Here is a 53,804-nt window from a genome sequence, read left to right as displayed (position 1 = left end):
TTTTGTCCGACTGTAGTTTTCATAGTTTGAGTATAATAATTGCCTTATCACTATACCATAATTGGTCGATACTCTGACTTTTTGAAACTATTTAGGTATTTTTGCAGACTTAACAAATATGTATAGAACAAATGTTTGTTAAGTGGTAAAATATTCATATGAATTCTTTGATTCGAGATTTTTTAAAACGAAAAACGTTGATATATAGCGTTTTTCAAACTTTCTCAATAAAAATCAGATAACTATACGACTGAATATTGGGAAAGTTGTGGTATTATGTAAATAACTAAAAACGGACGTAAAAAAGACCCATGACTGTGCAAGTGGTGCGCTAACACCCTTACACCGTCCACCCTAAAAGGCCTTAGGGGAACTCTTGTCATAAGTCTTCATACATAATTATAACACACAACCTAGATATAATGACGCGTTTTCCTTAAATGTAACAAATTGGGTATAACGTGTCTTTTGTTCCGAATAAAGGGGAGCAAATATCGTGCAAGAACTATTGAGTAATATGAATGAAAAATTAAAATCAAACGGTTACACTAACAGAAAACTAGCTAAACGCTTTGATGTAACACATACTACGGTAAATGGTTATTTCAGCACAAAAGGAAAATTCGATTTCATGCATTTTGTTGACGTACTAAAATTATACAAACCAAATGATGTGGAATTTCGTAGAAAATGGATAAAAAAGATGATACCCATTTTATCTCATAAAAACTTAAAACTAGCTCTTGAAGTATTAGATATGTTCGGAGAGTATGAGCTTCAAGATGAGGTAATGCAACAGATAACGAGTCTTACAAACAAGAAAGACGAAAAAGAAAAGAAAAAAGGGAATTCAAAAACTGTACGGATAAACTTAAACTTGGTTCCGTTATACAAAACTTTGCGAGAAAGAAGCGAAAACACAATCACTCCTAAGATGTTCTTTGAGAAAGTCGATAAAATGAGAAAGAATCAAAAATATACAGACAATGAGCTGGTAATAATATCGGTTTTAAATACAATATATTCTTTTTTTGATTTAGGTAATTACAAGATGGTAAATGAATATATTCAGCAATTGTTACCTGACATTCTACAAATTAAGTGCCGAACATTAAGGGATTCGTTTTTATTAAGAATAAAAGAAATGAACATTTTTGTGGAATTACACGAAAATAATTTAGATAAAGCTCGTGATTTATGTTTTGAAATAATTAATGATGAAACGAATTGTTATGTCAGCACTAAAGCAGTTGCATACTGTAAAGTTGGGGAGAGTTATGTTTTCTCAGATTATCAGAGAGCAAGAGAGTATATGGAAATATCATTAGATATTATTGGAGATCCTGCGAATAAGAAGTTAGAAATAAGAAGAGAGAAAGTATTAAACACACTTTTATTTTTAAAAATACATCACGAGAAAGATCTACATACTATAAGCCTTGAAGAACTAGATAAAGCTGAAAAAGCATTTTTATCTGTAAAGTTAGGCGAAAATGAAAAAGCTATTAAAATTTTAAAGGCTTTACAAGAAAAAAACGGTTATCTTAGCAGTTTCCAACTATATTATATGGGTCTTGCAGTTGGAGGAGAAGAAGGGAAAAAATACTTAGAAATGTCCGCGGAAAGTTTTTCTAAATCAGGTGATTTTTTCTATATTTCTCTACCAAAAACAGTCTTGAAATGTTATAATTGAATTATTCATAAAAGGTGGTGAAACACTTGAAAAATAAGCTTATCAAAGCGGTTTTAACTATTGCTACTGTAGCTTGTCTTTCTATCACAGCTTTTCAGGTGAAAGAAAAAGATAAGGTGCAAAGTGCTAAAGAACAAAATATTATTTTGTACATGAATGATCCGGGCCCTGGTGGCGGTTAATAAATATATATGAAATGACACTATCAAATTTGATAGTGTCATTTCTGCTTTATAGGGAATGGAAACATTTTGACTGTAACGACAAAAACTTTCCACTTTAAGTGAGTTCACATATAAAAAACGGGATGCAAGGGGAGAATTAGAGATGACGAAAGAGCAATTAGTAAGAATGGCAGCTAAATTAGGGTTAAAGCAGGGGAATTCAAAAGCAGAGGATATTTTGAAAATTGTCCTAGATGAATCATACAAAGAAAAACCAAATACATAAAAAAGAAGACTGCCGTATAAGGTAGTCTTCTTTGATTAATTATTCTTTTTAGTTTGCATGTAATTCACATACATCTCTAATTGCTCCCAAGCTTTCTTTCGCTCATCCTCCGGAAGACTTTCGATTAATGTCATTATATTTTTACCTTCTTCAGTAACGGTCTTATTCTCTTCCTCATTAAGCTCTGGATCTTCTGATCTTCCTAATAAGTAATCAGTAGTTACATTAAAGTAGTCAGCTATTTTTTCTAAAGTTTCACGCCCAGGTGCTTTCTTTCCCTTTTCAAAATAAGAAATAGCCATTTTAGATACTCCAATAGCATTACCCAGTTGCTCTTGTGTTATCTTACTATTTTTCCTGAGTTCTTTTATTTTTTCCCCGATCAATATTAACGTCCCCTTTTATTAAAGTGTTTATGATACATAAAGTATAAAGTAAACGTAGTGTTTACCACAAGATAAAATTTATTTGAGTTTTTTTTAAAAAAGTACTTGTAATAAACTTGAGGTTTACTTATAATGAAATCACAGGCAACGAAGGGAGGAAATAACTTGAAGCAGTTAAAACAAAAACGACTAGAAAAAGGGATGTCTTGCCAAGACGTTGCCAATAAAGTCGGAATCACTAAAATGCACTACTGGTATATTGAAAACGAAAAAAGAACCTTGAAAATAGACTTAGCAGAAAAAATTGCAATTGCTCTTGAGGAAAATCCGAAAGACCTTTTTTTTAATAATTAAAGTAAACCTAAGATTTACAAATTGAGAGGAGTAAACCAAATGAACGAATTGAAAAATTTCTCGCATAACATGTTCGGTAACTTAGAAATTCTTATTAATGAGGGAAAAGAATACTTCCCAGCAACTGATGTTGCGAAGGTATTAGGATATTCAAATCCACAGCAAGCTATTCGTAAAAATTGTAAAGAAGATGGGTGCTACAGCGTAGCAGTCACAGATTCATTAGGAAGACAACAACAAAAACGGTTTATAAACGAACCTAACTTATACCGCTTAATCGTCAAATCAAAACTTCCACAAGCGGAACAGTTCGAAAAATGGGTATTTGAAGAAGTGCTTCCTTCTATTAGAAAACACGGAGCGTACATGACAGATCAAGTCCTGGAACAAGCGGTAACAAATCCAGACTTTGCAATCGGTCTTCTCACTAAATTAAAAGAAGAGAAAGAGAAGCTGGCAGCAGCGCAACAACAAATTGTACAGCAACAACCACTCGTAACATTCGCAGAAGCGTGTATGCAGTCAAATAAATCACTAAAGGTGAGCGAAGTTGCTAAGTTAGCAGCAAAACATGGTATCAAAACAGGTCAAAAGAGATTATTCGCAACACTTCGAGAGTGGGGATTAATCTTCAAAAATAAAAATGAACCAACTCAGAAAGCAATCGACAGTGGTTACTTCGAAGTTGTACAAGGTGTAAAAGAAAAACCTAACGGAGAGCCTTTCACATGGCTAACACCTTACGTAACCCCAAAAGGACAAGCTTACATCATAGACCGACTGAAGAAAGAACAAGAACAGAAGGCGGTGTAAACAATGGAGGAAAGCACATACTCATATTTCATGGTATTGGTTGTATTTCTCATCTTTGTAGGATTGAACTACAAAAGCATAAAGCAGTTGATGAAGGATGAAAAGTGATGGATAGACAGCAGCGGGATAAAGAAGCGAAAGTAAACATTATCAGGATGATTCGTGATTTAAGAGCTAGAGGGATACATAACAGCGCAGATAAGGTTGAGGAAATGCATAAGGAGTTTATTACTTTAGCTAAATAGAGAGGAGGTGAGAATTATGGCAGAAAACAAGAAACAAGCCCCTGCGGTAACAGAGGCTGAATCAATGGCATTCGCAAAGGGAAACTCAATGTCTAAATCTGAATTCGAGAAAATTTTAAATTCCTCTGAAGTTATAAAACTAACAGATACTAAAGACATTAATTCTCTAGCGAGACCAATTAAGCAGAATAACGTTGCCAAGGAATGCGAGTAGGATCGATATTAGCTAAGAAATTAACAATATCAGTTCTACCATGATAAGTTGGAGTACCGCTAGAATCTTGAGCCATTAAAATTACTGGAGTTCCTAACGGAAAAAAACGAGCGAAGTCTCTTCGGACTTCTTCTCGGTTAGAACTATTCAAAGCAGAACGCTTAACAACTACTATGGCAAATGTTACTCCTTGTTCTTTAACAAGGGCACCATCGAATCTCATAAAAAACACCTCCTTCCGTCTAAGTAATTCGACAAAAAGGCGGGAAATCCTACAAGGATAAGACAAGCCTTCGCTTGTCGGAATATTCAGGAATCTAATGGTATCCCCCACCTAGTAAATGGGTTCCTGGATATTCCGATGCGTGAAAGCATCAACAAATGAGAGAAATGGGGAATTGAAAATGGATTTAAATTTAATGATTAATGACTCTTTAGCAAAGTTAAAAAATGAAGGTTATGTTGAAAAGATAGTTAAAGCGCAGTTAGAAGAAACGATTAAAAATGTAATTGACCGTTCTTTAAGAAGTTATAGTGATTTTGGTGAAATGCTTGAAAAACAGGTAAAAGAACAACTTCAAATTAATCTTAGTGAATTAGATATCCCGTCTTATAACCACTTTATTGTTTCAACTATTCAAGAACATTTTAATGCGGTTTTGTATGTACAGGGTGTTAATCGCATTAAAGAACAGTTAGATGAACTGCTTCTACATTCAAAAGAAGAATATAAGCTGTCTGAGATTATGAAGGATCTAGTGAAAGAAATTGAAGATTTAGATGAAATGGGTTACGAAGACTACCATGAAATGTCGATGCATGTAGAAAATAGTTATTGCTTCACTTATGTGTACTTCGATGCAGAATCCGATAAAGACAAATACGATTGCAAATACCAAATTTGTGTAAATCAAAAGAGCAATATTGTTGAAAATATTAAAATTCGTGAACAAAGACGTCACTACAGAGACACAAAAGAATTCAAAGAATTTGACGCAAAAACAATCATGGGTGGCTTTTATGGAATGGAACAAACTCTATTCAAAATGTATGCACGTAAAGCGAAGTTAATCATTGATGAAGATGCAGTTGAGTTAGAAGTAACAAATCCTGATTACGATTAATCAAAACAAAATAAAACCAGCCGATTACCCCTAATCGACTGGTTAATGAAACGACTCAATATTTGTACCTCTATTATATCACAGTCGTTTCTTCTAAGTAAATAAGGAGTGAAAGCCTATGTTAGATAAGAATCAATCGAAAGTTGTTCTTCCGTCATGGGTATGGAAGGGCGTAAAAAACGAGAAGGAAGCGAAATTGAAGGCGATTAAATACATTACTCCTGATCGCTATCCTGGCTACAAAATAATTGAAATTCAAGGCGATATAGCGGTATGCGAAAGAGAAAGCGTTTAATGAAGAAGGTGAACTGAATGAACAACAACGTGATGAAAATCGCAAGAATAAACTTACGTGGTAATACGATGGACCAAGGTTGGTTTAAACACCTTACTTTAGATAATGGTAAGCCGTATATGGTTGCTATTACCGTTTTAAGTGAAATCTTTTACTGGTATAAACCAACTGAGATTCGTGATGAAAAAACAAATGAAATTCGTTACAGACAAAAATTTAAGGCGGACAAGCTTCAAAAGAGCTATCAGCAGCTGGCAGACTCATTTGGTTTTACGAAACGACAAGTATTAGAAGCATGTAAATACTTACTAAAAAGAAAACTAATTTTGATTGAATTTCGCACCATCGTAGTTAACGGGATACGACACAATAATGTAATGTATGTAGAACCCGTTGTTGGGAATATTGAAAAAATTTCTGTTTTATATCAAGACTCTATCACATTAGAAAGTGATACCCTCCCACATTATAACGAGGGAGGCTCCCACACTAAAAAGGGAGAGGCTCCCACATTGAAACGTGGGACAAATACAGAGATTACTACAAAGAATACTACAGAGATTACTACAAATAAAAAGACTTCTCGTCTCAAGTTTAAAACTTGCGACACTAACGCTGCTAAATATTTGTTCGAAAAAATTAAAAGTAATAATTCGAAACAAAAGCAGCCTAATTTTGATACATGGGCAAATGATTTCAGATTAATGCGTGAAAAAGATAATCGTGAATTAAAAGAGATTAAAGATGTTATTGATTGGTGCCAAGCAGATCCATTCTGGCAAGGGAATATCTTATCTCCTAAGAAACTACGTGAAAAGTTTGACCAGTTAACAATTCAAATGAAATCTAGAAAAGGAGCGAATAACAATGCAGAGAGCGATAACAGCAGTGCCAGACGCTATAGCCAAAAGGGTCAATATGACTATGGCTTCTGATACTTGTGGAACTCATAATATGACAAAAATGAATTTTAAAGGACAAGTTGTATGTCCGCGTTGTTACCTTGAAAACGAAAGTAAAAAACTCCAAGAACATGAACAGACAAAATGGGAAGCTGATCAAAAAAATAAGCAAAAACACTTATTCCATCAACAAAGCATGATTGCCGATAGCAACATTAGGAAAGCGAACTTTGATAATTACAAACCGACTAGCGAGGAAGGAACAAAGAACCTTGAACTTGCAAAGGGCATCGCGAAGGATTATCGCAACGGAAAGATATTTAACACCATTATGGCCGGGAATTGCGGAGCAGGGAAAACGCATCTTGCTTATGCTATCGCAGAAGAACTAGCAGGATCTGGAATATCAGTCGTTTTTGTCACAGTCGGTGAATTGCTACGGAAAATTAAGAGTACATTCAAAAAAGATTCCTCCTTAACTGAGGACGAAATTATACGAGCTTTAGTACATGCAGAAGTATTAATAGTCGATGACTTGGGAGCTGAATTAGGTGCGTTAGATACTGATATAAAAGCAACAAACTTCATTAATAGGGTCTTATTTGATGTATTTGATGGAAGACAAGGTAAATCTACTATTTTCACTACAAACCTTACAGGCGAGCGTTTAGAAGGCGCATACGATGAACGAATTGTATCACGAATCTTCAATGGGTTTAGAGCATTAGTTTTCAAAGATACAAAGGATTATAGAAGAAAAGTTCTACCATTCTAAGGGGGATATGAAAATGTTATTTGATGATATACAAGCTCCATCTAAACCATATTGCGATATATGCGGTGCAGCGATTGATAACATCGATATTCACGAAGTGCATGTTGAAGAAAAAATGATAACTGCTTGCTCAATATGCTACGGTGATCCAACTGTAAGAAGGATCGAAACAAAAACATTGTTTGATTTAATCAAAGCGGTAAGCAAGCGCTACGGGTACCGCAAAAGTATAAGGGAAGTGCAACAGCAAATAGAAGAAGCTAAGAATGGTATAGAAATTGATGTGCTTGAAAAAAGGGAAGGGCAATTACTGCGACAGCAAACAGGAGAGAAAACTGAATTTTCAGATAAAGAATTACTGTATATCTTCAACAAATTACGCTTACAAATAGCGGGTCACAATAACTTGGCCTTTGCGGTAGCTCAAATATCGGATCGCAATATCGAAGTTGTAATAAGAAAGGATGACGATTATGTGCGCGTGTAACGGAACTGGAGTAATTCAAAACAGTATTGGAATGGGTATGTATCAATTTGGACCATGCGTTTGCGAAGCGGGGAATCAAACGCATGAGGAAGTGGATAGAAAGCGTCATGCCGTTATAGCGAGGTTAATGGAAATTCATTGTATGCAACAGGAAGAGAAAACAGGCGTTGTGGCATGAGAAGCGATCAACTCTCTTTTGAGGACGTTATAGGAAGCTTTGACTATACAGCTACTAGTACTTCTAAACGATTTCTGTGTAGCGGTAGTCACAACGCTATAACGCCTACGTTTGAAGTTCACTTCTATGATCACGATTTGAAACAAAAAATTGATTGGTTTGAAGCAAAAAGTGAAGAAGATGCAAAGAGCGATGCAATAGCAAAGCACGGAAGAATTCAAATTATAAAAACGGTGATAAGTACAAGGACGTTAGCGGAGATCATGGATTTGGATTAGGAGGCATAGCGTTATGACGCGTAACACAAGGTTAAGGATCGTTCTTGGAACTGTGGTATGAGCACACAGTAAATGTGTACTCATACCAATCTAAATTATTTTAAGGACCATGATATATCATCAAGAGCTTTATAAATATAACTATACATGCGGTAAAAGAGATACTTTGGATTGTATTTTTGTTTCCATTTCATAAAAATCACCTCTCATACAAATAGTTTAATTATATTATACAGTTATTAATTTGAATGTTAAGAAAACTAGATGCGAATTAAGGTGAATTTAAACAAAATAGCTATAAAAAAAAGACCTCTTACGGAAAGATAAGGGGTCATCAAAAAATGTTGTATTTGAAACACGTGATGTTTCACAAAGACATTATAACATAAATTTATATATTTAGTATTATTAATATATAAATTTATGAAAATAATAAAAGTGCATAAAATCCGTATTTAAATGGAGAAGCCCTAGGCTTAGGGGGCTAGGGCTTCTCGGTTTGGTATATTTCACACGATATTATAAAAAAGAATAGAACTTACTGAAGATAACACATGGATGTTTCATAAATGTATCAAAAAAGTGAACAAAATAGTTATTTAGTTACAAAAGAATAGAACACACAAATATGTGTGTTCTTAAAATGATAAGTGGTGTAAGTAAAGTGTTTCATGAGTAAATTCTTAATATTGTATGCCTTACTTGGTTTTATGAAGCTTGTCACTAAAGAAAATGGTTATGTGGAATCTAGAAGTAATTTAAACAAAATTCTTATTTGAGAGAAAGGACTGGTAAACGTGAACCTGAAGAAAAAGCTTGGAAACATCGTCTGGCATATCGAAAATAACCGTGAAGTTTTAGGTGATACACAGGTATTAGATCAAGTTCTTGAAAGCCTGAAAGGAATAGAAAGCGCATTACCTCAAAACGTAGAGGAAGTCGGGAGAAGAATTGCTACAGGTTTAATGATGGGAATGCAATCTCCTATACAAATGAGTAGTACAGTTCAATCAAGCAACACTATTAACGAAACGCATCAACGTAAGTGGTACGGAACATTCAAAGGACATAATCAATGGGATCTAGCAAAAGATTGGTTTCAAATGACAAATGATGACTTCTTTAATCAGTACGGATTTAACTTTGTTCCAAAGGGTCAATTGTTTAATGATGCGAAAAGTTTTTTAGCAGACAAATAATACAAAATCGTTAATTTGGAGGATTCAACATGGAATATATAGCTATACGTAACATTGGGAATAACTTCACCGAAGGCCATATTTATAAAATAGAAAGATATCCAATGATGAGTTACTTCATTAATGTAGCAGTGGATGATAACGGAGAAAATTATAACTTATCTGATATGGAAGTTATCACTTGTTTTAAAGAGAGAAAATAAAACAAGACAAAAACGCTATTTTATTAGAAAAGGAGAATTAACTATGAAGATGCTCGATCTCTTTTCAGGAATCGGAGGAATAAGTTTAGCAGCTGATTGGGCTGGCATTGAAACAGCGGCATTTTGCGAGATCGAGCCATTCAATCAGAAGATATTAAATAGGCATTGGCCTACAGTGCCAATCTTTCCAGATATACGAACACTTACAAAACAATCATTAGAAGAAAGTGGTGTTGACGTTGGAACAATTAGCATTGTGGCAGGAGGATATCCTTGCCAACCTTTCAGTGTTGCCGGGGACAGAAAAGGCGAAGAAGATGACCGTCACCTCTGGCCAGAAGTATTCCGCTTACTACAAGAAATCAGACCAACTTGGTTTATTGGTGAAAATGTTGCTGGACACGTCACATTGGGACTCGACAATGTGCTTACTGACCTGGAAAGCATCGGCTACACCTCACAACCGTTTGTTGTTCCGGCTTGTGCCATCGGTGCCCCACACAGAAGAGACAGGGTCTTTATTATCTCGTTTTTTCCCGACTCCAACAGCATCGGATACAAGGGGCCTCAACAATTACGAAAAGACGTTAGTGAAGTTGAAAAATGGAGAACGAGCTCATTTGGGACAACTTCCAAATTATTTGATGATATTGACTGGGAAAAGAGGGCGTTCCAATCCGGTTTTCTGGGAAGAGATGATGGGATTCCCAATCGGGTGGACAGAATTAGAAGCTTAGGTAACGCGGTGGTCCCACAACAGATCTATCCGATATTTGAAGCAATAGCCAAGATTGAAGGTTTATTATAAAAACTTCATTTTAGTAGAAAGGCGGGTAATCGTAATGGATCCTAAAAGACGTGATAATCATGATCGATATTTAATGGCTGCTCAAGTGAAAGCAATTATTAAAAAGATTGCTGAAAAAGAAGGTTTAACTGAAGAACAAGTACGACAAAGTTTTTTGAATGGTTATAGGAAAGTGTTTGAGGGTAGTGAAAGTTAATAAAAATTTCATTTTGTAGAAATAAAAAAGGCGATTGTCGCCAAATCGCCTTTTGATAAAACAGAGCACTTTCAAACATAAGGTATTCGGTGTTTAATGATATGTGCAAATAAAAGAGCAGCTAGCAAAAGCTAACTGCCCGGCTGGTTCTCCAAGGGGGAACAAGGAGAAAAGATTACCGTGTCATCTATAGTATTGACGGAATATTTAGTTTTATTCACGAGAGATTATATTCTAAAATTTGAATTATGATAGTCGATATTCTCCATATTGACCAGAACAGAACTAAAAGTTCTAGTGACATTCCAAGGGTTCTTTTCTTAGTTTTTTGAGATTCTTTTATCAAATAGCCAATAGCACAAATTGCTAGAAGAATGAAAAGAATAAGTTCGAGTGTAACTGGCATTCTATTTACTCCTAAAAATAAGTTTGTATATAGTGATTATAAGATATTTTTTTGATGATTGGTAGTAAAAAATTCAACAAAATAATCCTTTGAATAGAAAGCGAGGCTAGCAGAATGGAAGGTAACGTAAAGCTACTAGGTGCAGACGGAATGTGCGGAATGGAGTTTACAGGAGATAAGGTCAATGTTTATAACGATGAAGGATACGTAATGGAGAGTATGACTACAAAGGAACATGTTCAGGAAGTTATTGATTTTCTTGAAGAGTGTAAAGAGGAAATGGAATAGGAAGTGAGGATATTAGTTGATTAAGCGCAAAAAGAAGACAGGCCGTATTAATAGTAAAAAAACAGTTGCACTAGGAATTGAGTTTGATAGTAAAACAGAAGCAGAGTATTACCTGGTATTGAAGAGTGATCCTGAGGTTGTCGAGATTGAGCTACAACCTCAGTACATGCTCCTTGAAGGGTTTTATATTACAACACGAGATGGTAAACGAAAGAGACGTAGAGATTGGAAATTCACAGCTGATTTCCTTGTCACTTATAAAGATGGAACGCAGGAAGTTATTGATGTCAAAGGCTACGCTAACGATCGCTTCCCATATATGAAAAAGATGTTTGAATATCGTTATAAACGGGAGTTAGTTGTAGTTATGAAGGACAAGCAGAAAGGTTGGATAAGAAAATAAAGGGAGCTGAGTAGATGATTCCAAAATACAAGGGTACAAGAGAGTTCATGCTGCACCGTAATGAAGAAGGTTTTGGAGGTAAACAACGTGTATGGAGTTTCGATGTATTTACGTACAAGGAGTTAATGGAACATTTAGATGATGGATGGAGAATTTACGACGAAGAGAAACGTATAGCAGCGTTTTATAGGAAGACAACAGCTTAATGGATAGCGGAACCATGACTAACAGTGTGGTGGGGGCTGTATTGTAGTCATCGTTCCCTTATTCAACAAAGAGTTAGTAAAATTTCACGTACCTGATGTGAATGTAAAAACCAAAATTTGAAATAGGGGGATTACAGATGGAGCAGCAATTAGCATTCTTTCCAGAAATCGATGATGAGACATATAAAAAGATCCAAAAAGAAGTGGTGAGTATTCTTAAAGAGTACCGTGCATTAAAGGTACGGTTTGAAAACGAGATAGAGCAAGAACAGGAAGGGATTAGCTTGTTTCCAGAAATACGCAACACAAGACGTGTGAGTAATATTAAGTTTAAGCAAATAGATAAGGCTTTACAAAACGTTCTTGATTATGACGAAGCTGAAATAATTAAGATGAAGTACTTAAATGGCGAGAAGCTTAAAGATAGTTTTATATACCAAGAGTTATCAATTAAAAGAGATCACTTCTACAATAAGAAAAAGAATGCAATTCGATTGATTGCCACTTCGTTGGGGATGATTTGATTATTATATTTCTATTAATAACCAAAAACGATAGATATTATGTAATTATGCATATTTAACCAAATTTAAAAGTTATTTCTATATAATGATATTTGTAGTTAACAAATTTTGGGGGTTTTAAAATGAAAAAATTAGGGAAAACACTTCTAACAGGTATTGTTTTATCAAGCGGACTTCTTTTTGGTACTTCTGATGCATTTGCAATGGATTCGAAAAGCGCTACTGACAGTATACATTTTAGTACTGATTCTAATAGCTATGGCTGGGGTGCTACATCTATTGATGTAGACGGATATGTACCTTATCGTAATAGTTTGATTGAATTAGTTAGAAAAGACGGAACTGTTGTACAACGTCATGATATTGGTGCAGGTCATTTCTTTAAACAATTACCACTAAACGGTGTTTCACCTGGATTATATGATGTAGTGGTAACATCAGATACGGGTGGCTGGCATGGAAAAGGCGAATTAAAAGGTTACTTAAGAGTAAAATTATAATCGCTTTTTATAAGGTATATAGTTTGAAGGAAAAGGCAAGATCATTATTAAATGGTCCTGCCTTTTTTATTTTTAAATCGTCGACAAAATCTCGATAAAAAAGGGGACTAAATAGGGGGAATTTTGATAATGAAATCAACGGTATTCTTAATGTACAAGCCCTTTGACAACCGCATATCGAAGAGGATTAGTACACCCATCAGTGAAACGTTCTTATGCGAGAATGTCACGGTAACGTATACCGCATAGTAGGGCGGGCAAGGCGGTAAGAACCCGCGTTAAGACGTAAAGACCAATGAAGTTACTTACAATGACATATTCCAGTGTGGGGGGTGTGAGATAACTCGCATTCGTCATGCTGTTTCTATTATATTTAGTATTCAGCTCAGATGCGTCCTCTGGGTTGATAGTAAATATAAGTCTATTACTCTCTAGTATGTCGGTTCTTGAAAATGGAATGGGGGTGGTTGCTCATGATTGAGTGACGCTTGCATTCTAAAAATCTAAAATATACGTGATCTTGTACATTAGTAATTACTCACAATTCTTATTAATGACCAAAACGAGGGCAGAGAGCTTTCGCTCTTTGTTTGAGCCAATACAGCGGAAACATTCCCCTTCCGTCCCTCTAGTGTATTGGTTCAAACAAGGCGTCGGAATAAACACATACGTCTTGATAAAAATCCTTTATAATTCGATATCGGCTTGCAAAGGCAAAAGCTGAAGTATTGGCCAACTCCACGGAGTATAAACGAGAAGAGGACTATAAAGTTGAGAAAATGAATTCTCGCTCTTCTCCCAGTCACTGAACGTAAAGCGCGTAGCTAATAAGAGCTAAAACATTACATGATGCAGTGGCTTGGAGAAGGTTGAGAGTACTCAGCCTTGAAATGATTGCGAAATTCCCCTTTCGTGAATGTTTCTCCATCCCCTTTAGAGCTGTCACTTCCGTGATGGCTTTTTGTTTTGTAGGATATTCTCTTTTTCGGTCGAATAGATAGAGTGGGAGAGGAGGGGATTATATGAAAGTAAGCGAGTTAATAAAACATCTACAAGAAATCCCTAATAAAGATGCGGATGTATTAGTTCAATATATCATTGCTGCTAAAAAATCAGATAAAGTGATTCCTGGGATGGCTAAAGTAGACAAAATATTAATACCTGCAGACGGCAAATACAATTCAGTTTGTATTTCTGCTGGAGCAATTGAAGAAGATATTTAAGAGAAGGCATCCATAACGGGTGCTTTTTTCTTTGTTATATAGAAATTACACATTAAACGTGAATATAGACAAAATGGACATCTGGTTAGGAGGATGATAATTGATGAATGATTTCTTGTATGGTGCAGCTAAAGGGATGGCTTTAGTGGAAGACGAAGTAAAAGAAATTTATAGACAACAAGCGAAACATTTTCAAATGCTATTTGAGGAGCTCACTTTAGCAGGGTTCAACGAAGAGCAAGCAATGCAAATTGTAGTGGCTACTGCTGGTAAAAGTGAATAATGATTAAACCAATAGCAATTATCGTAGCGCTGCCGTGATTTGGGTGGCGTCTTGTTTGTTGTTAAGGAAAGATAAGGGGTGAGGGGAATGGGTATTATCTCTGGAATAATTAAGTTTGATAAGAATGGAATATCAGTGTGTAAGGACGGTAAAGACTCGGTTATTATTAGTCAGAATAAAGACGGTACGACGACTTGTCACGGTACATTAGCTGAAATGATAACTAAATATCTAACTGAAAAAACAATCGAGTGTAAGAAATGTGGTCACTTTAATACTGAGAATAATGTTGAACAAACTGCTGCTACTTCGTGTGGTGCGAGTTGCGGATGTATTGGATATGAGTATGAACTCATTTGTGGTAACTGTGGTAATGAAATTTACAGTGGTCGTGAATGGAGAGAGTTTGATAGAACAGAAGTGTTTGATGAGATCATAGATGAACTCGCTGAGCCTAACAAAACAAACGAACACAACGAACGAAAATAAAAAAAGAATAATGTATCAAAAACATATGATTGCGAGACATTGAAAACCACTAATGAATATTAACGTTTATCACGTGTTAAAACTACGTATCAAAAACAATTGAAATTGATACAGGGAATTGATACAATAGAACCACAAAGGGAAGGGTGATGGTTCTATGATATTTGGTTATGCACGAGTTTCAACAAAACATCAGAGTTTAGATATGCAATTAGATGAACTTAATAAATTTGGTTGTGAGGAGATTGTCACAGAAAAGGAGAGCGGAGCTAAAAAGGATAGAAAAGAACTTCAATTACTTCTTGGAAAGCTTCGAAAAGGCGATACGTTAGTTGTTTACAAATTAGATCGATTAGGAAGAACAATGCATCAGTTGGTTAATTTATTACAAGAGTTCAATGAGAATGATATTAACTTTGTATCAATTAAAGATGGTATTGATACGTCAACTACTATGGGGCGTCTAATGTATCATATTGCTGGAGCATTTGCTGAAATGGAAAGAGAAATCATTAACGAACGTGTAATAAGTGGAGTAGCTTCTGCGAAAGCTAGAGGTCGCGAAGGTGGAAGGAAGAAAGCTCATACACCTCAACAAATACAAGGTATGATGGAGATGCTAGATGCAGGTAAAACAAAAGTCGAGGTATGCGAAATGTTCGATGTAGCAAGAGCTACTTTATATAGATACATACGAGAACGAGATATGTCATCAAAAAATCTAAAGGAGAATGACGTATGAGTCGGAAACGAAAAAATATAAGTGGTTATGACATTATGCGATATTGGTTAGATAAAGAAGATGGTGAAGGCATTCCGTATATTGAAATTGATGGAGTGCAGTGTTTTCGTTGTAGAAAAAACAGTGAAATGACTTGCAACGATATAAATGATGACGTTGAGCTAAAGGATTATTGGGATAAGAAGACAAACGGATTTGTGAAAGCACATATCGTACCTTATGCAGTAGGTGGCGCTTGTCATCCTAGTAATATGATATTTTTATGCGAACATTGCAACAGGGACGACTTAGATGTTAAATCAAAAGATTTATATATGAATTGGTTGAATAGAGAACGAAAGAAACACATATATGGAACTAACATGGAGCTAATTGAAAGAATGGCACAATGCTTGATTAAATACGGAGTCAATGAAGAGAAACTTTCATTTATGTTTGGCGAAGAAAGTGATGACTTTAAAAAGTTTGTCAGTGAGAATTGTGCTTGTAACGCTTCTATTAGCAAGAAAACGTACTATGATACAGTATTAGCACTTGCATTGATGTATAAAGATGAATTAGACATGAAAGAACAAATGATGAAAGATTATTCTTAAAGTAGCGAATCCGCTGCTTTTTTATTTTATAAAGAAAAAAGCCCGATACGGGGCTAGATACTTTTCTTCATACCGCATTTACGGCATTCTCTTATATAGATGAAATCTTTAACGGAACTTTTGAATGCGGTATTTCCGCAATTATCACAGCGACCGCTGATTTTATCAGGGTGTTCTGTGTATGTGTATATTTTACTTAAATCATACTTTTGTTCAGGTTCTTTATTTTCCATTAGTCTCACCTACATATCAATCTGAATTAATACAGCTTTATCATAATAACATGAAGCGTTCATATAATGGATGTTTTTATTTGACAAAGAGAACCTGCAACCCTGCAGATTCTCCTGATAATAATTTATGGAGCAAGACCCGAAAATATGTATCAACTCCTATTGTTATGAGGTTCTGTAGTTTTTCTTTTTGAAATCACGCATGTTTAGGATAAAGAATAGGAGGAAGATAACAGCTGCGATGCCATTAATCCAATAGTATGTACGCCCTGTTGTGTATCCGCTATAGAAGGAATAGGTATTCCAAATTATAAGAAGTACTGAACAGACAGTAGAAATCATTAATGAGCCAAAACTTCTCATGATTTTCACCTCGATTCGAATTTTTAGAACTTATTTATAATTTTACATTTAAATAAAAGGATTTACAAGAATAGGAATGAAAAAGAACCCGATAGAATTCGGGCCCTTTTCAGAAGTGATGATGTTTCCTCGGCTTGGGAACTGAGAAAATACAAAAATATAATACAATGAGTTTTAGGGAATTTCAAGACTAAATTAGGGATTACCGCGAGGTGGTGAATATGGCTAGGCAACGAAGCCCAGATCGTGACAAAGCATTTGAAATATACAAAGCAAGTAAAGGTGAGAAGCTGCTTATTGATATTGCAGCTGAGTTAAATCTCAAGCCTTCGCAAATCAGAAAGTGGAAATCACAAGATAAATGGGATGAACAAATGAATGGTAACGTTACTATTGCGAAAAGGAGCGTTACTAATGTTAAAAATCCTAAAACAAAAGAAAAACTAAAAGAGATTTTAGAAGATGAAGAGCTGACCGAAAAGGAACGGCTCTTTTGTTTGTATTATGTGAAATACTTCAATGGTACACAAGCTGCATTGAAGGCTGGTTACTCTAAAGATGGCGCTCATGTACAGGCTAGTCGATTATTAAGGCGCGAACGAGTTTCTTCCTATATAAAGGAGCTAAAAGGCGAGTTAGTTGAAAATGTATTTGTAGAAGCTATGGATGTGCTTAAAGAGTACATTAAGATTGCTTTTGCTGATATTACTAATTATGTGACCTTTGGCCAAAGAGAAGTTGAGCTAGAACCAGAAGAAAGAACATCAGTAGATGAAGAAGGAAATGAAGTGACGGAGTTTATTACTGAAACACGTATGATGAACTTTATTGATCTAGCTGAGTCTGATATGGTAGACGGTTCGATTATTACTGAAGTAAAGCAGGGGCGTGATGGTATATCCATTAAGCTGGCTGACAAGATGAAGGCTCTTGACAAACTGTCATTATACTTCGATTTATTCCCTGATAACTTTAAACGAAAAGTTGATGAGGAAAGATTACACATGCAACAAGAAGCTCAGAAAGTACAGATCGAGAAGACGAAAGCTGAAATCAAACGTATTGATGATGGTGATGATGATTCAACTATCGAAATTACTGTTGATTATGGTGATGGTGATGAGTAAAACAAAAGTACAGTTCAATCGTATTTTTAAACCAGTAAATGAATGCAGGAAGCGTTACAGAGCCTTAAAAGGTTCTGCTGGTAGTGGGAAATCCACTAATATCGCACAAGATTACATTCTTAAATTGTCTGATCCGAAATACCAGGGAGCTAATTTACTCGTGGTACGAAAAATAGATGTTACTAATCGTCATTCTACTTACGCAGAGTTAAGAAAGGCGATTAACATCATATTTGGTAAGAAAGCCAGTAAATACTGGACTATCAGGCAAAGCCCTTTAGAAATGGTCTGCAAAACAACAGGAAATATGATTATATTCCGCGGTATGAAGGATGATAACGAGCGTGAAAAGGTTAAATCGATTACGTTCGAACATGGTAAATTAACGTGGATATGGATAGAAGAATCAACCGAGTTAAAAGAAAACGATATTGATATCCTTGATGACCGTTTGCGCGGTATATTACCAAATGAAAATCTTTACTATCAAATTACATTTACGTTTAACCCTGTATCCTCCACTCACTGGATTAAGAAGAAGTACTTTGATATCGAACATCCTGACATTTTTACTCATCATTCTACTTATTTAACAAACCGGTTCATTGATGATGCATACCATCGACGTATGATGTTGCGTAAAGAGCAGGACCCAGAAGGATATCAAGTATATGGAGAAGGTGATTGGGGTGAAATTGGCGGCGTAATCCTTAAAAATTATAGAGTCCATGAATTCGATACGTCATTTGAACGGTTTGACTCTATGAATCATAGCCAAGACTTTGGATTCAACCATGCTAATGCCATTCTTACAGGTGGTTGGAAAGATGGAGAGTTATATATATGCAATGAAATATACGTCCATGAGAAAGATACGAATGAGATCATTGAGATTGCAGATAAACAAGGTTTAAACAAACGTTTATTTATGTATTGTGACTCTGCTGAGCCAGATCGCATTAAGATGTGGAAGAAAGCAGGATATAAAGCGACTGCTGTTGTTAAGAACCCGAACAGCGTAAAAGCTCAAATAGACTATTTGAAAACATTAAAAATACACATTCATCCTTCTTGCGTAAATTTCATTGCAGAAATATCACAATGGAAATGGAAAAAGGATTCGAAGACAGGTTTATATTTAGACGAACCTGTTGAAATATTTGACGATGCTATGGCAGCACTACGCTATATCATTGAAGAAAAACGTCGTAACAGAAAAGCGAAAGCAGTTAGATCAATCTATTAAGGAGGTGAGACGATGTTTGAACACTATATCCCATTACTGGATGAGAATAATGGAGAACCTACGCCTAAGCTACTTAAAAAGATTATCGATGAGTTCGAACCATTAAAACAACGTATGATTAACAGGTACGAACGCTACAAAGCAAGTGAAAAAGGTGTACCTATCTTTACTCGCGAGTTTAAAGGTGATGGTAATAAAGATAAGGTAAATAATAAACTGAACAATGACTTCTTTTCTGAAATTATAGATACAAAGATTGGTTATATGTTTGGGTTACCTGTTTCATATAGTCTGAATCATGACGATGATGAAGTATTAAAACGAATCCAGGACTTTTTAAAAGCAAATCATACTGAAGATGCTGATGCAGAAACAGGAAAGTTTGCTTCTATTTGTGGGTATGGAGCAAGGCTTCTCTATCATGACAAAGAAGGCATTGAAAAGGTTATGAATATCAAACCTTATGAAGCTATATTTCTTACTAATTCAAGCATTGCTGAGCCTAAATACGCTATCCGCTGCTATCCAATCAAAGTAATTGATGGCGATGATTTCAAAGACGGATATAAAGTAGAATTCTATAATGAAACAAACATTATTGAGTACACCGGTGAGGATTTAGATAAGTTACAAGAAACAAACCGTATCCCTAACTTATACAAAGGTGTGCCACTTATTGGTTTCCCTAACAATGAAGAATTGCAGGGAGATGTCGATAAAGCCATTGCACTTATTGAAGGGTATGACCGTTCGTTTTCTGATGTAAACAGTGAAATTGAACAGTTCCGTTTGGCTTATATGATCTTTAAAGGTGTTGATATAGATGATGCCACTATTGAGAAGCTAAAACAAACTGGTGCTCTTGATGTAGGTGAGAATGGTGAAGCTTCTTTCTTGACTAAGGACCTTAATGACAATATCTTAGAACACCATCTCGACAGATTAGAAAAGAATATATGCCGCTTCACAAAGCATGTTAACCTTTCTGATGAATCATTTGGCGGTAACCTTACTGGTGTTGCTATTCGTTATAAGTTATTAGCTTTAGAAACGAAATCAGGAACGCTAGAAATGAAGTTTACTAAGTCATTGCGACAACAATTCAAGTTATTGTTTGACGCTTGGAACTTACGCTCAAATAAAGGAGAGCTAGACTACCTTTGTATGACGTTCCAATTCACACGAAACCTTCCAGCCAACTTAGCTGATGAAGCTGATGTGCAGTCTAAACTACAAGGTTTAGTAAGCGAAGAAACACGATTATCTATGTTATCTGTTGTTTCTGATCCGAAAGCGGAAATACAGAAGATGCAGGAAGAAGAGGTTGATTCTATCGATTTAGACACTGTACATAAAGGCGGTGAAAACGATGGAATGGGACAAGAAGCAGAAACACCTCCAAAAGATAGAGGACGAACTAGAAAAGGCGATTCTCTACCTGTATAAAGATGCTTTAGAAGAAGTCAGAGGAATACTGGCTTTTTATCATGCCAAATATGCGGTAAATGAGCAGTTGAGTATGCAGGAAATGCGCCGATTCAATCGATACAAGAACATGCAAAGTGAACTGCAACAAGTTATTAATGAAATAACATATGAGAAAAAGAAAACTCTCAATGAAATGCTCTCCAATCAGTATGGAGAGTCTTTTTATTATACGAGTTATCTCATCGAGAAAGAAGTCGGTGTGGCTCTTTCGTATGGTCTTCTTGATCCGAACATCATTAAACGAGCGGTACAAATGCCAATCGATAAAATGACGCTCAATCAAAGGTTAGGTACACATCGAGTACAGATAGTTAACCGAATACGCAGAGAATTATCTATTGGTCTTAGAAAAGGTGAAGGATATGCAACAATGGCAAATCGTATTAAGCCAATACTTGATGGTGATGCAAAGAAAGCGCAAATGGTGGCATGGACAGAAAGTGCTAGGGTACAAAACTTAGGTACCTATGACAGTGCCTCTCAAGCTTTTGACGAAGGTGTATCAATGGAGAAGATTTGGATTTCTACATTAGATAAACGTACACGTCCTACTCACCAAGCAGCAGATCATCAGAAAGTACCGTTTAAAGGGTTGTTTAAAGTAGGTGGTTATAGCTGTGAATATCCACATGACAGCAATTTACCTGCTAAAGAAGTTGTACGCTGCCGCTGTACTTTTATTACTGAGGTAGCGGATGTTAGTCCATTCATCGAAAGAAGGGCTAGAAACCCAACAACAGGCAGAAATGAAGTTATTACCGCAGTTAGTTATGAAGAATGGAAAGACTCTCTTGAATAATAAAAAACACTTGAGGGCTTATAGATTACGAACTTAATAGGGTGTAATTATAGGAACTCAGAGGAGGAATAATAATGAAACAATTACAAAAGCAAGCGAAAGTACAGTTTTTCAAAGAGAAAGAAGCTACAAAATTATCATATCGATTACGTTTAACAAACATTCAATTCTTTGCTGAAGGTGATGGTACTGATATTGGTGTAGGAGGAACGGATGACAATACGGCAGGGAATTTAACTGGTGAAAATCCAGATGGTAGCAATACACAGCAAAATTCTCAAACTGAAGGTGGTAATCAACCAAAAGAACCGCAGTTAGATCCAGCGACGAAAGACTTCATCGAGAAGATGTTGCAGTCTCGTGAAGATAAAGTACGTACCAAGTATGCGAAAGAGCTTAGCGCAACTAAAAAAGAGCTAGAAAACTATAAAACAGCTTCTATGACTGCTCAAGAAAAAGCAGAATATGAGATGAAAGAGTTACAAAAAACCCTCGAAGAACGCGAACAAGTATTACATCAAAAGGAAATGCAAAGTGCTGCAGCAGAGGCCTTATCTAAAGTGGGATTAGATATTAAATTTGTAGACTTTGTTGTAGGTACCGATGTTGATGATACAAAAGTTCGTGTAGCGAAACTTGGTGATTTATTCAATGCTTCATTAGAGGCAAAAGTAGCAGAGAGGTTCAAAGCAGCAGGGCGTGATATCTATGCTGGTTCTGGTAATGGAGCTACATTTACACGTCAGCAAGTAGAATCAATGAGCCAGTCAGAGATTAACGAAAATTGGACGCAGATTCAAAAGGATATGCGCACTTGGGGTAAGTAGATAAATTAAGATTGTTCTTTCGTGCTATAGGAAGAGGATCAAATATTTCACATGAAACAGTTAGTAAAATTATAAAACAAGCAAAAGAGGTCGCTATTTAAGTGAATTCTTTTGTTATGGACAAATTAAGGAGGAAATAACATATGTCAGTAGCAACTTTTATTCCAACAATTTGGGAAGCACGTTTAATGGCGAACTTCCACAAGCGTTCTATCGCGGATTTAATCACAACGAAACCAGCAAAAATCGAAGGTAACAAAATTATCTTTAACCGTGTTGGTGCAGTAAATGTAAAAGATTATTCTGGTTCGGTTGAATGGGATGATACAAACCCTTCTAAAGTAGAAATCAATATGGATCAGAAGAAGTACTTCGCGTTCAAAGTAGATGATGTAGATGCTGCACAAGCTGCTGGAGACTTAATTGATCCGCATACACAAGAAGCAGGATCAGTACTTCAGGAGACGGTCGATACATTTACACTAGGACTTTACACAGGTGCTCATAAAGATAATGTAATCGGTACTGATTCTGCAGCAATCGAATTATCGCCTAAGAATGCATACGACTATATTGTTGACCTGAACACGAAGTTAAACATGAAGAAAGTTCCTAAAACCGAGCGTTTCACAATCATCAACTCTCAAGTTCTTGGATTACTCTCTAAAGATGACCGTTTCACAAAACAACCTATCATTTTAGAAAACGGTGTTGTAGAAGGGCAAGTAATTAACGGTTCACAAATCGTTGTATCAGAAGAAATTCATAATACATCTGGTAAATATAAAATTCTTGCTCTTCATAAGTCTGGTATCGGCCATGGTAAACAGTTAAATGAAACAGAAGCACAACGCCTTCAAAATTCATTTTCAGATGGTGTTCGTGGTCTTATGGTTTATGGCGCTGGCGTACTTCGCTCAGAATCATTAGCAGTACTTACAGCTACAATTGCGCCAACTACACCACCAGCAGGAGGAGGGGCTTAATAAGCCTTTCCTCTTTTCTTTTGAAAGGAGAGATAATATGCCTTGGTTTTTAAATACAGAAACAGATGTCACATGGGAAGTAACGGATGTCGATCATGTAAAGCGTTGCAAGAATGACCCTGCATACGAAGAAGTAGATGAACCAAAACAAGAAACAATTAAAAAGAAAAGACAAACACCTGCAAAACCGAGTGAGTAAATGGATATGAAAGCAGAAATTTTAAAACGTGTGAAACTGCAAGTTCCTAATATAAGTGATGAAAACTTATTAATAAGCATTGAGGATACAATGTTTATGGTTGCTGAGTACACAAATAGAACGATTCCTGAATTCCCTCCTGCTTATCTTGGTATCATCGCAAAGATGGTTGTTTATGAGTATAAGGAGCAGGAAAGAGAAGGGAAGAAAAGCGAATCGTTAGGTAATTATTCTGTTACTTATGATGATGTAGGAGATTATCCAGCAAGCGTTACGAAAGGACTGAAAGTGAGGCTGCGTGTCTTATGATTCAATCAATGATTCGTAAGTTTGGCAAAGAATCTACAGTACTTCGTAATGTTGGCTCTGATGACGATGGACCATATCCAACAGAAGAATGGAAAACAATTAACAATGTAAAAGGTGTATTAGATGCTATTCAAGGGACAAAAGATGCTCGTAATAAGAAAGTAGAAGAGAAAAGCACACACTTATTCTACTGCCTACCATTTGACGTAACTATTCAAGATAGATTAGTTATTGATAAGAAGATATACAGCGTTACTTATCCGGGCGATCCAATCAATGCAAATAGATTCTTTCAAATAGAATTGGAGATGTTGCCTTATGAGCATGAAGTTCCAATCGAATAGAGCTGCGGTAATGGCAAGGCACTTAGCAGCTAAAAAGGCTGCTCATACTGCTATTGGTCAATTCGTTACTTCTAAAGCAAAGTTACTTACTCCTGTAGATACAGGTAATACACGACGCGGAAATAGCTATATAGCTACAGTAGAATCAGCTAAAATAGGTAATTCGGTTGATTCCTCTATTTATGTAGAAAAAGGAACGGGTATTTATGCTGAAGATGGAAATGGGAGACAAACTCCGTGGATGTACCGTGACCCTAAAACGGGGAAGATGGTTCAAACACAAGGACAACATGCTCAACCATTCCTTAGACCTGCAGCAGAGAATAATAAACCGATGATTACGCAAGTTGGCACACGAACCTATTCGTCATTAATGAGGTAGATACCATGAATGACTTTATAAATATATTACACGGTGAATTGAAAAAGATTCATAAAGAAACGTACTATGAAATCGCGAAAACAACCGCAGATATGCCTTATCTGGTATATACAGTTAACGATGATAAAGAACCATGGGGACGGAAGAATATCATGCTTACAATTGATATTTACGGCACTTCTGATCATCTTAGCAAAATAGATGAACTGATTATGAAACTAGAAAACAATCTTCATAGAAAAAGATTAAGCAGCGCTGAATTTAGTGCTGCTATTTCTTATCTTTCAAGTCAGAAAGTACCTGATCCAGACCCAAATATCAGACGTAAAGAAGTGCGGTTCATTTTACGAACTTATTTTAAACAATAGAAAGGATTGATTATATGCCAGCTCCACAACCAAAACCAGAGAATATTCTCTTTGGAGATTGGGGTGCTTTTTACTTCAATTACGGAGAAACTAATGAGCTTTTAGTAGGGGCCACGCAAGGTGGCGGTTCATTTAAATATGAGCCTGAATTTAAAGAGATTGATTATGATGGTTCTCCTGGCTCCACAAAAGGAATGAAGCGGATTATTAAATCCCTTACTCAAATATCTTTTAAAACATTAGAGTTTATGGATAAAGAAAAAGTGAAAAATTATATAGCCGGCCTGAAAGTTTCGGAAGAGACGGTTATGAAGAATGGGAAATCAATTAAGTACGATGTAATTACGCCAACAGAAAAAATATCAAACGAAAGTTATTTAAAAAACGTAGCTTGGGTTGGAGAAAACTTAGGTGGAGATATTGTAGAAATCATTGTAGAGAATGCAATGTCAGATGGTTCATTGGAATTGTCTTTTGAAAATGAATCAGAAGTTGTTCCGGAAGTAACATTTACTGGACATCGTGATCCGTCTAACATCCGGAAAGTACCATGGAAAATGCGTATATTGAAGGCGACAGAAGCAGCCAAGTTATTAGGATAAGCAGTTTAAAGAGTAGGGACAATCCCTGCTCTTTTTAATTTTAAGGAGGAATGAATATGGCAGTAACAGTTCAAGGAAAAGAATATGTAGTAAGAGGCATTAAAACCAGAGATATCCCGCGATTATCCCGTATTGTGAAGAAAATGGATATCAAACCAGACTTCAAGATGCTTGATGAGTTAAAAAACTTAGGTCTGCAACAAAAAGCATTAGGTATCAATTTATTTATAGAAGTGTTCGCTGGATTAGGCGAAGCGGAAGAAGATGTATATCAACTACTTTCCGATCTATCTAGTGTTGATGTAGATGTAATCAAAGATTTAGATTTAGGTGAGTTATATGACATCGTAATGGAGATTAAAAAAGTCGATACAAGCTTTGCACCAGTTTTTTCGAAACTCGTTGGATTAACGAAATAGATTTTTACGATACGTTTGCAAGTCGATATGGAGATGTAGAGTACGTTATGAATCTTCCAATAACGATAGGTATGGAGATGTTCAAGAAAGCGAAAGAGAAAGAATTAGAACGTCTGCTATGGGAAGAATGGTGTGCATTACAACCATATTGCGAAGAAACTTTTCCGGCTTTCAAACATAAACGTATGAATCCAACGAGTGAACAAGTGAAAAAGTATAACGATTCGGTAGAGCAACCACAGAAGAAACTTACAAAAGAAGAAGTGTTTGCTCGTGTTGCTAAAATCCGCGGAAAGGCGGGTGAATAAATGGAACTATTTCGTATGTTTGGTTCAATATTCTTGCGTGATGATGAATTACGAAGTGGATTGAACCGAGCAGAACAGCACGGACAACGAACTACAGGTGTCTTAAATAGAGGATTTAGCAGTGTTGGTAGAATGGCTGGTTCCATGGGTGCTGCTGTCGGCACTTCTGCTATAGCTATTGGTGGAATGGCAGGGATGGCATTAGGAGCAGGCGCTGCACTTGTTGGAATTGTATCTGCTGGAGCTAACTTTGAACAAGTTATGTCAAAAGTAGCGGCTGTTTCCGGTGCTTCTGGAAGTGAAATGAAACAATTGCAAGCTCAAGCTAAAGAATTAGGAGCCACAACTCAATTCTCCGCTACACAAGCTGGAGAAGGGATGATGTATCTTGCACAAGCTGGATTTAAAACTAGTGACATTTTAACTGCTATGCCAGGTATGTTAGATTTAGCAGCAGCTGGAGCACTCGACCTTGGAACAGCAGCAGATATTGCATCAAACATTATGAGTGGATTCGGTCTAAAGGCTGATCGAGCTACACATACAGCCGATGTATTAGCGAAAGCGGCAGCGGACGCAAATACTGACGTTACTGAAATGGGAGAGGCAATGAAGTATGCCGCTGGTACTGCTCATACTGTTGGCTTTACGATGGAAGAAACATCAGCAGCAATGATGGCCATGTCTAACAGTGGTTTAAAAGGTTCTGTTGCAGGACAAGCATTTGCAACTTCATTAGGCCGGTTAGCGAAGCCGACAAAAGAAATGCGAAAAGTTATGGATGAGTTAAATTTATCTTTCTTTGATTCGCAAGGGAAAATTAAACCATTACCAACGATTATTAAAGAATTAGAAGATAAAACGGGATCAATGACAGCACAACAAAAGTCAGCTACACTAACCACCTTATTTGGTGCAGAAGCTTATAAAAACTGGGCGGCGCTTTTGCAGGCAGGTAGTGGATATCTAGCAGAGAATACAAAAGCATTAGAAAATGCTGATGGTGCTGCAAGGAAAATGGCTGACACAATGACCAATAACCTTAAAGGTAAATGGGATGAATTTACATCTGCCTTGGAAGGTCTGGCTATAACAATATTTACACTTATCGCTCCTGCGTTAGGTGCAATTGTTATTGGTTTAACTAAAGTTGTCCAGTGGGTTGACAGCGCAATTAATAAATTTATCAACTTAGATAGCTATATAGGAAATATACAGGCAATTGGAAAAGCGATTCAGGACTTTTGGTTGGCTGCTTCAGGTGATAGGAATGCCATGGTTGAGGGATATGACATACTTACTAAACTAGGCTTCTCAGCTAACGCTATTCAAATTATACAAAGTGTCACCGCTGCTGTTCAATTCGGTATAGAGACGTTAAAGGGAATTATGTCGGGGGACTGGGGAGCTGCTTCTAATCTTTTAGATAAATTGGGATTCTCGCCTCAGCAAAAGGCGGATATTCAAATGTTTATTCAAGATGTGCAACTTCAAATCAGCAATTTTATGGCGGGTATACAGTCTTTAATTTCGGCTGCTGCTCCTGTAATTATGGGGATAATCGGCGCCACTATAGATTTCATTAAAAATGTATGGTCAACTATACTTCCGTATGTAATGCCACTTTTACTAGATGTACTTAATTTCGTGAACGGTATTATTTCGCAAATATCAGCTTTTTGGCAACAAAATGGCCAACAAATTGTCCAAGCAGTGCAAAATGTATTTTCAATCATTCAATCTATTATAGCTTTTGTGATGCCAGTCGTGATGTCAATTGTAGAATCCGCTTGGTCGGCTATTAAGGATATTATCCAAGGCGCCGTAAATCTCATTATGGGGATTATAAAGTTTTTCGCATCAGTTTTAACTGGAGACTTTTCTGGAATGTGGGAAGGAATAAAACAGATATTTAATGGTGCGATTCAATTAATTTGGGGTCTTATCCAATTCTCTTTCGTTAAACAAATTTTTAGCGCCGTAAAAGGTCTGGCATCTTCTTTCGGCTCTACGATTAGCAGTATGTGGTCTACTGTTGTTGGGTATTTCCAGACATTTATTAAGGAACCGATTGCTTCTGTAGTACGGATGGCATTCGATATCGGAGAAGCTGCTATGAAAATTAAAGACAAACTTATCAATCCAATTAAAGAAGCCTGGAGTGGAATTATGGGTTGGATTGATAAAATTAAAAACGGTGTAGCGAATATGTTCAGTGGTGTTCATATTCCGGTACCTAAAATCAGTGTAAATGGTTCTTTGAATCCTACAAAGTGGGCAAGTGAAGGTCTACCATCTTTCGATGTTAAATGGGCAGCAAACGGAGCGTTAATTAAACCAGGTAATCCAACGCTTGTCGGAGTCGGCGATGCACGAGGGTACGACGAAACAGTTCTTCCTTTACGTAAACAAACATTCGATGCAATCGCTGATGGCATTTTAAAATCTATGCCAATGCAACAACCAGTCGCAGTTGGAGCTAGCAACGATAGACCAATAGAAGTATCAGTAAATGTAGATGGCAAAACGATTGCCAGAGCTACTGCGAGATATATGGATTCAGAGTTAGAATCACTTAAACGAAGACGAAAATAGAGGTGATCCAATGTCATATTGCGATCTAATCGATTTAGATAATATGGAGTGCTTTTGGTTTGATGGAATCAAAAGCACTGATTTTGGATTAGTAATAGCTAGTCCGAAGAATTATTCATCATTCGAAAAAGACGTGAAAAAGGTACAGGTATTAGGAAGAGATGGGGACTTTATCATTGATAAAAAGCGTTCACTTAATGACGTTTTTCCTGTTGAGTGCAATTTAATTACGTCAGATGATGTATATAAAGAGGTGAATCGAGTTAAGTCGTGGCTTCAAAGTACAGTAGAATATAAAAGTTTGATATTTTCATATGAACAAGAATACGCCTACCAAGCGTGTGTACTGTCTAAAATTGAAATTATCGGCATTATGGATGACGTTGCCAATTTGAAGATAGATTTTGAAATTAAACCATTCAAATATCTGGCTTATGGATTAAATAAGGAAGAATACACAAGTGCTTTTTCTTTATTTAATCCTGAAATTAAAGAAGCATTTCCATATTTTAAAGTTACTGCTAATGGAGATTTTACACTTAGAGTAAATAACAGTAATTTCGTATTTAAAAACGTAGATGGATTTATAGAAATCGATTCAGAAATGATGAATGCTTTTAAAGTAACGAATGACCTTATTGAAAATAGGAACGATCGAATGTACACGAAGACGTTTCCTATACTAAAGAACGGTTTAAATGATATTTCATGGACAGGTAACGTAACAAAAATTGAAGTAATACCACGTTGGAGGGGAATGTAATGTATCCAATTCTTTATCCAGCGAATGAAAAGAAATTCGAAAATAATGGATTAGGCATAATAACTGATGTAGAAGAAATCAGTGTAGTAGAAGAATTAAATGGTCAATTCGAATTAGAAATGACTGTCCCTATTCAAACATGCAATCGACTAAACATCGAAAAACGCATGTTTATTTTTGTGGATGCGAATGAAACAGACCAAGGGCAACCGTTTCGAATTTATGAATATGACAAAGCGGATGATTATACCATGTTCATTCGAGCTAAACATATTACATTCGATACTGAAAAGCAGTTCGTTGAATCATACAAGAACGATAGAGTGAAGACTGTTGAAGCCTTAAATGAAATATTAACACGGTCTGAGCCTAAAAAGCCTTGGATAGCATGGTCTGATATTGATACAGAAACAAAGGTTAATTTAGAAAGGCAACAAACGTCTGATTGTATACAAGGTGTACGTGGTTCGATGCTGGATTCTTTTGGTGGAGAAATAAAACGAGATATGTACCGCTTTGAGTTCCATAAACAGCGCGGTCGTGATAATGGCGTATTAATCGCTTTCCAGAAAAATATGACTGGAATTGATGTAAAAGTAGATATAGATTCAGTCGCAACACGTATTTTTCCGTATGCACAAGGAGAAAACGAGGGAGATATCATTAAACTCCCAGAGAGGTTCATTGATAGCCCATACATTAACGATTATGACGATATTCTTATAAGGCATGTTGAAATACAAGATGTGAAGAATGTAGAGCAATTAAGAAATAAGGCAAAAAGATTCTTTGTCAATAACAAGATCGACATACCAAAGATGAGTGCGACAATCTCATTTGTTCCATTACAAAAGGTTGCAGGATATGAAAAGTATGCTGTTTTAGAACGTGTAGCATTAGGTGATACAGTTCATTGCTCTCACCCTGATTTTCCAGAAGTAACTGCAGCGAGGGTAATTAGAACTGATTATGACCCTATTTCAGAAATGTACCATTCAATAGAAATTGGTGACGCTAAGTTTTCATTAACGGGAAGTCAAAAAGAATTAGAAGACAAAATAAAAGAGGATATAGAAAATAATAAAAGTGAATGGCAAAAAATCATAGACCAAGTAACCGATAAAATTACAGGTAATAGTGGTGGCCATGTAGTCCTCCATCCAAAAAATAATCCATCTGAAATATTTGTAATGGACAAAGATGATATCAATCTAGCTAAACAAGTACTTCGGATTAATAAAGAAGGAATCGGCTTTTCAAAAAATGGTGTAAATGGACCATTTGAAACAGCTTGGACTGTGGACGGTACTTTTGTAGCTGATTTTATCAAATCTGGCAGATTAAACGCTGATTTAATAGATGTAATCAATTTGAAAGCTGATGCTATTGTTTCGGGTATTCTTCGAAGCCGTAACAATCGATTTAGAATTGATTTAGACCGTTCTGGCATTGACTTTTACTCCGAAACAGGGAAGTTAGTAACTCAAATTGCACAAGCGAAAACTAGACAAGCTGATGGAAGTTCTGCTGAAATTACTTATTTTGGTGTGTCTGAAGCGGAAGGTGTAGCAACTGGTTTGGCTTTCGGTAAACGTGCAGCAGATGGTTCTTTTGGTAACTCAATTTATATAGAAAGTCGATATGGTGATGTATATATGCGCCCACCGACATTGTATATCATACCGTCTGAAAAAATGCGAGTAGAAGCGCGTACGGAATTTCACCATCCTGTTAGGTTTGATGCTTCACCACTTTCTAGAATTGAAGGAGCAATGAGAGGCGAAGAGTGGACGATTGTACCAGGAGAAGGTGATAGAGGTGGCGCGGCAATCCGTCCTTGGACAAGTGGACTTGGTTCACTCGGAACAGCCACACACAGATGGCAAGAAGCTTGGATTGGTTGGATTAATGGTCAAGACATCGGTTTGAAGTTCAAAGCGATATCGGATGCGGATTTTAAAGCTGGAGAAGCAAGACGAGTTGCTGATTGGGCTTCTGGTCGTGTGGAAGAAGTAAATAAAATAGCTGTTAATGCGGCGAATGCTGTAAGTGGTAAGGCAGATGCCTCAGCCTTAGGCTGGCAAATTGCGCGTATAGATAATGCGTTTGCTCGTATCGAAGCGCTAGAAAGAAAGTAGGAGGTGTGTGTGATCATGAATGAAGTAGATGTTTTAAGAGTGGCAAATGGTATGTTAGCAGAAAAATTAGTAGCTACAGAAACAGAGAACGCGGTATTAAAAGCACAATTAATTTTACTGCAGAAAGGAGCTGCCAATGAGAACGGAAACGTTAGTACTGGACCTGTCCAACCAGAGTATACCGAGAACAATCACAGCGAGGGAGAATGACCGAAACGGATTTAAGGTTATTGGTAATCTGAGAGAACGTGGGAAGTCAGTAGATCTCACTGGATTTGCAGTATTTTACGAAGCAATCAGTCCACTAGGCATGTTCGTACGCGATATTGCAGTAATTACAAATTTTAGAGACGGGGTATTTGAGTACATCGTTTCAAAAGAAGCTGTATCAAGTTCTGGAGTGTGGATTGGTTACTTTGCTTTTGAAAAAGGAACGGAACGATTTACAACGCAGGATATACGAATTTCCTTAGGTGTTGATGTGAAAAGTGGAAGTATTCAGCTAGAAAACTATATTGCAGAGTTTGATACGATTAAAAAACAGGTTGATACTTTGCAAATAGCAGTCGATAATGCAAACGTTGTAAAACGTAGTGGTGGTACGATGACAGGTAATCTGGTAATTGGGAAGGCTGGCACCGGTGTAGTTTGGAAAGATGATGCAAATATGGACTACGGGATTATTACCAATTCTGACGGCAAACAATTCTACATGAGAGATTGGAAGCGTGGGAAAACGTTGTTCAGTCAAGATGATAATGGTTTCAACGTATTCGCTGATAACCTTGTCAAGAAGTCTGAAGTGTTTACTGATATAGCTCAACCTAACGGTGATGCTATCATTCAGGCAAAGGATGCATCTAATGACATCCTACAAATGGCATTAGATGCAGGTCGAGGCTTTCGTACAATTTACGCCGCTGGGTCTGCAAAGAATGTACCTTCAAATGCAGGTCTTCGAGGGTTCGTTAACTTACATGGAGCTAGGTACGGGTACATTATAGCAACTGACTTTCGCAATAAGATTTGGACGAATTATATAAACGGCGGAGAATGGCAAGGATGGGTAAATGTTAACGGAAACGATAAAGACACTGACTGGACACCATTAACTCTACTAAACGGAGTTAAGCAGCAAAGTTCACAGCCAGCATCCGCTATTAAGCGTTCAGGTAATGTTGTTAATATAGTTTGTGCGATTACTGATTTCAAAGATAAACAGGTTATCGCTAATGTGCCAGCAATATTTAGACCGGATAGAGAAATGCTATTTACTTGCGACTATTTCCAAGGTTTAGTGCTTAAACCTGGTTATATAATTGTAAAACCAAATGGAGACATCTACCTTGAAGGAATTGAAGCTGCAGTATCATTATATAGATTTTCCCTTACTTACAGTGTTTAAAGGCGGTAATTAAAAATATGAGAACATTTTATGTGTACGACAAACAAACAGGAAGATATTTAGAAAATGTGATTATATTCCCTTCATATGACACTACAATAGATAATGACGGGAATGTGATTGAATGGATTCCTGTTTACAAAAACATTCCAGAAAACGCCACAGAAATACCATTACCACAGCCAAATTGGAAACCTGTATGGGATGGAGAAAAGTGGATTGAAACGATCACGGAAGAAGAATTAGAAGAAATGAATAAGCCGCAACCGCATAAACCAAGTGAAATTGAAAAACTCAACGCCCTTATTACTGAAATGAAGGATAAACAAGAAACATTAGAAGAAGAGAATGCGGGATTGGTACTTTCTTCTATAAAAAAAGAAATGACTCTTGAATTGATGCAAGAAGAACAATCTACGCTTGTTTTAAATTTAATTAAAGGTGGGGTTTTATAAATGGCTCAATTAGATTTTTACGCACTAGCTAAGAGATATTATGCGAAGGGCTTTTATTCAAATGAAGATGTAGGTGTATTTGTTCAAGCTAAGAAGATTACACCAGAGCAATACAAGGAAATTACAAACTTTGATTATGTGGAGCAGCAATAGCTGGTCTTTTTTTATTTTGCATAAAGGAGTGAAGAAATGACAATTGAAGTAGGAGTGCTTATTGCAATCGTATCAGCATTGATAGGATATATGTCTTATTCATTGAATCGCTCGAAAGAGATTAAGTCAGATGGTAGACAAGGGGCAGAAACAAACGCGAAATTAGAGTACATCAGTAAAGGTGTTGATGATATTCGTATTGATTTAAAGGCAAATGAAAAGCAGATGATTGTACTTGGTGAGCGTATTACAAGGGTTGAAGAAAGTACCAAACAAGCGCATAAGCGTCTGGATAATGTAGAAAAGGAGATGAATTAAATATGAATAAAGAAAATATCAAAAAAAGATTCCGCAACTGGAAAACATGGGTTGCGGTTTTTTCTTTGCTTGGATTTTTATTTACTAAATTTGGTGTGCCAGAAGCTAAGAGTTTCTTAGATGAATTAGCGCCTTATTTACTAACTTTAGGTATTGCATTAGGAATTTGGTCGGACCATGAGACAAGCTCTGAATATGATAATAAAAAAGGAGATGTAGAGTAATGGCTAAATATAGTTTACATGGAGGACACAATAGTATTGTACAAGGTGCTAACTGGGGAAATAGAAAAGAACATGTTATGGATCGTCAGGTGAAGGATGCTGTTGCAGCTAAGTTAAAAGCCTTAGGTCACACTGTTTATGATGACACAGACGAAGTTGGTAGAACGCAAGCGCAGAACTTAAATAACATCGTTCGTAATTGTAACTCACATTCTGTAGATCTTGTAATCTCGTTTCATTTAAATTTTTATAATGGGACGGCTACTGGGGTAGAGGTTTGCTATTACGATCAACAAGCTTTAGCAGCAAAAGTATCAGATCAACTTTCAAAAGATGTCGGCTGGCCTAATCGTGGTGCTAAAGAACGTAAGGAACTTTATGTCTTAGCTAATACAAAAGCGCCAGCAATTCTAATTGAACTTGGATTCATTGATAATGATTCAGACATGGCAAAGTGGGATGTTAACAAGATTGCTAATTCAATCGTTTATGCTTTAACTGGTCAATCAGCTGGTAATGGCGGCGGAACTGTTGAACCACCTAAAGTAGAACAGAAATATCCTACTGAATGGAGAAAAGGCCGACTTCGTTGTAATGTTAATGTTAACTTAAGACAAAATCCTAGTGTTGGTAGTCCTATTTTAGAAGTGTTGCCAGCTGGTTCTGAACATACTTTCTACGCGATTGTGCCTGACAATGACGGTATTCATTGGTGGTACGATATCGGCGGTGGTAGATTTGTAAGGGAGGACAACGTTAAAGAAGTTTAATGTTTTAAGGCGTTTTTTATAAAAGAATAGTTTGATTAACAAAAACAAAAGCCGTCCTGTTGGGCGGCTTCTTTTAATTTATATTCACCAATTCATCAAACTTAAACTCAGTATTCAAACCAAACGCATCTGTACAATACACAGTTTTTAGCATCGGTTCAATATGTAATACATTTATGTACATATCCTGCACCGTTCCGTCACGATAGTATGAAATAGATATTTCCTCTTTACTTTGCATCGAATGAATAAGACTACGTTCAATCTGTTCTTGCATGTCCTCGGAAACAATTGGTTTCGGTACTTTATTTAAATCATTTATCATTCCTCTAATTGTTTCGTGTTGTTCCGGCATGCTTGCAAATGGGAGCCACTTCACCATTCCTCTTCCACGTATTTTTGGTGTTCCCCAACTTTGATTTTCCATGATGATCCCCCGATTCGTGTAATTTATGTTTATTATACACGAACATGTGTTCTTTCGGAAGCGTGAAAATAGCTCCGTTTCTTTTACGAAGCTACATCCAAAATTCATTTTCATTTATGTTTTTCCCTAACTTTTTCAATCCCCTTGTTATTTGGGATATAGTCGAAAATTTAGGTGTGTATTCTTTATCATTACACACTTTTGAAATAGTACCTCTGCTCAACTTAGCAGCCTTCTCTAATTCTCCTTGTGTAATTCCTTGTTTGTCTAACCACTTACCAAATTTACTACGTTTTTTCCCTAACCCAAACACCTCTATCACCTCAAAACTAGCTTGCCCTTTTCGTCATTTTTTTAGACGTGAGAAAAAAACTGACATAAAGACCAAACAGTGCAAAATACCATTTACCATACCAAACAAATTACGATTCTCTATTCTAAATAGATATCCGTTTAAAATTTCGTTTCACCTATTCCAAATAGAATTCGTTCACAGAATACTGCTATAGACATGACAAAAATAGTATTTTCAACGATTCATAGTTGTTTTTATCTCTTCTAATCTCCAGGGACTATTCTTGCAGAATACGAAAAGAAAGGTGGTGCGAGTTAGTGATATTTGAGTTAATAAGTTCAGCTGCAGTCGGTGGTGTAGTCTTTCTATCAAAAATGCATCAAAAAGGAGCAACAAATGACGCTTCCAAGATTCAAAGGATTTGTGCTAATTGTGGTTTGAAAGTAAAAGAAGGGAAAGAGACCAGGACTATACAGCTGCTTCGCAAAACGAGAAATGATTGGGGAGTTGAATACGCGTATAGGATTCCACTTGGTCTTAGCTTCTCCGATTTCGAGCAAAAGATGCAACATTTAGAAGATGGATTAAATCATAAGAGCAAAGTTTATGATTTCAAACTGCAAGACTTCAAATCTCTCCGCCTAAGAAAAGATATTTTAAAACAAATACAAAACATCATAAACAAGAAAAAACTCGTTAGAAAGGAGATTGAGTTGTCTTACGATGGGTTATTGAAAATACGAGTTTACGAGAAGGGGATTCCTGATTTCGTTAAATTTGAAGAGGATATGATGAAGCAATGTAAAGGCTGGGAGGTTCCGATTGGTTATACAAGGGACGGATTGGTAAAACACGACTTTGATCAACTATCACACATGATATCAGCCGGCATGACGGATATGGGGAAATCGAATGTATTAAAACTCATTATTACAGCCCTGGTACGTAACCAATCAGAAAATATAAAGCTATTCCTTATTGATTTGAAGGGTGGTCTCTCTTTTAACCGATACCGATTCCTAAATCAAGTCGAATCAATTGCGAAAAATCCCGAGGAAGCCCTAGAGACTCTAAAGGAATTGCAAGATAAGCTGAATGCTAGAAACGAATACTTACTAGAAAAAGGATACGAAGATATAAAAGAAGCGGGAGATCTAATCAGGTACTTTGTGATCGTAGATGAAGCAGCCGACATAGCGCTATATCAGGAGTGCAAGGACATTATTGTTGATATAGGTCGTCGTGGCAGGGCAGCAGGATTCCGCTTGGTATACGCGACACAATACCCAACAAATGAAGCCTTACCATCGCAGCTGCGACAAAATATAGGCGCTCGCGTTTGTTTTAGATTACAGACAGAAGCAGGGAGCCGTGCCGTACTAGACGAGGGCGGCGCAGAGGGTCTTCCCAATATAAAAGGAAGGGCAATATACCAAACAAATGAGAAGAAGGTCCTACAGACGATTTATATCAATAATAAACAAATTGATAACATCATAAAGCCACACATCAACATCAGAGCAAGAAAGGAGCATGAAGATGCAAAAACTAGCCATGAAGGAAGCGAGAACGGAAAGTATACTCTTGAGCTTGAAGAAACTCGGCTTTCTTAGTAGAAAGCAAATCCAGGTACTTCATGATCTTGGCGGCGACAGGAATGCTTCTCGTGTGATGAAAACTCTAGAGGAATATGTTTCTAGCTTTAGGGATGGGGAGAAGGTGTACTATCTCAACAAAGAAGGGCGCGAACGTATTGGGAGCAAGAAAATACTCAAGCGTTCGAATCAATTCCGCCACTACATCATGCGAAATGATATCTATATAGCTTACGAATGCCCGAAAACGTGGAAGCAGGAAGTAAAAATGAATGTGAAAGGTATCGTTTCTATAATTGCAGATGCACTATTCACGGATAATGGCCGTTACCACATTGTAGAAGTGGATCATGAGCAAAAGATGAGCGCGAACCGTATCAAGATGCAAAAGTATCGCAAGTTAATTGAATGCAATGTATTTGAGAAGCCACCTAAATTTATTTGGTACACCAAAACGGAATATCGTAGAAAACAACTTCAGAAGCTTTGTGAGGGATTGGATTGTAACATCTTTACGGTTACTGATTTCCATTAAAAATAGGGAGATGGTCCATATGGCAGCAGAGACAATGAGCATCAAAGATTTTATGGATGGTAACTACGGGGCAAAGAAAAAGTGGAGCTTGTTCAAAAAGAAAGCAAAAAAATACGCACCTGTCGCAGTGCGCGTTTCATTAGTAATCGGTAGTGCTATTATATTCAGCAACATTATAGATATTCCGTATGTATTTGCGGATGGGAATAACCCAGATGTGAATGAAGTATTTAAAGACGTACAGTCCAACGATGGAGCAATAAAAAATTATATAGATGGCCAGTTATACAATCGTATTGTAAATGCATTTGAACCGGTTATCTTCTTAATTAAAGCAGTATCCTATCCGATAGCATCCGTTGTAGCGTTATGCGGTGGGCTATTTATTATGGTTGGTAGCCAAGAACGGGGATTCTCACTAATAAGTCGTGCAGGGATCGGCTATATAGTGGTTCAAATGATTCCATTGTTTATGAGATTACTTGTTGAGATTGCTAAGGCTATATAATTATGGATAAAAAACTCTGCTTTTGCAGAGTTTTTTTTAAAACATTAGTAATGGTTTTATTTTTATATAAATTTAATTTAATATTATACAACTTGATATCATTTAAGTTTGAAATTCGGATAATCACTGTAGTTGATTTGGCCGGGATATTTTTTTTCAATAGTTACTTTTATACTAGTATTATCTTGATTGATTGCGTCACGACGATCGGCCAGTTGACCATTTGAATTTATGGCATCTAGGATATTTTTATACTGTTCTAGCGTAAACTTATCTAAATTAGATTTTATATAACGAGAAAATCTTAAATCACCTGAATCATAACTTTTACTTTCTTTAAATAGTAATATCATAAAATCTAAGTACTCATTAACATAACCCTGGGCATTTGAAAAATTATATAAGAAATCAATGTCGTCAGCCCCTAGTGGCAACAGAGTGTATTCTTCTTGCTGGATTCGTTCATGTAGTAGTTCAAAGTGATTTTCAATATTTTCATTTAAATAAACACTTTTTGCAAAAATCGCAACATCTTTAGCAGCCTTTTCTTTAAGAATTATCTTATATTGTTCTTCCATTAAATTGTATAGCTTAGGATTAATTGAGAAAAGTGCTTGCACACAGTATAAAATTAATTCGTTATCATGCGAAATTTTACTAAAATAAGAAGTCTCATTTCGAATCAATTCTGAATACTGGTATGAGTTTTTTTCGAACATAATTTTTAAAGCTCGAAAATTAATGCGTCGATTGTCATTTGATTTATCATCCTCTAATCTAAATACGAATTTCCATAAATCTTTGAATAATTTTTGATTTAATTGGTCATTAATATTACTTAAATACTTATTATCTAAATATCTTTCTAAATCGCTGTTTTTCACCAAAATATCTTTTATTGATTCAAGATCCTCTAAAAAAGTTGTTGTTAATTTATTAGATAATAGTGGTGATTTACATAAAATACCTTCCAACATATTCCGCATATGTGATCTTACATTTTCTTTATTAGGTCTAAATAGGATATCCAATTGGTTTAAAACAGGGTGAGCAGATAGATGTCTATGTTTTCTTAAATATAAGAGGTTTTCATGATCATATCCTTCTAATAAATTAGTTCTTTCAATTACCTCTTTAATTAAAGTACCTTCCCAAGCGGGGCTTGTGGGACTTTGTTCTTGCTCAATTTTAATATTATTTAATATCTCTGAGGCGGTTCTATCATTATACTTATCTTCTAATTCTTGTAATTTATAAATCAAATCACAAATTACAACAGAGTATAACATTACGACTGCGGATCTATTATTACCATTTGCGTATGAAACAAGTACTTCTTTAAAATATTCTTTTGTTTTATAATGATAAATTTGCTCAGCTAAATATTCTATTGAATCTGTATACATAAGAAATCAAACGCTCCTTATCCATGAAAATTATTTTTTAAGCATAAGCTTGGTTATTTAATTATTGTAGCAAATTATGGAATAGAATTACATATCGCAATATATTTAAAGGAATTATTATGAAGTTATTGAATATTCCCACTAGGAGGTGTTGTGACGTTATGACGGACGAAATTGTTTATTCCGCTAGTGAAGTATACAAAAGGCTAGGAATATCCGATAGCACCCTTAGAAAGTACATGGAAGTATTACAACGAGAAGGATTCACTGTGAAGAAGGATAAGCGCGGTAGACGGGAATACTCAGAAGGCGACATTATAGTTATTGAGAGACTAATTGAGTTAAGTAAGCATGACGGTATGACGCTAGAGAAGGCAGCGAAGATGATAGCGCAGCAAATAGAAAAGATTAATCCGGATCTGATTAAAGAAGAACCGAAGGAAACAGACATAATCCCATTCCACATTCAAGAACAGCTCCAGCAGCAGTATGGCGTTATGGCGCAAGAAATGAAACAGGGTATGTTGGCAATGGAGATGCGATTGAGTGAGCAGGCAAAGCAGAGTAACGAGGAAATCAAAGCGAGTGTAGAAGCGCATAATGAACGAGTGGAAAAACGATTGGAAGCGCGGGATGAGACGCTGATGAAGACACTACGTGAGATGCAGGAAACGAAGAGAATGATGCAGGAGTTTCGGGATGAGGTTGCTGCTGCGAAAGAGAAGAAAAAGCCTTGGTGGCGGTTCTGGTAATGAAAAATCTCTAAGTAAGTAGAAAAGTAAGAAAGGCATGCTTTTCTACTTACTAATGATTCCTAAGGTCCTCCTGCTACGTTACCAGTAGTTTGTCAGAGTTTTAGCGAATATATATATGTAATTCAACTAAAGAAAATAGAATAAAAAAGCCACCAGCAAATGTTAAAAATATTAAGGAAAAAATTAAATTTGGAATTAATAATATCTTTATGCATTTCTCTTTACGTAAGGACCTAATTGAAAAAGTAACGCCGATAGTTAGTGGAGTGATAAACGCAAAAAATATATAAGTAAGATCACGAATAGTATCTTCTGTGGAAAATCTTCCAGGAACGGGGTAAATAAGTTCATACATATAAGCATTATAAATATATAAAGCTATGCAAAATATAATATTTGCTCCAATTGCAATACATGAATTTTTTAACACTTTCATCTGTCTACTCCTTTAAGTAAGTCATTCCTGATATTACTACAAATAAGAAAATTTTACATCTTAATATTATGTCGAATACAAATTAAAAAAGAGTTCCTTCGAGATACATGTAATATCAAATTTTGGTATAAAAAAAGCCGTGGTGGAAGTTCTGGTGAGAGGAAGAAAAGCAGGAGTATTTGTTTTCCTGCTTAAAATAAAAAGATACAAAGATAAAAGGATAAAAAGATACATGTATCTTTAGATACAAGGATACATAATAAAAAGTACCCCTGATATAGGGATACTTCTAGTATTTTATAGGTCTGTTAGTAATTCGAATTTTCTTTTTTGATCCGAAGTTAGTTCATTTTCTACATAACTTTTTATAAGTATATCAATTATTTCGTGAGCATATTTGGTATTTGTAAGTTTATTTAGAGCATCAAGTTGTTCCTTGGATTGACTAGAAATTTTAATACTACCCTGTTGGTTTTTAAAATTCTTTTTTCCTGGTGTTTTCAATTTCTCCTCTGTATTCGAATCCAAGCTGTTAGTAATAGGTGTAACGGTTACTACAAATGAATTATTCTTATTCTCCACAGATACCACTCCTATTTAGTAATCACTTAAGCTATTTATTATTGGATGTTATGTTTTTTAAAATACGTTGCTCACGCTCAGTTAAATTATTAGCAATGTAAAACTCTAAAATTTCATCAATAAATTCGTAATTTTTCAAGCTCTTCATTGTACAAATGGTTTTAATTTTGCTGAATGATTCGGGAGTTACTTTTATGTTCTTTCTATCTTGTGCTGTTAAAACTTTCTTTTGGGGTGTGGTATTGTTATTTGTACTCTGAACATTTCTTTCTGTATTAGCAGATTGCGTTATCTTCGGTTCTTGCGGTGTTTCCCTTTTGATTAAAGCCACTTATGTCAATCCCCTTCCCTAACTTAGTAAGTTTATTTTCTACGAAATACTTTTGTGTATATCTATATCCCGGTTCAATATCTCCCTCGGTTTCGAAAAGGTGAATTCTTTCTTCTAATTCACAGAAAATATCACAGAATAAAGCTAGCATTCTCTTATCATGATGATCTTCAAATTGTAACCCGATTCGTGGATACCATTCTAAACGTGCGTGATTGTTAATAATTGTAGTAAATACATTCTCTTCACCAAAAGTAGCGATTGTACTTTTAACGATTTCTTTGTGTAAGGCACGCTTTTGCTGCAGTAATACAGGAAGTACTCCAGCAACTTGCATTTTTACAAGTGAACCAAAGTCATCAACTAATGTTTGGATGTATTCAAAGATTAAACGTTGACTTCCTTCGTATGAAAATTGTTGAGTTTCTTGAACAACAATAATGTAGTCACTTGCTACCATCGCATTATCCACTTTTAAATCTGTTGAAGGTGGAATATCGATGAATATGTAATCGTAGTTATATTTGATTTTTTCTAGCAATCTAGAAAGGTAAAAAGTCCTGTCTTCAACTGTACTGAATGTTTCGATTAAGAAGTCAGCATATTTCCTCATGTCATATCCGCATGGAATCATGTCTAGGTTTTCATGCAGATGTACAATGCCTGATGATAGGTCTCCTTCTTCAAGACACTTCATTAATGTCTTTTGCATTTCTGTAATATTAAATGATTTCGCCAAGAACGTTGTCCCGTTCCCTTGAAGGTCAGTATCGATAAATAAAACTTTCTTATTAAAGATTAAAGAAGCCACAAGAGATTCCATACACGAATCAGTTGTTTTTCCAACTCCACCTTTTTGTTGGGCGTTAATTATGACGTATCCTTTTTTCACAGGAATCGCTCCTTTTAAATTTGTAATATAATTGTAACAAAGGATAAATGTATCTTTTTATCTTTTTATTCTCGACTTGATGATAACATGAGCTTGTACAAAAAGTAAAAGGATAAATGTATCTTTTTTATGTTTAATAGAACAATTCATTTTTTCGTGTACAGAACATTTAACGGAAATCCTATAATATCAACGATAATCAATGTATCTTTGTATCTTTCTATCTTTTTATCTTTGTATCTAAAGATACACAAAGGTAAACTATGTATCTTTGTATCTAAGGATAAATGTATCTTTTTATCTTTGTATCTTTCTATCCTTTATTTAAGCTTGTTAGATGACGTAAACCCACTTACAGGGGCATTTACAAAGAAAAAAACTTGTTGTAACTTAATACACAACAAGCAACATTCTACAAAACAAAACATAATTTGATATTTTACATAAACGAAGATCCATAAAACAATTGAATATGAACACAAAACAAAAAGCCACTCCCATATGCTAACGGCTACCAACCTTTAGCGGGAATGACTCTTCTAGCAAGTGTACCACCACTTAGCTAGAAATGAACTGTATTAACCGACAGTGTTAACGTTTAAGTAGTGTACCACCACTAACCTTAAACAACTATGCCTTTTCACGAGGCTTCTTTGATATACCCATTTTATCTATTGTTTGGATAAATATCAACTAGTAAATACTAGTTTTGATTATTTTGTAGTCCAAAAGATATATAACGGGCATCTCTAATCCTAGAAGTCTTGTGATTGTACAGGCCATTTAGGAATTTGGGATGCCTTTTTGTTTTTTGTTCGCGTGGAATTGCCTGATACCACGTAAATAAAAACTGATAAGCCGTAATTCCGTGCTTCTATATAGAGGGAACGTGTTACAGGCGTGGCTAGCTGTTGGTCGTGCAGGGGGTACAAAGTATACGCCTACAAAAACAGCATCCCTCATTGGAATCCTGTTCTTCTGGTGAGGGTGGGCGAGAACTTGCCCAGGGACGATTCTCTAAAAGGTTCGGGGGGTTATCGTTAGCATTACGGTGCTAGGGAGTACATTCAGTTTGTCGTGTAGGGACGATATTACAAGGACAAGCCATAGTAAAAGGATGTATGCGGTGAAGATCGCTGAGTGAACAGGGTCTATACATACGGATACCTTATAAGTGACCGCATGGCGAAAACAAGACGCTTATCCATCTATTTTGATCGATTACTTTTTTGTGATCTTTCAAAATAGGGGATAAATCTGCCTTCCAGCCGTATTCCTTAATCGTTCCCACATGATAAAAACCCTCAAAACCTTCAGTCAAGCTTAATTACGAAGAAAAGATGAAAAATGTGAGATTGTTTAAGACCTGGGGGACTTACTGACTAAGATAGAGGAATAAATAAGGGATTTACTACTCACTTGGTTAGAGGATACGGGATGGATGGTAGAATAAGCCTTATTGTTGAATTTGGTTTTAACAATCAGATATAGTACGTGAAATTATTATAATGAGACTAGTTTTAAAAGATAGTATGATTATAGATTCTGTTCTTGTTATACTTGCTTTAAAAGGGGATGAATTATATGCATATGTTTTTTGATAGTATTTTAATGTATCTAGAGCATTATGAAATGCCGTGTACGTTTGTATTAAGTAATGGCAAGTCGTTGAAGGGGAAGGTAGTTGGTAGAGATCAGTATATGATCTATGTGGAAACTGAAGAAAAACAACATTTCTTATTCAAATCAAATGTCATGGATGTTATTCCAAATGAGAAAATTGATTTAAAGAAAGCTAAAGAATCTGTGAAAAACCATTTATCTAAAAAACGAGAACCGGTATCTCAGTAATTCATATTATTCGATTCGATAAGAAGATGCATTCTAAAATTACTTTCTAACTAAAAATTCTGATATGTACAAATTCGCAAAAATATGCTACATTATTCCAGTAATGTTAGTTAAATGAGTGGGATTGTCAACCTACCTCTGGTAAGTTAACTAAAATCAAGCAATCTAAAACAACAATTGCTGTTGATTTTTAGTTCTTATCAGAAGGAGGTGATGCATGTGAAAGAATTGATAGGCGCTGTATTATTGTTTTTCATGGAAAGGTACTTAATTGAGCCTTTCGTTGAATATATAGAACAAAAAACGCGGAATTTATCTATTTTTACATATGTAAAAACCACTCAAGCTATGAACGTAGCTGTAGAGTGGCTAAGAGTGCTAAAGATAGTTACTTTTAGTTATGTTCCGTTCACTCGCTAATTAGCGAGTATTACATAGAACAGGGTGTCTCAACCACTCTGTTCTCTTGTAATTGTGCCTCTGTCTAATGTATATTATACACTCATTTAAAGAATTTTTCATTTTTCTTTTCATGATGCGAAGGAGGAATTGATATGAAAATTGATTTTCTTAAACTATTTATAAAATCAACAATATTATTTGTTTTAGCGTTAGTTATAGCGGATAAATTCCTAGATTATACAGGTATAAAAACGATGGTTTATGCGTTAAGTTTAGCAATAATTATTCCGTTAGTTAGTCTAGGAATAGATTATATGAAATATCATTTCACCGAAAAACACGTTTAAAAGTTAATTTGACGTGTTTTTTTATGTATAAAGAAAAGACACCCAAATAAGAGTGTCTTTTCCCATAGTTTTTAGCAGAAACAAGCAGCTCCAACGATGATTAATAAAATAAATAATACAACTAATAAAGCGAAGCCTCCAGCAAAACCGCCGCCGCCACAGCTACCGCAACTACCACCATAGCTCATATTAATCTCTCCTTTTGGTAAGAGGAAAAAATGAGGTCACTCATGTATTTTAATGGATTCAAATTACGTTATGTTTTTAGAGATTAAATGAGCAGGTCCTTTTAAAAATAAAAAAAAGACACCCTAAGGTGCCTTCCGACTTGAACCAACTTATTTTAAATCGCTTATATTATTTATTAATTAATTTTAAAATTTCTTTTGTGGCTTCCAATTTAACAGTTTCATCCTCAGAATTTTTCATTAAGTATTTTAATGTTTCTAATGATTCTTTAAGTAGTTCGTCTCTATTCTCAATTTCAGTTGTTTTTGGTTGTTCGCCAGTAATAAATTGTTCAATTTCAGCTTCTTCCCAAGTACCGCTAAAACGACCGATAGTACGAATGTTTTTTAATAAGGATTGAATTTTGGCGTTACACTTTTCAAATGGAACCTCATTAATCCATTTAATTGATCTTGTGTGAGGCATGTAATCTTTTAAATATTTCTCTTCCCATTTGTATTGTCCAACCTCACCTATATAAACTGTATCTTCTTTACGGATAAGTACAATATCCCCTTCATTCATTACATTAATAAATGAGTTAACTAATCCTAAATTTGTACTTAAAGATTGACCCTCATATTTATAAGCTGTTTTAAGTTTTTCACGAATTTCATCAATTGTAGCCCCTTCTAGATTTCCAGTATCACACCAACCTATCGAGATGAAATTATCTTTTCGAAATACAGGAAATCTCTCGATGTTATGAGGCTTACTGCGGAACATAAAAATTTGCTTTTTCATTAAAAATTCCTCCCAGTCGATTATAGTTACAATAAAAACGAAAACACTATTTTGTTTATTAGTTGTAACTTAGTTATTACTATACAATAACTAAGAGTGTGGAGTCAAATAAAAAAAGCACTCTTTTTTGAGTGCTCTAAAATCTATATTTTGTCGAATAACAATAAAAAAGACACCCTAAGGTGCCTTGAACTATCCTATTATAATAAATATTGGATTATATTCATTTTGAACACTGTCATAGTAAGGGTTTTTAGTCCTTAGCATCTATTTTTATTTTCGATATGGTGATTTTCTTTCTGTGTACATGTACACACGTATTATTCTATATGAGCAAATTTAACTTTACTTGGATCTAACTTTGCATTTATAACTTTGACCTTTATAGAATAGGTAGCTACTTCTAGAGAATTTATAGGGGCTGAAAATGGTTGAAAAGCTGAATGCTTATGATTAGGGATAGTGGCACTTGTTACATAGGATAGGTCATCTCTTAAATTATAAAACTCAAATACTACACGGCTTGGTTCTTGTTCATTAGCCGAACTTACATCAGCAATCCCAATAAAAGTATTAAAATAAGGGTAGTATCTTATGGCATCCCCATCATAAAGCCAAAATTCACTTTCATCTACGGATGATTTTTCATTATTAATTTGAGCGGAAACTGTATTCTGATCAGGACTATAAAATGCACCAAAGATTAGAAACCCCATACTCATTACCGGAATAAGAATTCTTTTCTTCAATTTAACGACTCCTTTGATTACAGTTTTTAACAACTTAATAATACTGTTTTTCCTTTAAATTGTAAATATGGAAAAAATTTATTAGAGAAGTAAAAATGATATGTATAAAAACAAGAAGCACAAAAAAATAACCTGCCTAGTCGGGTTATTTTTTTGTGAGATTGCGCCCATTACCTTTTTTGTGGAAATTCATAAAGAAAAGACACCCTAAGGTGCCTTCCTCCGACTTGAATTATCTTAACTTTAAATTATATCATTTTTTATATTGTAATAACATCTTTTTATTTTATACAAATATATAGCAATCAATATAAAAATATGACATTATATAACATGAATTTCCGTTTTATTTAATATTTTTCCAAAGGAGGAAGATTTGTTTTGAAGAAGTTGTTTTCATTTTTATTATTTGTATTTGTAATTTTTTCAGCGAACAATATTTCATTTGCTGATGAAGTTATACCATTTAACAAATCGTTCTTTGCATATAACGAGCCATCGTTTACATCTGCAAAGGGAAATGGTGGAGCTCAATATGGACCTCAAAAAGCGCTAACTGTAAAAGAGAAGCGTTCAGATGGTTGGTGGAAGATAGGAACTTGGGAAGGCGATAAGTGGATTAATACTGATGGGGAAAAAAAGAAAATAGAGAAACCCTATATTACTTTTGCTGAACCTAAATTCTCATCGCCAAAAGGGAACAATGGTAATGTTATAGCACCTCAAGTAGTTACGGTGATAGATGGACAAGAAGATGGATGGTTAAAGATTCAAACAAATGAGGGGGATAAATGGATCTTTCCCGATTCAGAAGCAGTAAAAGTAGATAAGAATTTCTATGCGTATAATGAACCTTCATTTACATCTAAAAAAGGACAAGAATATGCACCTCAAAAATCGCTTGTTGTAAAAGAAAAGCGTACAAATGGTTGGTGGAAAATAGCTACTTTTGAGGGAGACAAGTGGATTAATCTTACTGGGGAGCAAAAGAAAATAGAGAAACCGTATATTACTTTTGCTGAGCCTAAATTCACATCACCAAAAGGGAACAATGGTAATGTTATAGCACCTCAAGTAGTTACGGCGATAGATGGACAAGAAGATGGATGGTTAAAGATTCAAACCAATGAAGGAGATAAATGGATTTTCCTTAATTCTGAAGCGGTAAAAGTAGATAAAAATTTCTATGCGTATAATGAACCTTCATTTACATCTGAAAAAGCAAGTGGTGGAAACCAATATGGGCCACAAAAATCACTTGTTGTAAAAGAAAAACGTACAAATGGTTGGTGGAAAGTAGCAACTTATGAGGGTGATAAGTGGGTTAATCTAGATGGGGAGTTAAAAGCATTTGATAAACCATTTTTAGTGTTTTATGAGCCTGCATTTGCATCTCAAAAAGGAAATATGGAAGTACCTTATAGCCCTACTACTATTAGGGTAATTGAGGGGAATACTAAAGGATGGTTGAAAGTTCAAACTTGGGAAGGCGACAAATGGATGTATCCAGGCGTTGCAGAGACAGTAGCAGTTAATAAAAACTTTTATGCTTATAACGAACCGTCGTTTATATCAGCTAAAGGCAATGGAGGAAATCAATTTTCACCACAAAAATTCCTTGCTGTAATGGAAAAACGTCAAGATGGATGGTGGAAAGTGGTTACATATGAGGGTCCTAAATGGGTTGCATTGAATGGTGCTAAAATGGATATATCAAATAATCTATATTATGCATATAATGAGCCTTCGTATTCTTCTGATTTAGCAAATGGAGGAATGCCATATGGACCACAGACTATCAAGGTTTTAGAAGAAATTCCTAACGGATGGTTGAAGGTATCTACATGGGAAGGTGATAAATGGATTAATCTTATTGGAGAGAAGGTATGTAAGAAGATTAATTCAAATGTTCAGCGTGCATCTATTTCTAAAGCAGCATTAGCTGATAATGAAAAGCAACTAAATGCTAATGGCGAAAATGTGAATGTAGTAAGTTCTGTAAATAAAATAGATTTATCTTGGAATAAGAGGAATATTGTATCGAAATATAAGCTAAATAAACTAAATGATGATGGTAAATGGGAAGAGATTTGGAATGGGACGGAAACACAATTTTCTGTTACTAACCTAGAACCATCTAACGTATACACTCTTAACTTAATATCCTATGATAGTAATGGAAATGTCTTAAATGAAAGCAAAATTAATGCATTTACATTAAAAGACAAGGATGCGAAACTACAGTATTCAGAAGGGTTACGCAGTACATCAAAGGCGGATGTTAGTAGAGCAGCAACAGATGAAAGTAAAGTAGTCTATCCAATGGCAGATGCGTATATTAATTCTGTTGAATCTGGTGGAACTGCTAAATTAACATGGGGAAATGTTCCGGCTGATAATAATGCTTATGAAGTATATCGAGATGGTGAGTATGTTACAACTACAACTAAGAATGAATTCATAGATACTCAAAGATCAATTGTACAAAAAGCAAATGTAAGTTCTGGAACATCAACAGAACAAGATCCATATAGAACATTTTATGATGTTAAATCAGTTAAACAACTACCATCTAACATGATAGAGGAAAAAGTAGATGCTTTAAAAGCGAAGGGAATTACTCTTACAACTCATCAAAAAGAAGAATTAGAGTGTGAAGAAAAAAATCTTTCTACATTTGTAGATAAGGCTGGTTGGTCTTCGATGACTAAGCAGGATAAGTCAACTACGAATCTCGCAGCAGCGGGTTTGAATTATGATATGGGCCTTAAATTTAGGTATCAAACATTTATTCCAGATGCTTACGTAGATGCTCCTTCGTATATACCTGATATGATAAGTGATTTTAGAACTTTTGAGGGAGATAACAGAAAGTATTTCACTTATTTTTCAAATAGTTTTAGAACTAGATTAGATGTTACAGCTACATGGAGTTATAATGGGACTACAGGATCATTCAATCCAGCAAAAATAGTGACAAATAGAGAGACTGGACTCACAACAGGATATAAAAATGATGGGACCGCTGTAAATGGCAAAGCAAATGCAGACAGAGATTTATTTGTATTTGTCAAATCAGCTACATCCAGACAGGCTCAATTTATTATGAAGACTGCATCGGCTAATCCCTTAGTTCCAGGTGCACCGGTTATCGATGCATATGCTCATGTAGTTGTTAATAGAAATGGTAGTGGTGCAACAGCTGGATACCATGATAGAGCACCAAATCATGAGTTTTATGCGGCTTTTTACGTATCTCATAAACCGCAAATTTATAATCCAGCGACTTTACATACATCTGAATTAAGTCGTAGATTAAAATTTACAGCATTGTTTCCGTTTGTTCCGCCTATAGAATTTTTAGCAAGTTATCCACAATTGATTGTAAATGAATAGTTGTTTATGAATGTATAATCATGATAATTTATTTAAAAAATCTCTTCGCATATTGGTGAAGAGATTTTTTAATGAAAGCTGCAACTTAAGTAAGTTTCCTTCTACTTGATTATTACCCAGAAATTTAACATACGGCTAAATTAAGTTCTAGATGGGAATTTTAAGCTACCTATAGAGTTTGTAGCAGGTTATCCAGCGGCTGTTGTAGATTGATAGAGATTAGTTAAATATGTTGCTTAGAAAAACTCAGTTACTATAGGTAGCTGTCTTTTTATTTAGGGAGAATAAGGTTTTGTTAATTAATAAAATAATTTAGAATGTTGTATTATAGGAGGAATCGACAGTGTATTTTTTAAATAGAGGTGATTATAATTGAGAAAGTTTATAATCCCGTTTGTATATTCTTTATTAAGTTTATTTATCGCAATGAGTTTCCTTCAACTATACTATGATATTAGAATAGCTGAAGCAGAAACTGTTTCTATTATCTTTGATACTCTTTTTAATAATATACTGCAAATAACAGTTGTTGTTGGTTGTGTTGGAATTCCTATCGTTTTATTTGGGTGTATCCTTGGAGAGTTATTATTTAGGTACTTTATTTTACCTTTTAATTTAAACTATATTATTTCTATAGTATTGTATATTTTCTTAGGTGCAGGAATAATACTTGTAATTGGGTTTATAATAGCTGGAGGAGTTCGGATCGTATCTGAAGATATAAGATTTATAATAATGGCTAGTATTTGTTCTGTTACATTTTTTGTGAGCAGGAATAGATATGAGAAAAAAACATGACATTATAGTCATGTTTTTTCTTATTGTAGCTTGTATTTAATTTATATTAACTTGTTGAGTATCTCTGCATCATTTACATAAAAAAGACACCCTAAGGTGCCTTCCTCCGACTTGAACCATTTTAATAATAGGGGTACCGCCAGCATTTCGGAAAAAAACCACGCTAAGAGTATGCAAGATTATATACAGTTTTTTGGCTAATCCAGTAACTAACGAGAAACCTAAAACCGCACCATAATAGGAATGTATAAAAAAATGCATAGGTCCATAGAACGAAAGAAGGAGGTTCCCTTGTGAGAGTAGGGTTCCTCCTTTATCCTTGCTACCGATAATGAGACGTTATGTTAACCTCACATGAATATGATATACAAGATAAGAGTTAAGAAACAAAGAAAAAACACTTCTATTTATGGTAAAATTTGTTATAAAAAAAGGGAGGCGAAGTAAAGTGATTGGTGAATTTATTGCTTGTATAGTTGTTGCTTTAATTATGATTATTATGGGTTATCAAATCCATATAAAAAAGAAACTATGGCTCATTGCAGGCTATCAAGAAGAAACATTCGTGGGTGATAAAGAAAGATTAGCAAAGATATTTGGATTTTTTTCGTATGTTATAGGAATCGCAACTTTTTTATTACCTTTTGGATTAGAGAGTATAGGAGATATTGCTGCTATTATTTTTACGATATTAGTAATTTTAGGCACAGTATTAGTAATTGTGTGGGCAAATCTTATTAATAAACATTCATAAATGTAACTTCCGCTAACGGTAGTTATGTAAATAAGCTGTCCATCTGGACAGCTTATTTTTTGCTTAGCGTGGTTTTTTTCCGAAATGCTGGCGAAACCCCATGGCTATCAACCTAAAATTTTATAGTACCCCCAAAACGAGAAAATTGGCATCTCCAGGTGAAAATATACATTTTTTGTTTTGGGGCAACTAGTTTCATTAGCTTGATGGGCATATTGGTGGAACCCCGAAATGGACATTTGAATAGATAATGCCTTCCTTAAAATAACCTTAATTAAAACATAGTTTTGATAATATATGGAAAATAAATGGTACAATTTTCTGGTATAACCTAAATAAAATTTATTTTAGAAAAGGGGTAGAAGGGAAATGTTCCAGAAGTTCAAGTTTTATTTAATGAGCATTTTAATTAGTTCAATGTTAGGCGGAATTATTATAGGTGCTAATTTCTTGGTCCATAACATATATAATTTAGTTGCAGGTAAAGAATATCATTTTAATATGTGGTCTTCTATTATTATATTTAGTGTTGTATTTATTTCGGGTTTCTCGTATGCGTTGAAGAAGGGGCCAGATATATTTGTTAATGATTAAACCAATAGCAATTATTGTAGGCGCTGCCGTGATCTGGGTGGCGTCTTGTTTGTTGTTAAGGAAAGATAACAAAACTAAATTTCCTTAAAATGAAAAAAAACGCTATTCTTTCTGTAGAATCATAGGAAAGGATGGCGTTTTTTTATGTCTGTTTCTGTGTCTGACGAATTACAACTATTTGCTCAAGAGATTCAAAGTTTTTTATCTCCAAATGCCTTACGGGATCTTGCTAGAGATGTTGGTTTTGTACAACGAACCAGTAAGTACCAAGCAAAAGATTTAGTAGCTTTATGTGTATGGGTGAGCCAAAATGTAGCTATGACTTCTTTAACTCAGTTATCTAGCTGTTTAGAAGCATCAACAGAAGTACTCATCAGTCCTGAGGGACTGAATCAACGGTTTAATAAGTCGGCCGTCCTACTCTTACAACAGCTACTAGCCGAACTACTAAGCAAAAAATTGGCCGCATCTATGCCGATTTCTTCTCCATACACTTCTGTTTTCAAGCGTATTCGTATTTTAGATTCAACTGCATTTCAACTCCCGGATGTATTTTCATCGGTTTATCCAGGTGCAGGAGGATGTAGCCATACTGCTGGGATAAAAATTCAACTTGAGTATGATTTGTTAAGCGGACAGTTCCTACATATTCATACAGGTCCAGGTAAACAACATGATCGTACTTACGGCTCTCTGTGTGCCCCAACTGTGACGGCAAATGATTTATGTATCCGAGATTTAGGTTATTTTCATTTAAAAGACCTTCAATATATACAAGATAAAGAGGCCTACTATATCTCTCGTATCAAGTCGAATACACGTATGTATCAAAAAAATCCTAACCCTGATTATTTTCAAGATGGAAGAATTAAGAAAGGTACAGAGTATATACAGTTAGATATGGAGATGTTACTGAACTCTCTTCAACCAGGACAAACATGTGAAATAGCTGATGCTTATGTAGGAATGATTGATAAAGTGCCAGCTCGTGTAATTGTTCATCGATTAACAAAACAACAGCAACAAAAACGATTACAAGATCAAGCTGTAAGAGAAAAAAAGAAAGGAATGAAGTATTCTCCTCGTAGTAAACGACTC

General features: G+C 35.4%; 80 protein-coding genes (1 of these 80 running past the window's edge). 64 read left to right on the top strand and 16 right to left on the bottom strand.

What is annotated here, in order from left to right; genetic code table 11:
* Positions 1 to 23 carry the beginning of a helix-turn-helix transcriptional regulator gene (locus tag ACLBWW_RS27515; protein ID WP_098123975.1) on the bottom strand. Its footprint begins 325 nt before the window's first position, so the window shows 23 of its 348 coding nt (coding positions 1–23); it begins with the start codon at positions 21 to 23; the stop codon falls past the left edge of the window.
* 494 nt (positions 24 to 517) lie between these two features.
* Between ACLBWW_RS27515 and ACLBWW_RS27510 the strand changes: the two genes are divergently transcribed.
* The 3 genes from ACLBWW_RS27510 (at position 518) to ACLBWW_RS27500 (ending at position 2,143) form a co-directional block, all read left to right on the top strand.
* Entirely contained in the window at positions 518 to 1,693 is a 1,176-nt protein-coding gene (locus tag ACLBWW_RS27510; RefSeq protein ID WP_447614375.1) for an AimR family lysis-lysogeny pheromone receptor, read from the top strand.
* Positions 1,694 to 1,719: 26 nt separating this feature from the next.
* Positions 1,720 to 1,875, top strand: coding sequence for a hypothetical protein (locus ACLBWW_RS27505; protein WP_165775595.1), 156 nt, complete (start codon positions 1,720 to 1,722; stop codon positions 1,873 to 1,875).
* A 145-nt stretch (positions 1,876 to 2,020) separates the two neighbouring features.
* Positions 2,021 to 2,143, top strand: coding sequence for a hypothetical protein (locus ACLBWW_RS27500; protein ID WP_255256214.1), 123 nt, complete (start codon positions 2,021 to 2,023; stop codon positions 2,141 to 2,143).
* Positions 2,144 to 2,178: 35 nt separating this feature from the next.
* Here the strand turns inward: ACLBWW_RS27500 and ACLBWW_RS27495 are convergent, their stop codons facing one another.
* Positions 2,179 to 2,529, bottom strand: coding sequence for a helix-turn-helix domain-containing protein (locus tag ACLBWW_RS27495; RefSeq protein WP_098123973.1), 351 nt, complete (start codon positions 2,527 to 2,529; stop codon positions 2,179 to 2,181).
* A gap of 132 nt (positions 2,530 to 2,661) precedes the next feature.
* Between ACLBWW_RS27495 and ACLBWW_RS27490 the strand changes: the two genes are divergently transcribed.
* The 4 genes from ACLBWW_RS27490 (at position 2,662) to ACLBWW_RS27475 (ending at position 4,155) form a co-directional block, all read left to right on the top strand.
* Positions 2,662 to 2,883 (top strand): helix-turn-helix transcriptional regulator, encoded by a 222-nt coding sequence (locus ACLBWW_RS27490; RefSeq protein WP_098123972.1) that lies wholly within the window; start codon positions 2,662 to 2,664, stop codon positions 2,881 to 2,883.
* Between the two features lie 39 nt (positions 2,884 to 2,922).
* A complete protein-coding gene (locus tag ACLBWW_RS27485) occupies positions 2,923 to 3,696 on the top strand; it encodes a phage antirepressor KilAC domain-containing protein (protein ID WP_447614371.1) in 774 nt (257 codons plus the stop codon).
* Between the two features lie 107 nt (positions 3,697 to 3,803).
* A complete protein-coding gene (locus ACLBWW_RS27480) occupies positions 3,804 to 3,941 on the top strand; it encodes a hypothetical protein (protein WP_447614370.1) in 138 nt (45 codons plus the stop codon).
* A gap of 16 nt (positions 3,942 to 3,957) precedes the next feature.
* Positions 3,958 to 4,155 carry a hypothetical protein gene (locus tag ACLBWW_RS27475; RefSeq protein ID WP_447614369.1) on the top strand — a complete coding sequence of 66 codons (198 nt, stop codon included), beginning with the start codon at positions 3,958 to 3,960 and terminating at the stop codon, positions 4,153 to 4,155.
* On the opposite strand, the gene ACLBWW_RS27470 is transcribed toward ACLBWW_RS27475, so the two are convergent.
* Entirely contained in the window at positions 4,121 to 4,378 is a 258-nt protein-coding gene (locus ACLBWW_RS27470; protein ID WP_447614368.1) for a hypothetical protein, read from the bottom strand. The genes ACLBWW_RS27475 and ACLBWW_RS27470 overlap by 35 nt on opposite strands.
* A gap of 181 nt (positions 4,379 to 4,559) precedes the next feature.
* Here ACLBWW_RS27470 and ACLBWW_RS27465 point away from each other — a divergent pair, with 181 nt between their 5' ends.
* The 11 genes from ACLBWW_RS27465 to ACLBWW_RS27415 all read left to right on the top strand — a co-directional run bounded on the left by ACLBWW_RS27465 (position 4,560) and on the right by ACLBWW_RS27415 (position 10,600).
* Entirely contained in the window at positions 4,560 to 5,279 is a 720-nt protein-coding gene (locus ACLBWW_RS27465) for a hypothetical protein (protein WP_447614367.1), read from the top strand.
* Positions 5,280 to 5,397: 118 nt separating this feature from the next.
* On the top strand, positions 5,398 to 5,574 hold the full coding sequence (locus tag ACLBWW_RS27460; protein ID WP_447614366.1) for a hypothetical protein: 177 nt from the start codon (positions 5,398 to 5,400) through the stop codon (positions 5,572 to 5,574).
* 17 nt (positions 5,575 to 5,591) lie between these two features.
* On the top strand, positions 5,592 to 6,509 hold the full coding sequence (locus ACLBWW_RS27455; protein ID WP_447614365.1) for a DNA replication protein DnaD: 918 nt from the start codon (positions 5,592 to 5,594) through the stop codon (positions 6,507 to 6,509).
* Positions 6,493 to 7,251: an ATP-binding protein gene (locus ACLBWW_RS27450; RefSeq protein ID WP_447614374.1), complete on the top strand. Its 759-nt coding sequence runs from the start codon at positions 6,493 to 6,495 to the stop codon at positions 7,249 to 7,251. Before ACLBWW_RS27455 ends, ACLBWW_RS27450 begins: the two co-directional genes overlap by 17 nt.
* Before the next feature lie 13 nt (positions 7,252 to 7,264).
* Positions 7,265 to 7,738, top strand: a complete 474-nt coding sequence (locus ACLBWW_RS27445; RefSeq protein ID WP_447614364.1) for a hypothetical protein — start codon at positions 7,265 to 7,267, stop codon at positions 7,736 to 7,738.
* A complete protein-coding gene (locus ACLBWW_RS27440) occupies positions 7,725 to 7,916 on the top strand; it encodes a hypothetical protein (RefSeq protein ID WP_447614363.1) in 192 nt (63 codons plus the stop codon). Before ACLBWW_RS27445 ends, ACLBWW_RS27440 begins: the two co-directional genes overlap by 14 nt.
* Positions 7,913 to 8,194 (top strand): hypothetical protein, encoded by a 282-nt coding sequence (locus tag ACLBWW_RS27435; RefSeq protein ID WP_447614362.1) that lies wholly within the window; start codon positions 7,913 to 7,915, stop codon positions 8,192 to 8,194. The genes ACLBWW_RS27440 and ACLBWW_RS27435 overlap by 4 nt, the downstream gene beginning before the upstream one ends.
* Positions 8,195 to 8,991: 797 nt before the next feature.
* Positions 8,992 to 9,393 (top strand): hypothetical protein, encoded by a 402-nt coding sequence (locus ACLBWW_RS27430; RefSeq protein ID WP_447614361.1) that lies wholly within the window; start codon positions 8,992 to 8,994, stop codon positions 9,391 to 9,393.
* A 29-nt stretch (positions 9,394 to 9,422) separates the two neighbouring features.
* Positions 9,423 to 9,596 (top strand): hypothetical protein, encoded by a 174-nt coding sequence (locus ACLBWW_RS27425; RefSeq protein WP_165775600.1) that lies wholly within the window; start codon positions 9,423 to 9,425, stop codon positions 9,594 to 9,596.
* A gap of 43 nt (positions 9,597 to 9,639) precedes the next feature.
* Positions 9,640 to 10,404 (top strand): DNA cytosine methyltransferase, encoded by a 765-nt coding sequence (locus ACLBWW_RS27420; protein ID WP_447614360.1) that lies wholly within the window; start codon positions 9,640 to 9,642, stop codon positions 10,402 to 10,404.
* Positions 10,405 to 10,438: 34 nt separating this feature from the next.
* Entirely contained in the window at positions 10,439 to 10,600 is a 162-nt protein-coding gene (locus ACLBWW_RS27415) for a hypothetical protein (RefSeq protein ID WP_447614359.1), read from the top strand.
* Between the two features lie 217 nt (positions 10,601 to 10,817).
* On the opposite strand, the gene ACLBWW_RS27410 is transcribed toward ACLBWW_RS27415, so the two are convergent.
* Complete coding sequence (locus tag ACLBWW_RS27410) at positions 10,818 to 11,006, bottom strand: hypothetical protein (RefSeq protein WP_064469473.1); 189 nt, start codon at positions 11,004 to 11,006, stop codon at positions 10,818 to 10,820.
* A 114-nt stretch (positions 11,007 to 11,120) separates the two neighbouring features.
* Between ACLBWW_RS27410 and ACLBWW_RS27405 the strand changes: the two genes are divergently transcribed.
* The 10 genes from ACLBWW_RS27405 (at position 11,121) to ACLBWW_RS27360 (ending at position 16,260) form a co-directional block, all read left to right on the top strand.
* Positions 11,121 to 11,294: a hypothetical protein gene (locus ACLBWW_RS27405; protein ID WP_447614358.1), complete on the top strand. Its 174-nt coding sequence runs from the start codon at positions 11,121 to 11,123 to the stop codon at positions 11,292 to 11,294.
* A 16-nt stretch (positions 11,295 to 11,310) separates the two neighbouring features.
* Positions 11,311 to 11,697 (top strand): DUF1064 domain-containing protein, encoded by a 387-nt coding sequence (locus tag ACLBWW_RS27400; protein WP_447614357.1) that lies wholly within the window; start codon positions 11,311 to 11,313, stop codon positions 11,695 to 11,697.
* Positions 11,698 to 11,711: 14 nt separating this feature from the next.
* Positions 11,712 to 11,903: a hypothetical protein gene (locus tag ACLBWW_RS27395; protein ID WP_447614356.1), complete on the top strand. Its 192-nt coding sequence runs from the start codon at positions 11,712 to 11,714 to the stop codon at positions 11,901 to 11,903.
* Positions 11,904 to 12,040: 137 nt separating this feature from the next.
* A complete protein-coding gene (locus ACLBWW_RS27390; protein ID WP_064472815.1) occupies positions 12,041 to 12,427 on the top strand; it encodes an ArpU family phage packaging/lysis transcriptional regulator in 387 nt (128 codons plus the stop codon).
* A 122-nt stretch (positions 12,428 to 12,549) separates the two neighbouring features.
* Positions 12,550 to 12,927, top strand: a complete 378-nt coding sequence (locus ACLBWW_RS27385; protein WP_064469476.1) for a hypothetical protein — start codon at positions 12,550 to 12,552, stop codon at positions 12,925 to 12,927.
* A 1,022-nt stretch (positions 12,928 to 13,949) separates the two neighbouring features.
* A complete protein-coding gene (locus ACLBWW_RS27380) occupies positions 13,950 to 14,150 on the top strand; it encodes a hypothetical protein (RefSeq protein WP_000868466.1) in 201 nt (66 codons plus the stop codon).
* Positions 14,151 to 14,250: 100 nt separating this feature from the next.
* The gene (locus tag ACLBWW_RS27375) at positions 14,251 to 14,433 is read left to right on the top strand and encodes a hypothetical protein (protein WP_447614355.1); all 183 of its coding nucleotides are present in this window, start codon (positions 14,251 to 14,253) and stop codon (positions 14,431 to 14,433) included.
* 87 nt (positions 14,434 to 14,520) lie between these two features.
* Positions 14,521 to 14,922 (top strand): hypothetical protein, encoded by a 402-nt coding sequence (locus tag ACLBWW_RS27370; RefSeq protein ID WP_447614354.1) that lies wholly within the window; start codon positions 14,521 to 14,523, stop codon positions 14,920 to 14,922.
* A gap of 157 nt (positions 14,923 to 15,079) precedes the next feature.
* Complete coding sequence (locus ACLBWW_RS27365) at positions 15,080 to 15,664, top strand: recombinase family protein (protein WP_447614353.1); 585 nt, start codon at positions 15,080 to 15,082, stop codon at positions 15,662 to 15,664.
* Positions 15,661 to 16,260, top strand: coding sequence for an HNH endonuclease signature motif containing protein (locus ACLBWW_RS27360; protein ID WP_447614352.1), 600 nt, complete (start codon positions 15,661 to 15,663; stop codon positions 16,258 to 16,260). The genes ACLBWW_RS27365 and ACLBWW_RS27360 overlap by 4 nt, the downstream gene beginning before the upstream one ends.
* 53 nt (positions 16,261 to 16,313) lie before the next feature.
* On the opposite strand, the gene ACLBWW_RS27355 is transcribed toward ACLBWW_RS27360, so the two are convergent.
* On the bottom strand, positions 16,314 to 16,493 hold the full coding sequence (locus tag ACLBWW_RS27355; RefSeq protein ID WP_098887875.1) for a hypothetical protein: 180 nt from the start codon (positions 16,491 to 16,493) through the stop codon (positions 16,314 to 16,316).
* Between the two features lie 165 nt (positions 16,494 to 16,658).
* Positions 16,659 to 16,856: a hypothetical protein gene (locus ACLBWW_RS27350; protein ID WP_098668933.1), complete on the bottom strand. Its 198-nt coding sequence runs from the start codon at positions 16,854 to 16,856 to the stop codon at positions 16,659 to 16,661.
* Positions 16,857 to 17,077: 221 nt separating this feature from the next.
* On the opposite strand from ACLBWW_RS27350, the gene ACLBWW_RS27345 reads away from it, so the two are divergent.
* From ACLBWW_RS27345 to ACLBWW_RS27230, 24 genes are all read left to right on the top strand, one after another.
* Positions 17,078 to 17,983, top strand: coding sequence for a terminase small subunit (locus tag ACLBWW_RS27345; protein WP_447614351.1), 906 nt, complete (start codon positions 17,078 to 17,080; stop codon positions 17,981 to 17,983).
* The gene (locus tag ACLBWW_RS27340; RefSeq protein ID WP_447614350.1) at positions 17,934 to 19,229 is read left to right on the top strand and encodes a PBSX family phage terminase large subunit; all 1,296 of its coding nucleotides are present in this window, start codon (positions 17,934 to 17,936) and stop codon (positions 19,227 to 19,229) included. The genes ACLBWW_RS27345 and ACLBWW_RS27340 overlap by 50 nt, the downstream gene beginning before the upstream one ends.
* A gap of 12 nt (positions 19,230 to 19,241) precedes the next feature.
* Positions 19,242 to 20,675: a phage portal protein gene (locus ACLBWW_RS27335; protein ID WP_447614349.1), complete on the top strand. Its 1,434-nt coding sequence runs from the start codon at positions 19,242 to 19,244 to the stop codon at positions 20,673 to 20,675.
* Between the two features lie 73 nt (positions 20,676 to 20,748).
* Complete coding sequence (locus ACLBWW_RS27330) at positions 20,749 to 21,516, top strand: phage head morphogenesis protein (protein ID WP_098079010.1); 768 nt, start codon at positions 20,749 to 20,751, stop codon at positions 21,514 to 21,516.
* Positions 21,517 to 21,590: 74 nt separating this feature from the next.
* A complete protein-coding gene (locus ACLBWW_RS27325) occupies positions 21,591 to 22,343 on the top strand; it encodes a DUF4355 domain-containing protein (RefSeq protein ID WP_447614348.1) in 753 nt (250 codons plus the stop codon).
* 143 nt (positions 22,344 to 22,486) lie between these two features.
* On the top strand, positions 22,487 to 23,329 hold the full coding sequence (locus ACLBWW_RS27320) for a phage major capsid protein (protein WP_064469487.1): 843 nt from the start codon (positions 22,487 to 22,489) through the stop codon (positions 23,327 to 23,329).
* Between the two features lie 37 nt (positions 23,330 to 23,366).
* Positions 23,367 to 23,528: a hypothetical protein gene (locus ACLBWW_RS27315; RefSeq protein ID WP_447614347.1), complete on the top strand. Its 162-nt coding sequence runs from the start codon at positions 23,367 to 23,369 to the stop codon at positions 23,526 to 23,528.
* Positions 23,529 to 23,837, top strand: a complete 309-nt coding sequence (locus ACLBWW_RS27310; protein ID WP_098078879.1) for a hypothetical protein — start codon at positions 23,529 to 23,531, stop codon at positions 23,835 to 23,837.
* Positions 23,834 to 24,181, top strand: coding sequence for a head-tail adaptor protein (locus tag ACLBWW_RS27305; protein WP_447614346.1), 348 nt, complete (start codon positions 23,834 to 23,836; stop codon positions 24,179 to 24,181). Before ACLBWW_RS27310 ends, ACLBWW_RS27305 begins: the two co-directional genes overlap by 4 nt.
* Positions 24,156 to 24,563, top strand: coding sequence for an HK97-gp10 family putative phage morphogenesis protein (locus ACLBWW_RS27300; RefSeq protein WP_447614345.1), 408 nt, complete (start codon positions 24,156 to 24,158; stop codon positions 24,561 to 24,563). Before ACLBWW_RS27305 ends, ACLBWW_RS27300 begins: the two co-directional genes overlap by 26 nt.
* A 5-nt stretch (positions 24,564 to 24,568) precedes the next feature.
* On the top strand, positions 24,569 to 24,931 hold the full coding sequence (locus ACLBWW_RS27295) for a hypothetical protein (protein WP_098078888.1): 363 nt from the start codon (positions 24,569 to 24,571) through the stop codon (positions 24,929 to 24,931).
* Between the two features lie 14 nt (positions 24,932 to 24,945).
* Positions 24,946 to 25,533, top strand: coding sequence for a hypothetical protein (locus ACLBWW_RS27290; protein WP_098078891.1), 588 nt, complete (start codon positions 24,946 to 24,948; stop codon positions 25,531 to 25,533).
* Positions 25,534 to 25,589: 56 nt separating this feature from the next.
* Entirely contained in the window at positions 25,590 to 25,952 is a 363-nt protein-coding gene (locus ACLBWW_RS27285) for a hypothetical protein (protein WP_064469493.1), read from the top strand.
* A 47-nt stretch (positions 25,953 to 25,999) separates the two neighbouring features.
* Positions 26,000 to 26,260, top strand: a complete 261-nt coding sequence (locus ACLBWW_RS27280; RefSeq protein ID WP_001992100.1) for a hypothetical protein — start codon at positions 26,000 to 26,002, stop codon at positions 26,258 to 26,260.
* Complete coding sequence (locus ACLBWW_RS27275; protein ID WP_447614344.1) at positions 26,261 to 28,855, top strand: phage tail tape measure protein; 2,595 nt, start codon at positions 26,261 to 26,263, stop codon at positions 28,853 to 28,855.
* A gap of 10 nt (positions 28,856 to 28,865) precedes the next feature.
* The gene (locus ACLBWW_RS27270) at positions 28,866 to 29,618 is read left to right on the top strand and encodes a distal tail protein Dit (RefSeq protein WP_447614343.1); all 753 of its coding nucleotides are present in this window, start codon (positions 28,866 to 28,868) and stop codon (positions 29,616 to 29,618) included.
* On the top strand, positions 29,618 to 31,756 hold the full coding sequence (locus tag ACLBWW_RS27265; protein ID WP_447614342.1) for a phage tail spike protein: 2,139 nt from the start codon (positions 29,618 to 29,620) through the stop codon (positions 31,754 to 31,756). The genes ACLBWW_RS27270 and ACLBWW_RS27265 overlap by 1 nt, the downstream gene beginning before the upstream one ends.
* 15 nt (positions 31,757 to 31,771) lie before the next feature.
* Positions 31,772 to 31,966 (top strand): hypothetical protein, encoded by a 195-nt coding sequence (locus ACLBWW_RS27260; RefSeq protein ID WP_447614341.1) that lies wholly within the window; start codon positions 31,772 to 31,774, stop codon positions 31,964 to 31,966.
* Positions 31,893 to 33,161, top strand: a complete 1,269-nt coding sequence (locus ACLBWW_RS27255) for a BppU family phage baseplate upper protein (protein WP_447614340.1) — start codon at positions 31,893 to 31,895, stop codon at positions 33,159 to 33,161. The genes ACLBWW_RS27260 and ACLBWW_RS27255 overlap by 74 nt, the downstream gene beginning before the upstream one ends.
* Positions 33,162 to 33,178: 17 nt before the next feature.
* Positions 33,179 to 33,616 (top strand): hypothetical protein, encoded by a 438-nt coding sequence (locus ACLBWW_RS27250; protein ID WP_447614339.1) that lies wholly within the window; start codon positions 33,179 to 33,181, stop codon positions 33,614 to 33,616.
* Positions 33,617 to 33,769, top strand: coding sequence for an XkdX family protein (locus tag ACLBWW_RS27245; protein ID WP_081257745.1), 153 nt, complete (start codon positions 33,617 to 33,619; stop codon positions 33,767 to 33,769). It abuts the gene before it with no gap.
* Positions 33,770 to 33,805: 36 nt separating this feature from the next.
* A complete protein-coding gene (locus ACLBWW_RS27240) occupies positions 33,806 to 34,087 on the top strand; it encodes a hypothetical protein (protein ID WP_289405284.1) in 282 nt (93 codons plus the stop codon).
* Between the two features lie 2 nt (positions 34,088 to 34,089).
* Entirely contained in the window at positions 34,090 to 34,311 is a 222-nt protein-coding gene (locus tag ACLBWW_RS27235; RefSeq protein ID WP_447614338.1) for a hypothetical protein, read from the top strand.
* The gene (locus ACLBWW_RS27230) at positions 34,311 to 35,081 is read left to right on the top strand and encodes an N-acetylmuramoyl-L-alanine amidase (RefSeq protein ID WP_098078914.1); all 771 of its coding nucleotides are present in this window, start codon (positions 34,311 to 34,313) and stop codon (positions 35,079 to 35,081) included. The genes ACLBWW_RS27235 and ACLBWW_RS27230 overlap by 1 nt, the downstream gene beginning before the upstream one ends.
* A 73-nt stretch (positions 35,082 to 35,154) precedes the next feature.
* Here the strand turns inward: ACLBWW_RS27230 and ACLBWW_RS27225 are convergent, their stop codons facing one another.
* Both ACLBWW_RS27225 and ACLBWW_RS27220 read right to left on the bottom strand, forming a co-directional pair.
* Positions 35,155 to 35,508 carry a YolD-like family protein gene (locus ACLBWW_RS27225; protein ID WP_098191895.1) on the bottom strand — a complete coding sequence of 118 codons (354 nt, stop codon included), beginning with the start codon at positions 35,506 to 35,508 and terminating at the stop codon, positions 35,155 to 35,157.
* A 91-nt stretch (positions 35,509 to 35,599) separates the two neighbouring features.
* The gene (locus tag ACLBWW_RS27220; RefSeq protein WP_000467326.1) at positions 35,600 to 35,821 is read right to left on the bottom strand and encodes a helix-turn-helix domain-containing protein; all 222 of its coding nucleotides are present in this window, start codon (positions 35,819 to 35,821) and stop codon (positions 35,600 to 35,602) included.
* 299 nt (positions 35,822 to 36,120) lie between these two features.
* Between ACLBWW_RS27220 and ACLBWW_RS27215 the strand changes: the two genes are divergently transcribed.
* The 3 genes from ACLBWW_RS27215 to ACLBWW_RS27205 are packed head-to-tail and all read left to right on the top strand — an operon-like array spanning position 36,121 to position 38,441.
* Positions 36,121 to 37,416, top strand: a complete 1,296-nt coding sequence (locus tag ACLBWW_RS27215; protein WP_447614337.1) for an FtsK/SpoIIIE domain-containing protein — start codon at positions 36,121 to 36,123, stop codon at positions 37,414 to 37,416.
* Positions 37,388 to 37,933, top strand: a complete 546-nt coding sequence (locus ACLBWW_RS27210; protein WP_447614373.1) for a replication-relaxation family protein — start codon at positions 37,388 to 37,390, stop codon at positions 37,931 to 37,933. The genes ACLBWW_RS27215 and ACLBWW_RS27210 overlap by 29 nt, the downstream gene beginning before the upstream one ends.
* 19 nt (positions 37,934 to 37,952) lie before the next feature.
* Positions 37,953 to 38,441 (top strand): hypothetical protein, encoded by a 489-nt coding sequence (locus ACLBWW_RS27205; protein ID WP_447614336.1) that lies wholly within the window; start codon positions 37,953 to 37,955, stop codon positions 38,439 to 38,441.
* 98 nt (positions 38,442 to 38,539) lie between these two features.
* Here ACLBWW_RS27205 and ACLBWW_RS27200 read toward each other — a convergent pair whose 3' ends face one another.
* Positions 38,540 to 39,847: a hypothetical protein gene (locus ACLBWW_RS27200; RefSeq protein ID WP_447614335.1), complete on the bottom strand. Its 1,308-nt coding sequence runs from the start codon at positions 39,845 to 39,847 to the stop codon at positions 38,540 to 38,542.
* Between the two features lie 161 nt (positions 39,848 to 40,008).
* Here ACLBWW_RS27200 and ACLBWW_RS27195 point away from each other — a divergent pair, with 161 nt between their 5' ends.
* Positions 40,009 to 40,599 carry a DUF3967 domain-containing protein gene (locus ACLBWW_RS27195; RefSeq protein ID WP_447614334.1) on the top strand — a complete coding sequence of 197 codons (591 nt, stop codon included), beginning with the start codon at positions 40,009 to 40,011 and terminating at the stop codon, positions 40,597 to 40,599.
* Between the two features lie 103 nt (positions 40,600 to 40,702).
* Here ACLBWW_RS27195 and ACLBWW_RS27190 read toward each other — a convergent pair whose 3' ends face one another.
* The 4 genes from ACLBWW_RS27190 to prgP all read right to left on the bottom strand — a co-directional run bounded on the left by ACLBWW_RS27190 (position 40,703) and on the right by prgP (position 42,843).
* Positions 40,703 to 41,038 (bottom strand): hypothetical protein, encoded by a 336-nt coding sequence (locus tag ACLBWW_RS27190; protein WP_079004476.1) that lies wholly within the window; start codon positions 41,036 to 41,038, stop codon positions 40,703 to 40,705.
* A gap of 297 nt (positions 41,039 to 41,335) precedes the next feature.
* Positions 41,336 to 41,620: a hypothetical protein gene (locus ACLBWW_RS27185; protein ID WP_098191901.1), complete on the bottom strand. Its 285-nt coding sequence runs from the start codon at positions 41,618 to 41,620 to the stop codon at positions 41,336 to 41,338.
* A 31-nt stretch (positions 41,621 to 41,651) separates the two neighbouring features.
* Positions 41,652 to 41,951: a hypothetical protein gene (locus tag ACLBWW_RS27180; RefSeq protein WP_098123987.1), complete on the bottom strand. Its 300-nt coding sequence runs from the start codon at positions 41,949 to 41,951 to the stop codon at positions 41,652 to 41,654.
* Entirely contained in the window at positions 41,896 to 42,843 is a 948-nt protein-coding gene (gene prgP, locus ACLBWW_RS27175; protein WP_098155700.1) for a ParA superfamily DNA segregation protein PrgP, read from the bottom strand. Before prgP ends, ACLBWW_RS27180 begins: the two co-directional genes overlap by 56 nt.
* A gap of 1,584 nt (positions 42,844 to 44,427) precedes the next feature.
* Here prgP and ACLBWW_RS27170 point away from each other — a divergent pair.
* From ACLBWW_RS27170 to ACLBWW_RS27160, 3 genes are all read left to right on the top strand, one after another.
* Positions 44,428 to 44,694, top strand: coding sequence for an RNA chaperone Hfq (locus ACLBWW_RS27170; protein ID WP_447614333.1), 267 nt, complete (start codon positions 44,428 to 44,430; stop codon positions 44,692 to 44,694).
* A gap of 213 nt (positions 44,695 to 44,907) precedes the next feature.
* Positions 44,908 to 45,114, top strand: a complete 207-nt coding sequence (locus tag ACLBWW_RS27165) for a hypothetical protein (protein WP_447614332.1) — start codon at positions 44,908 to 44,910, stop codon at positions 45,112 to 45,114.
* Positions 45,115 to 45,248: 134 nt separating this feature from the next.
* Complete coding sequence (locus tag ACLBWW_RS27160) at positions 45,249 to 45,443, top strand: ABC transporter permease (RefSeq protein ID WP_447614331.1); 195 nt, start codon at positions 45,249 to 45,251, stop codon at positions 45,441 to 45,443.
* A 71-nt stretch (positions 45,444 to 45,514) separates the two neighbouring features.
* On the opposite strand, the gene ACLBWW_RS27155 is transcribed toward ACLBWW_RS27160, so the two are convergent.
* From ACLBWW_RS27155 to ACLBWW_RS27145, 3 genes are all read right to left on the bottom strand, one after another.
* Positions 45,515 to 45,631, bottom strand: a complete 117-nt coding sequence (locus ACLBWW_RS27155; RefSeq protein ID WP_087949372.1) for a YjcZ family sporulation protein — start codon at positions 45,629 to 45,631, stop codon at positions 45,515 to 45,517.
* A gap of 169 nt (positions 45,632 to 45,800) precedes the next feature.
* A complete protein-coding gene (locus tag ACLBWW_RS27150) occupies positions 45,801 to 46,415 on the bottom strand; it encodes a hypothetical protein (protein ID WP_064469457.1) in 615 nt (204 codons plus the stop codon).
* 320 nt (positions 46,416 to 46,735) lie between these two features.
* Positions 46,736 to 47,164 carry a hypothetical protein gene (locus ACLBWW_RS27145; protein WP_098221389.1) on the bottom strand — a complete coding sequence of 143 codons (429 nt, stop codon included), beginning with the start codon at positions 47,162 to 47,164 and terminating at the stop codon, positions 46,736 to 46,738.
* A 381-nt stretch (positions 47,165 to 47,545) separates the two neighbouring features.
* Between ACLBWW_RS27145 and ACLBWW_RS27140 the strand changes: the two genes are divergently transcribed.
* The 5 genes from ACLBWW_RS27140 to ACLBWW_RS27120 form a co-directional block, all read left to right on the top strand.
* A complete protein-coding gene (locus ACLBWW_RS27140; RefSeq protein WP_447614330.1) occupies positions 47,546 to 50,560 on the top strand; it encodes a DUF3238 domain-containing protein in 3,015 nt (1,004 codons plus the stop codon).
* Positions 50,561 to 50,932: 372 nt separating this feature from the next.
* Complete coding sequence (locus ACLBWW_RS27135; protein ID WP_064469453.1) at positions 50,933 to 51,358, top strand: hypothetical protein; 426 nt, start codon at positions 50,933 to 50,935, stop codon at positions 51,356 to 51,358.
* A gap of 448 nt (positions 51,359 to 51,806) precedes the next feature.
* Entirely contained in the window at positions 51,807 to 52,112 is a 306-nt protein-coding gene (locus ACLBWW_RS27130) for a DUF3784 domain-containing protein (protein ID WP_098064467.1), read from the top strand.
* Positions 52,113 to 52,481: 369 nt separating this feature from the next.
* Positions 52,482 to 52,706 (top strand): hypothetical protein, encoded by a 225-nt coding sequence (locus ACLBWW_RS27125; protein ID WP_000486589.1) that lies wholly within the window; start codon positions 52,482 to 52,484, stop codon positions 52,704 to 52,706.
* Between the two features lie 144 nt (positions 52,707 to 52,850).
* On the top strand, positions 52,851 to 53,804 hold a 954-nt coding region (locus ACLBWW_RS27120), incomplete at its 3' end, for an IS4 family transposase (protein ID WP_447614329.1).

This window comes from Bacillus sp. M5A3_1b (genome assembly GCF_053345335.1).
Note: the sequence above shows the minus strand (reverse complement) of the source record. Positions and strands in the feature narration are given on the sequence as shown.

Coding starts and splice junctions, on each gene's coding strand:
- ACLBWW_RS27250 (WP_447614339.1), top strand. CDS start 33,179: ATGAGAACATTTTATGTGTACGACAAACAAACAGGAAGATATTTAGAA.
- ACLBWW_RS27470 (WP_447614368.1), bottom strand. CDS start 4,378: ATGAGATTCGATGGTGCCCTTGTTAAAGAACAAGGAGTAACATTTGCC.
- ACLBWW_RS27275 (WP_447614344.1), top strand. CDS start 26,261: ATGGAACTATTTCGTATGTTTGGTTCAATATTCTTGCGTGATGATGAA.
- ACLBWW_RS27370 (WP_447614354.1), top strand. CDS start 14,521: ATGGGTATTATCTCTGGAATAATTAAGTTTGATAAGAATGGAATATCA.
- ACLBWW_RS27270 (WP_447614343.1), top strand. CDS start 28,866: ATGTCATATTGCGATCTAATCGATTTAGATAATATGGAGTGCTTTTGG.
- ACLBWW_RS27390 (WP_064472815.1), top strand. CDS start 12,041: ATGGAGCAGCAATTAGCATTCTTTCCAGAAATCGATGATGAGACATAT.
- ACLBWW_RS27460 (WP_447614366.1), top strand. CDS start 5,398: ATGTTAGATAAGAATCAATCGAAAGTTGTTCTTCCGTCATGGGTATGG.
- ACLBWW_RS27305 (WP_447614346.1), top strand. CDS start 23,834: ATGATTCAATCAATGATTCGTAAGTTTGGCAAAGAATCTACAGTACTT.
- ACLBWW_RS27415 (WP_447614359.1), top strand. CDS start 10,439: ATGGATCCTAAAAGACGTGATAATCATGATCGATATTTAATGGCTGCT.
- ACLBWW_RS27360 (WP_447614352.1), top strand. CDS start 15,661: ATGAGTCGGAAACGAAAAAATATAAGTGGTTATGACATTATGCGATAT.
- ACLBWW_RS27365 (WP_447614353.1), top strand. CDS start 15,080: ATGATATTTGGTTATGCACGAGTTTCAACAAAACATCAGAGTTTAGAT.
- ACLBWW_RS27445 (WP_447614364.1), top strand. CDS start 7,265: ATGTTATTTGATGATATACAAGCTCCATCTAAACCATATTGCGATATA.
- ACLBWW_RS27240 (WP_289405284.1), top strand. CDS start 33,806: ATGACAATTGAAGTAGGAGTGCTTATTGCAATCGTATCAGCATTGATA.
- ACLBWW_RS27230 (WP_098078914.1), top strand. CDS start 34,311: ATGGCTAAATATAGTTTACATGGAGGACACAATAGTATTGTACAAGGT.
- ACLBWW_RS27155 (WP_087949372.1), bottom strand. CDS start 45,631: ATGAGCTATGGTGGTAGTTGCGGTAGCTGTGGCGGCGGCGGTTTTGCT.
- ACLBWW_RS27405 (WP_447614358.1), top strand. CDS start 11,121: ATGGAAGGTAACGTAAAGCTACTAGGTGCAGACGGAATGTGCGGAATG.
- ACLBWW_RS27420 (WP_447614360.1), top strand. CDS start 9,640: ATGAAGATGCTCGATCTCTTTTCAGGAATCGGAGGAATAAGTTTAGCA.
- ACLBWW_RS27510 (WP_447614375.1), top strand. CDS start 518: ATGAATGAAAAATTAAAATCAAACGGTTACACTAACAGAAAACTAGCT.
- ACLBWW_RS27425 (WP_165775600.1), top strand. CDS start 9,423: ATGGAATATATAGCTATACGTAACATTGGGAATAACTTCACCGAAGGC.
- ACLBWW_RS27200 (WP_447614335.1), bottom strand. CDS start 39,847: ATGTATACAGATTCAATAGAATATTTAGCTGAGCAAATTTATCATTAT.
- ACLBWW_RS27285 (WP_064469493.1), top strand. CDS start 25,590: ATGGCAGTAACAGTTCAAGGAAAAGAATATGTAGTAAGAGGCATTAAA.
- ACLBWW_RS27170 (WP_447614333.1), top strand. CDS start 44,428: ATGCATATGTTTTTTGATAGTATTTTAATGTATCTAGAGCATTATGAA.
- ACLBWW_RS27160 (WP_447614331.1), top strand. CDS start 45,249: ATGAAAATTGATTTTCTTAAACTATTTATAAAATCAACAATATTATTT.
- ACLBWW_RS27225 (WP_098191895.1), bottom strand. CDS start 35,508: ATGGAAAATCAAAGTTGGGGAACACCAAAAATACGTGGAAGAGGAATG.
- ACLBWW_RS27475 (WP_447614369.1), top strand. CDS start 3,958: ATGGCAGAAAACAAGAAACAAGCCCCTGCGGTAACAGAGGCTGAATCA.
- ACLBWW_RS27465 (WP_447614367.1), top strand. CDS start 4,560: ATGGATTTAAATTTAATGATTAATGACTCTTTAGCAAAGTTAAAAAAT.
- ACLBWW_RS27195 (WP_447614334.1), top strand. CDS start 40,009: ATGACGGACGAAATTGTTTATTCCGCTAGTGAAGTATACAAAAGGCTA.
- ACLBWW_RS27205 (WP_447614336.1), top strand. CDS start 37,953: ATGGCAGCAGAGACAATGAGCATCAAAGATTTTATGGATGGTAACTAC.
- ACLBWW_RS27330 (WP_098079010.1), top strand. CDS start 20,749: ATGCAGGAAATGCGCCGATTCAATCGATACAAGAACATGCAAAGTGAA.
- ACLBWW_RS27295 (WP_098078888.1), top strand. CDS start 24,569: ATGAATGACTTTATAAATATATTACACGGTGAATTGAAAAAGATTCAT.
- ACLBWW_RS27265 (WP_447614342.1), top strand. CDS start 29,618: ATGTATCCAATTCTTTATCCAGCGAATGAAAAGAAATTCGAAAATAAT.
- ACLBWW_RS27255 (WP_447614340.1), top strand. CDS start 31,893: ATGAGAACGGAAACGTTAGTACTGGACCTGTCCAACCAGAGTATACCG.
- ACLBWW_RS27315 (WP_447614347.1), top strand. CDS start 23,367: ATGCCTTGGTTTTTAAATACAGAAACAGATGTCACATGGGAAGTAACG.
- ACLBWW_RS27290 (WP_098078891.1), top strand. CDS start 24,946: ATGCCAGCTCCACAACCAAAACCAGAGAATATTCTCTTTGGAGATTGG.
- ACLBWW_RS27455 (WP_447614365.1), top strand. CDS start 5,592: ATGAACAACAACGTGATGAAAATCGCAAGAATAAACTTACGTGGTAAT.
- ACLBWW_RS27490 (WP_098123972.1), top strand. CDS start 2,662: ATGAAATCACAGGCAACGAAGGGAGGAAATAACTTGAAGCAGTTAAAA.
- ACLBWW_RS27150 (WP_064469457.1), bottom strand. CDS start 46,415: ATGAAAAAGCAAATTTTTATGTTCCGCAGTAAGCCTCATAACATCGAG.
- ACLBWW_RS27355 (WP_098887875.1), bottom strand. CDS start 16,493: ATGGAAAATAAAGAACCTGAACAAAAGTATGATTTAAGTAAAATATAC.
- ACLBWW_RS27435 (WP_447614362.1), top strand. CDS start 7,913: ATGAGAAGCGATCAACTCTCTTTTGAGGACGTTATAGGAAGCTTTGAC.
- ACLBWW_RS27125 (WP_000486589.1), top strand. CDS start 52,482: ATGTTCCAGAAGTTCAAGTTTTATTTAATGAGCATTTTAATTAGTTCA.
- ACLBWW_RS27335 (WP_447614349.1), top strand. CDS start 19,242: ATGTTTGAACACTATATCCCATTACTGGATGAGAATAATGGAGAACCT.
- ACLBWW_RS27245 (WP_081257745.1), top strand. CDS start 33,617: ATGGCTCAATTAGATTTTTACGCACTAGCTAAGAGATATTATGCGAAG.
- ACLBWW_RS27280 (WP_001992100.1), top strand. CDS start 26,000: ATGAATCTTCCAATAACGATAGGTATGGAGATGTTCAAGAAAGCGAAA.
- ACLBWW_RS27440 (WP_447614363.1), top strand. CDS start 7,725: ATGTGCGCGTGTAACGGAACTGGAGTAATTCAAAACAGTATTGGAATG.
- ACLBWW_RS27325 (WP_447614348.1), top strand. CDS start 21,591: ATGAAACAATTACAAAAGCAAGCGAAAGTACAGTTTTTCAAAGAGAAA.
- ACLBWW_RS27340 (WP_447614350.1), top strand. CDS start 17,934: ATGATTCAACTATCGAAATTACTGTTGATTATGGTGATGGTGATGAGT.
- ACLBWW_RS27485 (WP_447614371.1), top strand. CDS start 2,923: ATGAACGAATTGAAAAATTTCTCGCATAACATGTTCGGTAACTTAGAA.
- ACLBWW_RS27350 (WP_098668933.1), bottom strand. CDS start 16,856: ATGAGAAGTTTTGGCTCATTAATGATTTCTACTGTCTGTTCAGTACTT.
- ACLBWW_RS27165 (WP_447614332.1), top strand. CDS start 44,908: ATGCATGTGAAAGAATTGATAGGCGCTGTATTATTGTTTTTCATGGAA.
- ACLBWW_RS27410 (WP_064469473.1), bottom strand. CDS start 11,006: ATGCCAGTTACACTCGAACTTATTCTTTTCATTCTTCTAGCAATTTGT.
- ACLBWW_RS27345 (WP_447614351.1), top strand. CDS start 17,078: ATGGCTAGGCAACGAAGCCCAGATCGTGACAAAGCATTTGAAATATAC.
- ACLBWW_RS27190 (WP_079004476.1), bottom strand. CDS start 41,038: ATGAAAGTGTTAAAAAATTCATGTATTGCAATTGGAGCAAATATTATA.
- ACLBWW_RS27300 (WP_447614345.1), top strand. CDS start 24,156: ATGAGCATGAAGTTCCAATCGAATAGAGCTGCGGTAATGGCAAGGCAC.
- ACLBWW_RS27380 (WP_000868466.1), top strand. CDS start 13,950: ATGAAAGTAAGCGAGTTAATAAAACATCTACAAGAAATCCCTAATAAA.
- ACLBWW_RS27320 (WP_064469487.1), top strand. CDS start 22,487: ATGTCAGTAGCAACTTTTATTCCAACAATTTGGGAAGCACGTTTAATG.
- ACLBWW_RS27385 (WP_064469476.1), top strand. CDS start 12,550: ATGAAAAAATTAGGGAAAACACTTCTAACAGGTATTGTTTTATCAAGC.
- ACLBWW_RS27235 (WP_447614338.1), top strand. CDS start 34,090: ATGAATAAAGAAAATATCAAAAAAAGATTCCGCAACTGGAAAACATGG.
- ACLBWW_RS27395 (WP_447614356.1), top strand. CDS start 11,712: ATGATTCCAAAATACAAGGGTACAAGAGAGTTCATGCTGCACCGTAAT.
- ACLBWW_RS27500 (WP_255256214.1), top strand. CDS start 2,021: ATGACGAAAGAGCAATTAGTAAGAATGGCAGCTAAATTAGGGTTAAAG.
- ACLBWW_RS27450 (WP_447614374.1), top strand. CDS start 6,493: ATGACTATGGCTTCTGATACTTGTGGAACTCATAATATGACAAAAATG.
- ACLBWW_RS27260 (WP_447614341.1), top strand. CDS start 31,772: ATGAATGAAGTAGATGTTTTAAGAGTGGCAAATGGTATGTTAGCAGAA.
- ACLBWW_RS27310 (WP_098078879.1), top strand. CDS start 23,529: ATGGATATGAAAGCAGAAATTTTAAAACGTGTGAAACTGCAAGTTCCT.
- ACLBWW_RS27480 (WP_447614370.1), top strand. CDS start 3,804: ATGGATAGACAGCAGCGGGATAAAGAAGCGAAAGTAAACATTATCAGG.